57 protein-coding genes (2 of these 57 running past the window's edge) are annotated in these 57,671 nt (G+C 38.3%); 33 read left to right on the forward strand and 24 right to left on the reverse strand.

Annotation, left to right across the window (positions count from 1 at the left end):
* Positions 1-264 carry the 5' portion of an NAD(P)H-hydrate dehydratase gene (locus M2R48_RS12960; RefSeq protein ID WP_262087495.1) on the reverse strand. It extends 1,212 nt beyond the left edge of the window, so the window shows 264 of its 1,476 coding nt (coding positions 1-264); it begins with the start codon at positions 262-264; the stop codon falls past the left edge of the window.
* Between the two features lie 46 nt (positions 265-310).
* On the opposite strand from M2R48_RS12960, the gene queG reads away from it, so the two are divergent.
* Both queG and bioB read left to right on the forward strand, forming a co-directional pair.
* Entirely contained in the window at positions 311-1,420 is a 1,110-nt protein-coding gene (queG, locus tag M2R48_RS12965) for a tRNA epoxyqueuosine(34) reductase QueG (RefSeq protein WP_262086381.1), read from the forward strand.
* A 290-nt stretch (positions 1,421-1,710) separates the two neighbouring features.
* Positions 1,711-2,700, forward strand: coding sequence for a biotin synthase BioB (gene bioB / locus M2R48_RS12970; RefSeq protein WP_004719449.1), 990 nt, complete (start codon positions 1,711-1,713; stop codon positions 2,698-2,700).
* Positions 2,701-2,811: 111 nt separating this feature from the next.
* On the opposite strand, the gene M2R48_RS12975 is transcribed toward bioB, so the two are convergent.
* From M2R48_RS12975 to M2R48_RS13015, 9 genes are all read right to left on the reverse strand, one after another.
* On the reverse strand, positions 2,812-4,704 hold the full coding sequence (locus M2R48_RS12975; RefSeq protein ID WP_004822360.1) for a M48 family metalloprotease: 1,893 nt from the start codon (positions 4,702-4,704) through the stop codon (positions 2,812-2,814).
* 85 nt (positions 4,705-4,789) lie between these two features.
* Positions 4,790-6,334 (reverse strand): amidophosphoribosyltransferase, encoded by a 1,545-nt coding sequence (gene purF / locus M2R48_RS12980; protein WP_262086382.1) that lies wholly within the window; start codon positions 6,332-6,334, stop codon positions 4,790-4,792.
* A gap of 24 nt (positions 6,335-6,358) precedes the next feature.
* Positions 6,359-6,952: a CvpA family protein gene (locus M2R48_RS12985; protein ID WP_004719444.1), complete on the reverse strand. Its 594-nt coding sequence runs from the start codon at positions 6,950-6,952 to the stop codon at positions 6,359-6,361.
* A 3-nt stretch (positions 6,953-6,955) separates the two neighbouring features.
* Positions 6,956-7,960: a quinone-dependent dihydroorotate dehydrogenase gene (locus M2R48_RS12990; RefSeq protein WP_004719442.1), complete on the reverse strand. Its 1,005-nt coding sequence runs from the start codon at positions 7,958-7,960 to the stop codon at positions 6,956-6,958.
* An 89-nt stretch (positions 7,961-8,049) separates the two neighbouring features.
* On the reverse strand, positions 8,050-8,529 hold the full coding sequence (locus M2R48_RS12995; protein WP_262086383.1) for a type II secretion system protein M: 480 nt from the start codon (positions 8,527-8,529) through the stop codon (positions 8,050-8,052).
* A complete protein-coding gene (gspL, locus tag M2R48_RS13000; protein ID WP_056512716.1) occupies positions 8,529-9,671 on the reverse strand; it encodes a type II secretion system protein GspL in 1,143 nt (380 codons plus the stop codon). The genes M2R48_RS12995 and gspL overlap by 1 nt, the downstream gene beginning before the upstream one ends.
* 38 nt (positions 9,672-9,709) lie before the next feature.
* Positions 9,710-10,165, reverse strand: a complete 456-nt coding sequence (locus M2R48_RS13005; RefSeq protein WP_262086384.1) for a SixA phosphatase family protein — start codon at positions 10,163-10,165, stop codon at positions 9,710-9,712.
* A gap of 91 nt (positions 10,166-10,256) precedes the next feature.
* Positions 10,257-11,330, reverse strand: a complete 1,074-nt coding sequence (locus M2R48_RS13010; protein ID WP_262086385.1) for an NAD(P)H-dependent glycerol-3-phosphate dehydrogenase — start codon at positions 11,328-11,330, stop codon at positions 10,257-10,259.
* Between the two features lie 75 nt (positions 11,331-11,405).
* Complete coding sequence (locus tag M2R48_RS13015) at positions 11,406-11,981, reverse strand: nitroreductase family protein (RefSeq protein ID WP_262086386.1); 576 nt, start codon at positions 11,979-11,981, stop codon at positions 11,406-11,408.
* A 324-nt stretch (positions 11,982-12,305) separates the two neighbouring features.
* Here M2R48_RS13015 and M2R48_RS13020 point away from each other — a divergent pair, with 324 nt between their 5' ends.
* A complete protein-coding gene (locus tag M2R48_RS13020; protein ID WP_004719430.1) occupies positions 12,306-12,686 on the forward strand; it encodes a hypothetical protein in 381 nt (126 codons plus the stop codon).
* Positions 12,687-12,780: 94 nt separating this feature from the next.
* Here the strand turns inward: M2R48_RS13020 and rhlB are convergent, their stop codons facing one another.
* Both rhlB and M2R48_RS13030 read right to left on the reverse strand, forming a co-directional pair.
* A complete protein-coding gene (gene rhlB / locus M2R48_RS13025) occupies positions 12,781-13,932 on the reverse strand; it encodes an ATP-dependent RNA helicase RhlB (protein WP_004719428.1) in 1,152 nt (383 codons plus the stop codon).
* A 106-nt stretch (positions 13,933-14,038) separates the two neighbouring features.
* Positions 14,039-14,251 carry a cold-shock protein gene (locus tag M2R48_RS13030; protein ID WP_004822370.1) on the reverse strand — a complete coding sequence of 71 codons (213 nt, stop codon included), beginning with the start codon at positions 14,249-14,251 and terminating at the stop codon, positions 14,039-14,041.
* 382 nt (positions 14,252-14,633) lie between these two features.
* On the opposite strand from M2R48_RS13030, the gene M2R48_RS13035 reads away from it, so the two are divergent.
* The 8 genes from M2R48_RS13035 (at position 14,634) to M2R48_RS13070 (ending at position 19,850) form a co-directional block, all read left to right on the forward strand.
* Positions 14,634-14,873, forward strand: coding sequence for a sulfurtransferase TusA family protein (locus M2R48_RS13035; protein WP_004822372.1), 240 nt, complete (start codon positions 14,634-14,636; stop codon positions 14,871-14,873).
* A 138-nt stretch (positions 14,874-15,011) separates the two neighbouring features.
* The gene (rpoH, locus tag M2R48_RS13040) at positions 15,012-15,881 is read left to right on the forward strand and encodes an RNA polymerase sigma factor RpoH (RefSeq protein WP_004719424.1); all 870 of its coding nucleotides are present in this window, start codon (positions 15,012-15,014) and stop codon (positions 15,879-15,881) included.
* Between the two features lie 176 nt (positions 15,882-16,057).
* Positions 16,058-16,423 carry a DUF423 domain-containing protein gene (locus M2R48_RS13045; protein ID WP_004719421.1) on the forward strand — a complete coding sequence of 122 codons (366 nt, stop codon included), beginning with the start codon at positions 16,058-16,060 and terminating at the stop codon, positions 16,421-16,423.
* Positions 16,424-16,473: 50 nt separating this feature from the next.
* A complete protein-coding gene (gene thiS / locus M2R48_RS13050) occupies positions 16,474-16,671 on the forward strand; it encodes a sulfur carrier protein ThiS (RefSeq protein WP_004719420.1) in 198 nt (65 codons plus the stop codon).
* A 14-nt stretch (positions 16,672-16,685) separates the two neighbouring features.
* A complete protein-coding gene (locus tag M2R48_RS13055) occupies positions 16,686-17,486 on the forward strand; it encodes a thiazole synthase (RefSeq protein ID WP_004719418.1) in 801 nt (266 codons plus the stop codon).
* Positions 17,487-17,563: 77 nt separating this feature from the next.
* Positions 17,564-18,244 carry a hypothetical protein gene (locus tag M2R48_RS13060; protein WP_262086387.1) on the forward strand — a complete coding sequence of 227 codons (681 nt, stop codon included), beginning with the start codon at positions 17,564-17,566 and terminating at the stop codon, positions 18,242-18,244.
* Positions 18,244-18,948 carry a hypothetical protein gene (locus tag M2R48_RS13065; protein WP_262086388.1) on the forward strand — a complete coding sequence of 235 codons (705 nt, stop codon included), beginning with the start codon at positions 18,244-18,246 and terminating at the stop codon, positions 18,946-18,948. The genes M2R48_RS13060 and M2R48_RS13065 overlap by 1 nt, the downstream gene beginning before the upstream one ends.
* Positions 18,949-19,142: 194 nt before the next feature.
* Positions 19,143-19,850 carry a hypothetical protein gene (locus M2R48_RS13070; protein WP_262086389.1) on the forward strand — a complete coding sequence of 236 codons (708 nt, stop codon included), beginning with the start codon at positions 19,143-19,145 and terminating at the stop codon, positions 19,848-19,850.
* A 109-nt stretch (positions 19,851-19,959) separates the two neighbouring features.
* Here the strand turns inward: M2R48_RS13070 and M2R48_RS13075 are convergent, their stop codons facing one another.
* The 3 genes from M2R48_RS13075 to M2R48_RS13085 all read right to left on the reverse strand — a co-directional run bounded on the left by M2R48_RS13075 (position 19,960) and on the right by M2R48_RS13085 (position 21,717).
* Positions 19,960-20,274, reverse strand: a complete 315-nt coding sequence (locus tag M2R48_RS13075) for a putative quinol monooxygenase (protein WP_096734404.1) — start codon at positions 20,272-20,274, stop codon at positions 19,960-19,962.
* A gap of 49 nt (positions 20,275-20,323) precedes the next feature.
* Positions 20,324-20,905, reverse strand: coding sequence for an NAD(P)H-dependent oxidoreductase (locus M2R48_RS13080; RefSeq protein WP_262086390.1), 582 nt, complete (start codon positions 20,903-20,905; stop codon positions 20,324-20,326).
* 200 nt (positions 20,906-21,105) lie between these two features.
* Positions 21,106-21,717, reverse strand: coding sequence for a glutathione binding-like protein (locus M2R48_RS13085; protein ID WP_004719407.1), 612 nt, complete (start codon positions 21,715-21,717; stop codon positions 21,106-21,108).
* A gap of 214 nt (positions 21,718-21,931) precedes the next feature.
* Between M2R48_RS13085 and M2R48_RS13090 the strand changes: the two genes are divergently transcribed.
* The 3 genes from M2R48_RS13090 to M2R48_RS13100 all read left to right on the forward strand — a co-directional run bounded on the left by M2R48_RS13090 (position 21,932) and on the right by M2R48_RS13100 (position 26,408).
* Positions 21,932-23,383, forward strand: coding sequence for a SulP family inorganic anion transporter (locus tag M2R48_RS13090; protein WP_262086391.1), 1,452 nt, complete (start codon positions 21,932-21,934; stop codon positions 23,381-23,383).
* 446 nt (positions 23,384-23,829) lie between these two features.
* Complete coding sequence (locus M2R48_RS13095) at positions 23,830-24,522, forward strand: LuxR C-terminal-related transcriptional regulator (protein WP_262086392.1); 693 nt, start codon at positions 23,830-23,832, stop codon at positions 24,520-24,522.
* Positions 24,468-26,408 carry an ATP-binding protein gene (locus M2R48_RS13100; protein ID WP_315972843.1) on the forward strand — a complete coding sequence of 647 codons (1,941 nt, stop codon included), beginning with the start codon at positions 24,468-24,470 and terminating at the stop codon, positions 26,406-26,408. Before M2R48_RS13095 ends, M2R48_RS13100 begins: the two co-directional genes overlap by 55 nt.
* 164 nt (positions 26,409-26,572) lie before the next feature.
* Here M2R48_RS13100 and M2R48_RS13105 read toward each other — a convergent pair whose 3' ends face one another.
* The 4 genes from M2R48_RS13105 to M2R48_RS13120 all read right to left on the reverse strand — a co-directional run bounded on the left by M2R48_RS13105 (position 26,573) and on the right by M2R48_RS13120 (position 33,287).
* Positions 26,573-29,038, reverse strand: a complete 2,466-nt coding sequence (locus M2R48_RS13105) for an ExeM/NucH family extracellular endonuclease (protein WP_262086394.1) — start codon at positions 29,036-29,038, stop codon at positions 26,573-26,575.
* Between the two features lie 217 nt (positions 29,039-29,255).
* Positions 29,256-30,902 (reverse strand): AMP-binding protein, encoded by a 1,647-nt coding sequence (locus tag M2R48_RS13110; RefSeq protein ID WP_262086395.1) that lies wholly within the window; start codon positions 30,900-30,902, stop codon positions 29,256-29,258.
* A gap of 274 nt (positions 30,903-31,176) precedes the next feature.
* The gene (locus M2R48_RS13115) at positions 31,177-32,310 is read right to left on the reverse strand and encodes an acyl-CoA dehydrogenase family protein (RefSeq protein WP_004719396.1); all 1,134 of its coding nucleotides are present in this window, start codon (positions 32,308-32,310) and stop codon (positions 31,177-31,179) included.
* A gap of 206 nt (positions 32,311-32,516) precedes the next feature.
* Entirely contained in the window at positions 32,517-33,287 is a 771-nt protein-coding gene (locus M2R48_RS13120) for a 3-hydroxyacyl-CoA dehydrogenase (RefSeq protein ID WP_004719394.1), read from the reverse strand.
* Positions 33,288-33,478: 191 nt separating this feature from the next.
* Between M2R48_RS13120 and M2R48_RS13125 the strand changes: the two genes are divergently transcribed.
* The 5 genes from M2R48_RS13125 to M2R48_RS13145 all read left to right on the forward strand — a co-directional run bounded on the left by M2R48_RS13125 (position 33,479) and on the right by M2R48_RS13145 (position 38,201).
* Positions 33,479-34,513 (forward strand): AraC family transcriptional regulator, encoded by a 1,035-nt coding sequence (locus M2R48_RS13125; protein WP_262086396.1) that lies wholly within the window; start codon positions 33,479-33,481, stop codon positions 34,511-34,513.
* A 221-nt stretch (positions 34,514-34,734) separates the two neighbouring features.
* Positions 34,735-35,082 carry a hypothetical protein gene (locus M2R48_RS13130; protein WP_004719389.1) on the forward strand — a complete coding sequence of 116 codons (348 nt, stop codon included), beginning with the start codon at positions 34,735-34,737 and terminating at the stop codon, positions 35,080-35,082.
* Between the two features lie 278 nt (positions 35,083-35,360).
* A complete protein-coding gene (locus M2R48_RS13135; protein ID WP_262086397.1) occupies positions 35,361-36,344 on the forward strand; it encodes an aliphatic sulfonate ABC transporter substrate-binding protein in 984 nt (327 codons plus the stop codon).
* A complete protein-coding gene (locus tag M2R48_RS13140) occupies positions 36,344-37,177 on the forward strand; it encodes an ABC transporter permease (protein ID WP_262086398.1) in 834 nt (277 codons plus the stop codon). Before M2R48_RS13135 ends, M2R48_RS13140 begins: the two co-directional genes overlap by 1 nt.
* A 112-nt stretch (positions 37,178-37,289) precedes the next feature.
* Positions 37,290-38,201 (forward strand): bestrophin family protein, encoded by a 912-nt coding sequence (locus M2R48_RS13145; protein WP_004822414.1) that lies wholly within the window; start codon positions 37,290-37,292, stop codon positions 38,199-38,201.
* A 147-nt stretch (positions 38,202-38,348) separates the two neighbouring features.
* On the opposite strand, the gene prmC is transcribed toward M2R48_RS13145, so the two are convergent.
* Positions 38,349-39,167, reverse strand: a complete 819-nt coding sequence (gene prmC, locus M2R48_RS13150) for a peptide chain release factor N(5)-glutamine methyltransferase (protein ID WP_262086399.1) — start codon at positions 39,165-39,167, stop codon at positions 38,349-38,351.
* A complete protein-coding gene (prfA, locus tag M2R48_RS13155; RefSeq protein WP_004719378.1) occupies positions 39,167-40,255 on the reverse strand; it encodes a peptide chain release factor 1 in 1,089 nt (362 codons plus the stop codon). The genes prmC and prfA overlap by 1 nt, the downstream gene beginning before the upstream one ends.
* Positions 40,256-40,645: 390 nt before the next feature.
* Here prfA and M2R48_RS13160 point away from each other — a divergent pair, with 390 nt between their 5' ends.
* Positions 40,646-41,077, forward strand: a complete 432-nt coding sequence (locus M2R48_RS13160) for a hypothetical protein (RefSeq protein ID WP_004822418.1) — start codon at positions 40,646-40,648, stop codon at positions 41,075-41,077.
* Between the two features lie 66 nt (positions 41,078-41,143).
* On the opposite strand, the gene M2R48_RS13165 is transcribed toward M2R48_RS13160, so the two are convergent.
* On the reverse strand, positions 41,144-41,641 hold the full coding sequence (locus M2R48_RS13165; protein WP_262086400.1) for a GNAT family N-acetyltransferase: 498 nt from the start codon (positions 41,639-41,641) through the stop codon (positions 41,144-41,146).
* A 637-nt stretch (positions 41,642-42,278) separates the two neighbouring features.
* Here M2R48_RS13165 and M2R48_RS13170 point away from each other — a divergent pair.
* The 5 genes from M2R48_RS13170 to M2R48_RS13190 all read left to right on the forward strand — a co-directional run bounded on the left by M2R48_RS13170 (position 42,279) and on the right by M2R48_RS13190 (position 46,439).
* Positions 42,279-42,818 carry a glycine zipper domain-containing protein gene (locus M2R48_RS13170; RefSeq protein ID WP_209828544.1) on the forward strand — a complete coding sequence of 180 codons (540 nt, stop codon included), beginning with the start codon at positions 42,279-42,281 and terminating at the stop codon, positions 42,816-42,818.
* 169 nt (positions 42,819-42,987) lie between these two features.
* On the forward strand, positions 42,988-44,001 hold the full coding sequence (locus M2R48_RS13175) for an LLM class flavin-dependent oxidoreductase (protein ID WP_262086401.1): 1,014 nt from the start codon (positions 42,988-42,990) through the stop codon (positions 43,999-44,001).
* Positions 44,002-44,238: 237 nt separating this feature from the next.
* Positions 44,239-44,721: an inner membrane protein YiaA gene (yiaA, locus tag M2R48_RS13180; RefSeq protein WP_262086402.1), complete on the forward strand. Its 483-nt coding sequence runs from the start codon at positions 44,239-44,241 to the stop codon at positions 44,719-44,721.
* Between the two features lie 213 nt (positions 44,722-44,934).
* Positions 44,935-45,864, forward strand: a complete 930-nt coding sequence (locus M2R48_RS13185) for a hypothetical protein (protein ID WP_004822426.1) — start codon at positions 44,935-44,937, stop codon at positions 45,862-45,864.
* A gap of 17 nt (positions 45,865-45,881) precedes the next feature.
* A complete protein-coding gene (locus M2R48_RS13190; protein WP_262086403.1) occupies positions 45,882-46,439 on the forward strand; it encodes a flavoprotein in 558 nt (185 codons plus the stop codon).
* A 50-nt stretch (positions 46,440-46,489) separates the two neighbouring features.
* Here the strand turns inward: M2R48_RS13190 and M2R48_RS13195 are convergent, their stop codons facing one another.
* Positions 46,490-47,242: a hypothetical protein gene (locus M2R48_RS13195; protein WP_262086404.1), complete on the reverse strand. Its 753-nt coding sequence runs from the start codon at positions 47,240-47,242 to the stop codon at positions 46,490-46,492.
* Positions 47,243-47,354: 112 nt separating this feature from the next.
* On the reverse strand, positions 47,355-48,191 hold the full coding sequence (locus M2R48_RS13200; RefSeq protein ID WP_004719361.1) for a pyruvate, water dikinase regulatory protein: 837 nt from the start codon (positions 48,189-48,191) through the stop codon (positions 47,355-47,357).
* A gap of 154 nt (positions 48,192-48,345) precedes the next feature.
* Here M2R48_RS13200 and ppsA point away from each other — a divergent pair, with 154 nt between their 5' ends.
* The 8 genes from ppsA to M2R48_RS13240 form a co-directional block, all read left to right on the forward strand.
* Positions 48,346-50,724, forward strand: coding sequence for a phosphoenolpyruvate synthase (gene ppsA, locus M2R48_RS13205; RefSeq protein ID WP_004719359.1), 2,379 nt, complete (start codon positions 48,346-48,348; stop codon positions 50,722-50,724).
* 374 nt (positions 50,725-51,098) lie between these two features.
* Positions 51,099-51,878, forward strand: coding sequence for an RDD family protein (locus tag M2R48_RS13210; RefSeq protein ID WP_034613420.1), 780 nt, complete (start codon positions 51,099-51,101; stop codon positions 51,876-51,878).
* 295 nt (positions 51,879-52,173) lie between these two features.
* Positions 52,174-53,238, forward strand: a complete 1,065-nt coding sequence (gene cyoA / locus M2R48_RS13215; RefSeq protein WP_004822435.1) for a ubiquinol oxidase subunit II — start codon at positions 52,174-52,176, stop codon at positions 53,236-53,238.
* Between the two features lie 3 nt (positions 53,239-53,241).
* Positions 53,242-55,233 (forward strand): cytochrome o ubiquinol oxidase subunit I, encoded by a 1,992-nt coding sequence (cyoB, locus tag M2R48_RS13220; RefSeq protein WP_004719352.1) that lies wholly within the window; start codon positions 53,242-53,244, stop codon positions 55,231-55,233.
* 4 nt (positions 55,234-55,237) lie between these two features.
* The gene (gene cyoC / locus M2R48_RS13225) at positions 55,238-55,858 is read left to right on the forward strand and encodes a cytochrome o ubiquinol oxidase subunit III (RefSeq protein WP_056512630.1); all 621 of its coding nucleotides are present in this window, start codon (positions 55,238-55,240) and stop codon (positions 55,856-55,858) included.
* Positions 55,855-56,181 (forward strand): cytochrome o ubiquinol oxidase subunit IV, encoded by a 327-nt coding sequence (gene cyoD / locus M2R48_RS13230; protein WP_171066910.1) that lies wholly within the window; start codon positions 55,855-55,857, stop codon positions 56,179-56,181. Before cyoC ends, cyoD begins: the two co-directional genes overlap by 4 nt.
* 6 nt (positions 56,182-56,187) lie before the next feature.
* Positions 56,188-57,066, forward strand: coding sequence for a heme o synthase (cyoE, locus tag M2R48_RS13235; protein ID WP_004719345.1), 879 nt, complete (start codon positions 56,188-56,190; stop codon positions 57,064-57,066).
* An 86-nt stretch (positions 57,067-57,152) separates the two neighbouring features.
* Positions 57,153-57,671, forward strand: the start of a protein-coding gene (locus M2R48_RS13240) for a hypothetical protein (RefSeq protein WP_262086405.1). The gene runs 1,614 nt beyond the window's last position; 519 of the gene's 2,133 nt are visible here — the first part of the coding sequence; the start codon lies at positions 57,153-57,155; the stop codon falls past the right edge of the window.

Consider the following 57,671-nt stretch of genomic DNA (forward strand, 5'->3'; position numbering starts at 1 on the left):
TGCTTCAGTTGCAAATATTTCGACTTGATAACCGTATTGATGCAAATAATAGGCAACACAATAGCCATCACCTGCGTTATTTCCTGCACCGCACCACACTGCAACAGTGGTAATTGGGGGAGAAGCTTGTTGAAACAAAATATTTAAGCGTTGCGCAATCGACCAAGCCACCTGTTGCATTAAACCAAAAACGCTATTTTGCTGAGCAAACCAACGCGCTTCCCATGCTTGTATTTCACGGCTGTGATAAACTTGCTGATGCATCATTCTGTCCTTTTCTTCTCACTATTTTATAGCGCATTGATTCATTATGTCGGCAACGTTAACTTCGCAATCCATTCCCTTGCAACAGCTTGATCTTCAAGAACTAAAATCTTGGATCAAACAACAGGCTTTGCAACTGGGCTTTGCTGATTGTGTCATTGCTCGTCCTGATGCTCAAGCTGAATTACCACGATTTAAAGAATATTTAAAACGCGGATACCATGGCGATATGAAGTTTTTAGAAGAAAATTTAGAAAAAAGAGCGAATCCTACACTACTGGTTCCAGGCACAAAAAGTATCATCTGTGTACGAATGAATTATTTGGTAGAAACACCAAAACCGCGTTATGTACCAGATGAGCCCAATTCAGCAATTATTGCCCGTTATGCACGTGGACGTGATTATCATAAAATCATGCGTGGTCGGCTAAAAAACTTGGCAACCCTCATTAAAGAAAAAGTTGGTCCATTTGAATCCCGTCCCTTTGCCGACTCAGCGCCAGTATTTGAAAAATCACTGGCAGAAAGTGCGGGGATGGGATGGACCGGTAAACATACTTTATTGATTCATAAAAAATCGGGTTCTTTTTTTGTTTTAGGTGAATTATTTACTTCACTTGATTTGCCCTTTGATGAACCGGCAACGCATCATTGTGGTTCATGCTCAGCCTGTATCGATATTTGCCCAACTCAAGCGATTGTTGAGCCGTATATGTTAGATGCGCGCAGATGTATCGCCTATTTAACCATCGAATATAAAGGAATCATTCCTGAAGAGTTAAGACGTGGTATTGGTAATCGTGTTTTTGGCTGTGATGACTGCCAACTAATTTGTCCTTGGAATAGTTTTGCCAAAAAAGCTTCGATTGAAGACTTTAATCCACGTCACGGCTTAGACCATATTAACTTATTAGATTTATGGCAATGGGATGAACAAACCTTCCTCAATTGTACTGAAGGTAGTCCCATCCGACGTACAGGCTTTCAAAGCTTTATGCGCAATATTGCAATTGGCTTAGGTAATGCACCGTATTCAGCCCAAATTATTGCAGCATTGACCCAAAATAGAGCCTTACATGATGAAGTTGTGCAAGTCCATATTGATTGGGCAATTACCGAGCAAAACGCTAAACAACACCAAATTTCAGCCCATTGATACCCTTAAATTGTGCCAAACAATAATTTTCAGATCGTTGCAAAGTTTGTAATTTTTGAATATTTTAATGACCAATACACTGAAGTTAATAAAAATTAAAGTTAAAATTTTGTGAGTAAATCGCAAGGAAAGTGGTTAACTTTGCAACTATATTTATAATTTTAGTTTTCTATACTCTTGATCTTTTTAATCGTAAGATACCATCGTATTTGGACTTTTTTGCCCTATGGAATTGGCATGAATTATGTATTATATACAGAGATAGATAATGATTATCATGGATTTAATTAATGACAGTACGTAATGACTGGGCTCGTGAAGAAATTCAAGCTTTATATGAACAGCCTTTTTTAGACTTAGTTTTCAAAGCACAGCAAACTCATCGTGAACACTTTGATGCCAATACCATTCAAGTCAGTACTTTACTTTCAATTAAAACTGGTAAGTGCCCTGAAGATTGCAAATATTGTTCGCAATCTGCACGCTATGATTCAAAATTAGAAGCTGAAAAACGTATTGCAGTTGATAAAGTAATTAGTGAAGCAAAAGAAGCCATTGAATCAGGTTCTTCGCGTTTTTGTATGGGTGCAGCATGGCGAAACCCACATGAGCGTGATATGCCTTATGTCCTCGAAATGGTGCGCGAAGTTAAAGCATTAGGTTTAGAAACCTGTATGACACTGGGTATGCTCAACCAATCACAAGCTGAACGTTTACATGCAGCAGGCCTAGATTATTACAATCATAACTTAGATACATCTCGTGAATACTATTCACATATCATCAGCACCCGTACTTTTGATGATCGCTTAGACACCTTGGATCATGTCCGTAATGCGGGGATGAAAGTCTGTAGTGGCGGTATTGTTGGATTGGGTGAAAATCGTAATGATCGTATTGGTTTATTACATGAATTAGCAACCCTGCCTGTTCATCCTGAATCTGTACCAATCAATATGCTCGTTCCAATCGAAGGTACGCCACTTGCAGATGTTGAAAAACTTGATGTCACAGAATGGATTCGCACGATTGCGGTTGCGCGTATTATCATGCCACACAGCTATATCCGCCTCTCTGCTGGCCGTGAATCGCTCACTGACTCAGATCAAGCTTTAGCCTTTATGGCAGGTGCAAACTCGCTATTTAGTGGTGAAAAATTATTAACCACACCAAATGCTGGTGAAGGCAAAGACAAACAATTGTTTAATAAGCTAGGCCTAAAAGCAGAAAAAGCCAAGCCAACCGTGGCTGAGCTTTCTGTCGATGCGATGGCGAGTTAATTCAGCATTTTTTCTAACACCGCTTGAGATCAAGTGGTGTTAGCACTTCCCTGCTAGTTCTTTTTATTATCATTGCTATGATTACTTTTTCTAAAATTCACTTTACCCTTGTCAAATAATCATCACACTGTTCTTTTTCTGCATTTGATCTACGATATCATCTGTGGCAAAGCCAAGTCGCCAATACAGCAATTGCAGTACATCTAATTCATCTTGGGTAATAATTCGATCGTTCCACAAACAAATTTCAGCCACACCCAAAATACTGAGGCGATCACGTAATAATAACCCTGCGATATCATTTAAGATTTCACCTAAATCAATAGGTTCATCTGAGATTTCTTCAAACAGTTCTAACTCATCCTTAGACAAAACCCGTTCTAAAATCTCATAACGCACATCAAGCTGATTGGCACTGTTAATTTGCTGTACGTGTAGCAAGGCATCAATCAAGCGCACAATTTGTGGTTTAACCGTTTCCAAGGATGACGGTGTGTGCATCGGCAACAAATGCAATTCAGCCTTTACACGCTCAATCAACAATGCATCCAACAAACCAATCTCACCATCTTCTTGAATAATTTTCGCTAGCTTGGTAACAAATTGACGTGCACTGGTCGCAGGCATATTACCGAGGTTTTCACAGGCATCATGGAAAATTTGAATATGTACCCGACCATCTAAATTTAAAAGTGAATCAATAATGGCACGGCTTACCTCTGCATCAGACGGAATAAACTCGCGATACTGTCGAATCATCAAGATTGCGACCATCACCTCACGAGAACCCGTTGCCGTTTGCATAGCGCGCTGAATCAAGTCAGAACGCTCAATTTGACGGCGTACTTCTGGATTTAAAGGTTTAATTGCATCATTTAAAGCAAAACTAATTGGAGATAAGCGTAATAAAGGTAAAGGCTGTGGAGATACCCACGGGTTATAAACATCCCCTGTTGATTCTTCCAAAGGACGCAACAAACTAAATAAAGGCTGGCTACGTAATTTTTTTAAATTTTCCAGCTGTAGATCCTGTAACAGTGTCGGATTTAACTCATAAATACGGTCTTCAATACTTGGATGGATATTTAACCAACTTTGCGGACTTAAGGAATTGGCAAAACACATATGCGCAATGGCTTCAGAAAACTCACTATGAATTTGAGAACCTGCGTGATGCACATAGATACGTAATAAGGTTTGTACATTGGCATTATTGAGTAATAGTTTTTTAGTTTTATAATCGTTATAAAAAGTACGACCACCCAAAGTGAAATATTTAATCAAACGATTAATTAAAATCCCCATACTGCCGAGCAGCCAAATCACCCCACCCACTGCGACAAAACTGGTTTCAAATTTATGTTGATTTCCCTTGGCGTTATAACGATTAAAGCCCTGTTTCGCAATTTTACTTCCCAACTGGCTAAAGGTAATTAAACCACTATATAAAATTTTAAGTCGGGTATTTTCGCGTGCTTCACCGGATAGAATTTGATTGAACTCATGCCCCAATAAACCATAAAGTTCTAATTCATCCAAATTCTGTAATGCACCCCAGGTCAAGATAATCACCGTATCTCTTGGATGAAATCCAGCAGTTAAAGCGTTGACTCCGACTTCATCTGGCAATACATACAATGTAGGTGCATCAATCTCAAAAGTCTCTGCAAATTTATCTGCGAGTTTTAAGGCTACACTTTCTTCTGGAGTACTTTCAATTTGACTTAAACGGCGGGCTTTTAATTGCTTTGCAAGTGAGTGACCACCTGTACGGAACACATAAAATTCATATGCGATTGACCAACCGATGATGACGATGATCAAACCGACACAGTAAGGGCTGAGGATATTCCACCAGATCTCTTGATCTGGGTCCACATAGTGAACCAGCAATCCTAAAACAGTATTTAGAATAAAAATGGTCAAAATGACCGCAAGTAAGCAAATACTTGCAGACCACAACATATTCTTGTTTTTTATCAAATAATGACTGACATCTTTCAATGTAAAATTCCTCATTACATTGCAAAATACTATAAATGAAAAAAGCGGGAACTTCCCGCTTTTTCTCAATGTAAATCAAAGTTGCTTACATTTCTTCTTTGATACCGCTTAAATCCACAGATGCTGCATCGATATTGACATCAATATAACCATCTTTTTCCTTTTTCGCAGTATCACTACGACTTTGCTCAAGATCAGTTAAATATTGCTCATCAATATCGCCTGTGACATAAACACCGTCGAATACTGAACAATCAAAATCTTGAATGACAGGTACTTTACTGGTTCTTACTGCTGCTTTTAAATCATCCAAGTCTTGGAAGATTAAACGATCAGCACCAATAATCTCCTGAATTTCTTCAACACTACGATGTGAAGCAATCAACTCTGCTTTTGCTGGCATATCAATACCGTACACATTTGGATATTTCACCATCGGTGCAGCAGAAGCAAAATAGACTTTTTTCGCACCCGCATCACGTGCCATTTGAATGATTTCATTACAAGTGGTACCACGTACAATCGAATCATCAACCAACAAAACGTTCTTGCCTTTAAACTCAAGCTCTACAGGGTTAAGCTTTTGACGAACAGATTTGGAACGTTGTTGCTGACCCGGCATAATAAAGGTACGACCGATATAACGGTTTTTCATGAAACCTTCACGGAATTTCACACCCAACATATTCGCCAATTCTAAAGCAGAAGTACGGCTCGTATCTGGAATTGGAATCACTACGTCGATGTCATGCATATCGCCCCATTCACGAAGAATTTTCTTCGCAAGGGTTTCACCCATTTTCAAGCGTGCTTTATATACCGAAATACCATCGATGGTTGCATCAGGACGCGCAAAATAGACATATTCAAAAATACATGGGCGGTAACGCGAATTTGCCGCACACTGTTGTGAAAAGAACTCACCTTTTGAATTGATAAAGATCGCTTCACCAGGCTCAATATCACGTTCTACTTTAAAACCTAACGCGGTAATCGCTACAGATTCAGAAGCGATAATATATTCGGTTTCACCATTTTCAGTTAAACGCGAACCATAGATCAGTGGACGAATACCATTCGGATCACGAAAACCTACGATACCATGCCCTGTGATCATTGCAACGACGCCATAAGCACCTTTACAACGCTCATGTACACGTTTAACCGTATGAAAAATATCTTCAGGCATTGGCGTTAATGATGCACATTTTTGCAATTCATGAGCAAAAACGTTTAGCAATACTTCTGAGTCTGAGTCCGTATTCATATGACGTAAGTCAGTTTTGAATAAGTCATCGTGAATATCAGCCGCATTGGTTAAGTTACCATTATGCGCCAATGTAATCCCATAAGGTGAGTTTACATAGAAAGGCTGCGCTTCTGCACTACTTGAAGAACCAGCAGTTGGATAACGCACGTGACCAATACCATAGTTACCGAGTAATGCGCGCATGTGGCGAGTATGAAATACATCACGTACCATACCATTATCTTTTCTTAGAAAAAGACGTCCATTATGACAAGTCACAATCCCAGCCGCATCTTGCCCACGATGTTGTAACATCGTCAACGCATCAAATAACATTTGGTTTACAGGTGCTTTACCTGCTATACCAACGACTCCACACATAACTACCTCGCAGACCAGCTAGGACTAATAAAACGGATTCTTTGTCGAATGTGCTGATTTTTCATCGCTTTGAGTATCCGATGATCGATCAGCCTTAGTTACAGAAGTATCATCGGAACGATCTTCTGAATGTATATGATGTAATGCTTCATTTGCAGCATCTTTAGAGATTTCAGATGCCAAAGGTGCAAATGGTAACAGCGTCTGAATGAATTTGGATTGTTTCCACGTTGGAGAACTTTCAACCCACGGCCCCAAACCTTGCATAGTAATGAGGACGATGAACAAACCTTTCAAGGTCCCTAAAGCACTTCCAGCTAAACGATTTAACGGACCGAGTTTTAAAGTTTTTAAAATCTGATTGAGTAAGGCTGTGACAATCCACGTTAAAACAATAATGACCAAGACAATAAAAGCAAATGCAGCAATTTTCTGCACCACAGGATCCTGACTGAGTGCAGACATTGAAGGTGCGATGATATTGGCATATTTAGCACCGACAATCAGTGCAAAAATCCATCCTATCAAGTTCGCAAAGGCTTTCACGAATCCTTGTCGCAAACCGTTTAGCCCTCCAATGAGCAATAGAATCAGAATAATAATGTCTAAGGTATTCATATTTTAAATCATAGCGTCAACACAGTCTTTAATGAGTGTAGGACCTGTATAGATCATACCACTATAAATTTGGACTAAGCTTGCACCAGCTTGTTGTTTTGCAACAGCTTGTTCACCAGATAAAATGCCACCAACACCTATTAAAGGAATTTTACCTTGTAAAATTTTTGAAAAAGCCGCCAAACATGCCGTGCTCTTTTCAAATACGGGCGCACCTGACAAACCACCCGCTTCATCACCAAATGGTAAACCTTCTACACCCTCACGGGATAATGTTGTATTGGTCACAATCAATCCATCAATTTTAAACTGCAACAATTGTGATGCAATAAATTCGATATCTGAAGCTTCTAGATCTGGTGCAACTTTCAACACTAAAGGAACATAGTGCTGCAATTCTTCTGCCAACTCTAACTGACGTTTTTTGAGTGTTTCCAAAAGTTCAGTGAGCGCATGGCCACTTTGTAAAGAACGTAAATTCTTGGTGTTTGGTGATGAGATATTAACAGTAATATAAGATGCGTAGTTATAAACTTTTTCAAGACAAACTAAATAATCGGAAACTGCATCTTCAACTGGTGTGGTGGCATTTTTACCAATATTGATACCAAGAATGCCTTTAAATTTTGCGGCTTTAACATTCTCAACCAATTGATCCACACCATCATTATTAAACCCCATACGGTTAATAATTGCTTTGGCTTGGGGAATACGGAAAAGGCGTGGCTTGGGATTGCCCTCTTGTGGCTTAGGCGTAATGGTTCCAATTTCAATAAAACCAAATCCTAAACCCGCTAAGGCATCGATATAAGCGCCATTTTTATCCAGTCCTGCTGCTAAACCAACTGGATTTGGAAACTCAATTCCCATGCAAGTGACTGGTTTGGCAGCAACAGTTTGACGAATCGCCCCCATTTTATGGGCAGATTTAAGCATGGATAATGTGAGTTCATGTGCACGCTCTGGTGCTAAAGAAAACAACAAAGGGCGAGCAAGTGAATACATCATAGCTACAAAAGTCTACTGCTTTTTAAGTTGCCATATTATAGGCACAGTATGTTGAAAAGGCTATGCTTGAACTGTGTTTATTTTCACTACTACTGTACCGTCGCTGTTAATTTAATCTGCCCACCTTCTTTGGCTAACTCCATCTTTTCCAAACTCACACCCATTTGGGCAATTTGGGTTAAAAAGTTAGCTAAAACCGCATAGTTTTGATGTTGTGCAATAATCTGAAATTGCTCACCCACTTGCTGCGAGGCAATCGAAAGTCCTTGTTGTTGAGCCACACGCTGAATTTTATCCGCAGTAGTTAATGCCAAATCATCTGCGGGCTTCATGGTCACCACATTACTTTGCATCCACACCACAAGATCTTTCATCTGATTTAAACGTGCTTGCTGTTTTTCGGCAGCTTTATGGGTGTACCACAACGCCGCACCCACAATTGCCACAATGACAAAAATCGTAGTAAAAATAACCATGACACGTTCACGTGGAGATATTTTCTCTAAATTCTCTGCGATTTTCTCAGACCATATATCCAATCGATTTTGTACATTTTCCATTGTTTTCATTATTGTATCTTCACCAAACCAACGACAGATGCACCTTGCGTCTGAACATTGCCTAATTCTGCTTTAAAGCCCTGTTGATTCAGTTGCGTCACCAAGGTTTGTAAGCCTTCAGCATTTTTCGCCACCAGATCCATATTTAACACTGCTGTATCATAATTTACACGACTGGCAATGATCTGATGTTGCATTAAAATTGGCCCCACACGACTGAGTAATTGTAAAGCTTGGGTATTTGCACTCTGACTCAGTGCCAATTTATTTTTAAACTGACGTTCTACAGACTCTTCTGTAATCCGTTGCTCATTCGGAAACCATTTTTTGTACTGATCCACTGCAATCAAAGCAGTTTGATCCGCAACTTTCTTCAGTTTAATCCAACGCAAAGCATCGTAACTCAATTGCGCAATGATCAAAACAACCACCAAAACTGCACAGGCTTGCCAATAACGAGAAACACCTTGATTGGCTTGCTTGGCTTTTGGCAATACATTATAAGGATGTAGTTTCGGTTTTTTGATTTCACTAAATTGATAATCAAAAGGCTCTCGCTGATCCGCAGCAGCAATGGCAAATAAGCTGACCGCTTGCTCATCTGTCAATCCGCTATATAAATAGCTTTTCTCTCGATCAGCGAAATCCAAATATACATTCAGATCATCAATCGAATTACCCAGAAACTCACTTTCTCGAACCAATAATTGCCCGTTGACATTGGCCAAAATCGTCTGCCCGACTTCTGGTACAGGTAGCATCAAAAAGTCAGGTAATAAAGAGACAATTTTTAACGGAATCAATGACAAGGAATGCTGCATTGTGGTGACAGCATATTGATGAATCCCCAATATTGAAACCTGATCAGGTTGTTGAAAGTGTGAAAACACTTTCATCTGATCAATCGGCAAAATCACATATTCTTCTAATAAATATTTGACACCATCTACACCCAATTGTTTATATTGAGTTTTACTGAATTTCTGTTGAAGAATTTGCACTTCACGACTTGGGAAGAAAACCACAGCTTCTTCACCTTGGTAAAGTTTAATATCTTGTATTAATTGTTCTAGGCTCGAAGATTTAGTCCAATCACTTCCTCGAGACCACTGCCAAACCCCATTGGCTTCAGGCATCCATAAGTACAACATTTATCGTTTTCTGCCGTTAAGTTCTTTTAACAATGCTTTTATACAGTTGGAATAAAGGCTTTATCTTGTGTAGATAGACCATTTGCAATCACAGTTTGCTCATAGATACGAGCCTCTGCCAAGGCAAAAGGATTAAAATGTTCATGTGTCAGTTGTTCTGCAATATGTGCCACAACATTCATATGACATACCACCACAATACGTTCAAATGGCAATTGTGACAACCATTCGATTGCTAATTTTGCATCATCATCTGGCTTTATTTTGTCACAGACCAATACAGATATATTCGGGAAGTAGGTCTGTATGTGCGCCAATGTTTCTTGTGCTCTTAATAAAGTGCTGACGACAAATATATCCGGCTGCACGATTTCTTTTAAAAAATTAGCCGTTTGTTGTGCTTGTAAATGCCCACATTGTGTTAAAGGCCGTTTACTATCCACCCCATTGACGGGTGGAGCTGCTTCACCATGACGCACCAAAGTCAGTTGCATAAGATTTCCTTTTTAATACTGCACTGATTATAACGAGGCTTTGTTACAAATCCATCTCTAAAGTTTTGAATATTGTGCCAACAACACACGATTAAACTTCGTTATGCGGAAGCACAAACTCTACATCACTACGATGCCCATTCTTCATCAAAGAAACGGCAATATTCAGTGGCGGCGCACCTTCAAAAATAACTTCATACAATGCCGTGGTAATTGGCATATAGACATCCAACTCCTTTGCACGTGCATTAACTTGTACAATGGTATTGATCCCTTCAGCGGTTTGTCCCAATTCAGAGGTTGCTTGTTCCAGTGTCTTTCCAGAACCCAAGGCAAAACCAACTTGATAATTTCGGCTCAACGGGCTATTACAGGTTGCGAAAAGATCACCCACACCAGACAAACCTAAGAATGTTAAAGGATTTGCCCCCAACTTAACTGCAAAGCGGCTCATTTCAGCCAAGGCACGGGTTAAAATCATACTCTTGGTATTTTCACCAACTTTATAAGCAGCAGCCATCCCCATTGCAACAGCATAAATATTTTTAAGTGCTCCACCCAATTCGACACCATGTACATCGTCACTGCCAAACACTCGAAACAATGCACTATGTAGTGCTTGTTGTACGGCATAACGTACTAATTCACTATCACTGGCAATTACGGTACCTGCAGGTTGTCCTGCAACAATTTCTTTGGCTAAATTAGGTCCTGAAAGAACACCATAAGGGACTTCAGGAAGCTCTTCCCGAATGATGTCACTCATAAAGCTAAAAGTTTTTGCTTCAATCCCTTTTGTTAATGAAACAACAGCTTGTGCACTAATAAACGGTTTAATTTGACGTAGAACATCACGAAAAGAATGGCTTGGGATTGCCACCAGAATAATATCGCGATCACGCACTGCATCTTCTAGATTTGACTCAGCACGTAAACCCGCTTCCAATTGAAAATCTGGTAAATAGCGTTTATTGATATGAGTCGCATTAATTTCAGCTGCGATACTTTCATCACGAATCCAAATCATGGTATCACAACCATTACGTACTGCTGTATTTGCCATTGCAGTACCGAAACTGCCACCACCCAGTACAGTCACACGCAACGCTGTTTTCTGACCCAATACAATAGGTTCAACTAAATCTTTAAATTGTAAATCCGACATTTATTGTTATCCTAAAATGTTTATCCTAATAACCCAATGATTTTTTCAATCTGAAAATATCAATAATTTTTTGACTCAAGCTTGCCAAAAATGAACATATTGTGTTGTTTCAACCTCTGCACGCGGAGCAATCGCTTTTGCCGCTGTACCAACATAAATAATGCCTGAAATTAAATCTCGTTCAGCTAAACCCAATGCTGATTTTAATAATTTAGATTCAACAACCGCCCCACTCCGCCACATGGTTGCGAAACCTTGTGCCTGCATCGACAATAAAAAGTTTTCAATTGCAGCGCCTGAACTCAGTGTTTGTTCAAAAAAAGGCACTTTAGGATGATCTTGGAATTTAGTCACGGCAAGCACTAATATAGGTGCTCTAAAAGGATGAAGTTTTACCCGTTCAACTTGGGCTGGATCTAATTCACCTAAGTCAGCAATAGATTGTGCCAGTAATGCACCAAATGCTTCACGTTGCTCAACATCCACGACAATAAATTGTGTGGGTTTTAAACGATGATGATCAGGTGCTGTTAAAGCGGCTTTAAATGCAATATTCAGTTGTGCGTGTGAAGGTGCAGGTTCAACCAAATGACCAATCGATTGACGTTGATGAATATTGTCATGTACTGCTTTGAAGTTTAAATCTGACATTGACCTATCTATTATCTGGTTAATTTCACTTGTTTCAAGATTAGCATAATCTAAAATCATTAAGCTATCTCCGACAAAATTTACTTGGCATCTGTCAATATTGCATACAACTTATTGTTAGGTTATCAATGAGCACGATTGCTCGCAAAAAATGCCTTCAATACCCTTTGGCTTCGAAAATAAAGCCAAATCATCAATAAACTTAAAAAAAACTGCAAAATTTATACATGTTTCTCAATATTTAGCCCATATTCTATGCTCAAATTATAACTAATTTAAAAGCAGTATCTTTTTAATTTTTAGTACAGGAATTTGAGAATCAATATGAATAAATTAACAACGATCACTTTACTTGCTAGTTCAGCGTTACTCTTCACTGCGTGTGCATCAAATCCAACACAAACTTTAGCGATTCAAAAAGCAGATAACCAGTATGAAGTCACTGGCTTAGGTAAAGACCAAATTACCGCAAAAAATAATGCCATTACTGCAGCAAACAAGGCTTGCGGTAAAAAAGGTGCACCGGTGTTAGTGGATGAAAAAACTGAATATCATGGCAGTTTAAAAGGTGTCGTCGATGAACAGACTGGAAAAATGATCACGGCAGCAGCTGGTGTATTAGGTTCAGTAATGGGCAAAAACTACGGTATTGAAAAAGATACTGACTATCAAACTACACTGACCTTTAGCTGTAAAGCAAGTTAATCCGTTTAGCCGTCTAAACTAAAATAGCCAATAAAAAACCCACTTTAAATAAGTGGGTTTTTTTAAACACAATTCGATAAAGAAACAAAAAAACTTAGCAATAACCATCTAGTCGCGTTAAAGGCAATTTTTGCCCAATCGCTTTCTCAATAGTCGGTAAATTAAATGCATCATCTTCAGATAAGAAACTAATACTTACGCCCTGTGTACCTGCACGACCTGTACGACCAATACGATGTACATAATCATCTGACTGTTCAGGTAAAGTGAAATTCACCACATGAGATACGCCATCAACATGAATACCACGGCCAGCAACATCCGTTGCGATCATAATATTATGTTGACCATTTTTAAATTGATCTAACATTTTCAAACGTTTATCTTGCGCTATTTCACCTGATAGCATCACCACCTTATAACCATCTGCTTTTAAATGATCATAAAGTTTACGTACTTGATCACGACGATTGGCAAAGATCATCACTTTTTCAATGGGTTCATCTGCCAAAATTTCGCGCAATAAGCGATATTTATCTTTCTTTTCGACCACATATACACGCTGTTCAACATCAGCATTGGTTTTCTTTTCAGGCTCGATTTCTACTGTAACTGGCTCACATAACCATTGTTGGGCAAGATTGAGAACATCATAGCTAAATGTTGCCGAGAACATTAAGGTTTGACGTTGCTCTTTACGTGGCGAAAAACGCACAATCCGTTTAACTGATGGGATAAAGCCCATGTCTAATAAACGGTCAGCTTCATCAATCACCAAAAATTCAATTTGATCTAACCAAACTTCTTTTTGTTCTGTGAAATCAATTAAACGACCAGGGGTTGCCACTAAAATATCAACAAAACCTTGATCCAGTTGTTTTCTTTGCTTATCAAAATCAACGCCGCCAACCAAAGTCACGACATTTAGATTGGTATATTTGACCAAATCTTTTGCATCATTTTCAATTTGAATTGCAAGTTCACGTGTTGGCGCAAGAATCAATGCACGTGGCTCACCACGGAAACGTTGTTCTTTAATTGGGTTTGTGAGCAAATCATTAATAATACTGACTAAAAATGCCGCTGTTTTACCTGTGCCGGTTTGAGCACGACCAATTGCATCATGACCTGCTAAAGTATATTTCAATACTTTTTGCTGAATTGGGGTCATTTCTTTAAACCCTAAAGCATCAATCGCTTGTTTAAGTTGCGGATGTAAATTAAGGGTTTCGAAACCTGATGACATAAATACGAGCTCTAACTGTAGACACTTTTAATTGCGCCCATTATAAACAAAAAACGCCCCAATTTATAAGAAATTGGAGCGCCACTTAAATTTTAAAAATTTAAGATTAGTCTAAAGGCTGAACTTCTTCAGCTTGAAAACCTTTTTGACCTTGCACAACACTGAATTCAACGCGTTGACCGTCACGAAGTGAACGATGACCGTCACCTTGAATAGCACGGAAATGAACGAATACGTCATCACCGCCTGCGCGTTGGATAAAGCCGAAGCCTTTAGTGTCGTTGAACCATTTAACTACGCCTTGTTCACGAGCTGTCATAAGTTAATCCTCAGTTATTAAGAAAAAGGGACCACCCGGTGTTGCAAACAGCAGAGCAAACAAAGTTTTAAAATATTTTCTAATTTCAAAGCTTGTAATCATTCTGTAAAACTATTAACAAAATCCCGGTTACATCCATCTTGTAATAGGGTTTCAAAACAAGAATTGTTTCTGATAAATCCTAAATACGCAACGAGCTTAACATGGGTTTATGACAATTAATAGAATTTTTTTTGATAATTATTTTCGATATCAAGCGTGTTTTTTAAACAGCTTCACGATTATTTTTTATTTGTTGAAGAATCTTCCAATTTTTGTTGGGGTGTTTCAATAAACTTGGTAAAATATGTGTTCCATAACCCTGTTGTTACCTTGCCAAAAAATGAATGAACCTTTAGGCCAGACAGCGATTGAAATAAATTGTATGGGTAAACCCTGTCCAATGCCTCTATTAATGTTAAAGCGTGAATTAAAAAGAGCATTGCCTCATCAAATATTTCTTTTAATGTCCTCTGATCCGCACAGTGAAATTGATATTACGCGTTATTGCGAGATCAACAAGATTTCTTGCCAATTGACTAAACGATCAGAGCATGAATTTCATTACTTAATTGAATCTTAATTATTTTCAATTCAAATTATTTTTTGCAAATTTGCATATATTTTTACATTTCGATACCCAAATTTCCTTACTTATGTACAATATTCGAATTAAGATGAATGCATTAGCTATACAACGAAATTCCTATAAGGAGAACCCATGAGTGACAGCAGCAATCAGTTGATGCCCCTGTCCTTATCTGCACCAGGTGTTAACTTAGGTGCTTATATCAGCACCGTAAATCAGATTCCAATCTTGACAGCTGAACAAGAAAAAGAGTTAGCTGATCGCTATTTTTACGATCAAGATTTAGATGCTGCGAAAATGTTAGTGATGTCTCACTTACGTTTTGTGGTGCATATTGCGCGCAGTTATGCGGGCTATGGTTTGCCACAAGGTGATTTAATTCAAGAAGGTAATCTCGGTTTAATGAAAGCAGTTAAACGCTTTGACCCCAATATGGGCGTGCGTTTGGTGTCTTTTGCTGTGCACTGGATTAAGGCTGAAATTCATGAATATGTGATTCGCAATTGGCGTATTGTCAAAATTGCGACCACCAAAGCGCAACGTAAATTGTTTTTTAATTTACGTAGCCTAAAAAAATCAAGTAAAAAACTTACACTTGAAGAAGCACAATCAATTGCCAACGACTTAAATGTAACAGCAGAACAAGTCTTGGAAATGGAAGGTCGTTTAACCGCTTATGATGCTGCTTTTGAAGCTCAAGGTGATGACGATGACGAAGGTTCAACTCATGTTGCACCAGCGCTTTATCTCGAAGATAACCGCTATGACCCTGCTCGTTTAGTCGAAGAAGAAGATTACGAAGAACAAAGTACTTCAGCTTTGCATAATGCTATGGAACAGTTGGATGATCGCTCACGCAACATCTTACAGCGCCGTTGGTTAGATGATGATAAATCGACCTTGCATGAACTGGCTGCAGAGTACAATGTCTCTGCTGAGCGTATTCGTCAGTTAGAAAAAAATGCCATGGACAAAATCAAAGTTGCCATGTCATCCAACTAAATCTTCAAAACTGTCTGCATTGCAGACCAATAATTTTTATTTTCAATAAAAGGGCGACATGCCCTTTTATTTTGCCTGATATTTTTGTCAAATCTTTATTCTTAATAGATTTTGCCTTTAATCCCGCTTCGAAATTGTGTTAATGTTATGCGCAAATTTATGCAGATGACTGGCTTATGTGGATTGCAATTTCAGCACTGAATTTAGCGCTTGCAGTAATCTTAGGTGCATTTGGCGCACATGGTTTAAAAGCTCACGCAACTGAAGCCCAGTTGGCATGGTGGCAAACAGCAACTGATTATTTTTTCTACCACGCACTGGGCCTATTGGCACTGGCTATTCTCAGTAAAGTCATCCCTCAACTTCCAATCAAAGCCAGCTTCTTACTCATCCAAATCGGTATTTTATTTTTCTGCGGTTCGCTTTATGTCATGGCACTGGGTTTACCACGAGGTTTAGGTGCAATTACACCCATTGGTGGAGCACTGATGATTGCAGGTTGGCTGGTCCTTGCATGGAATGCATTGAAATACGCTAAATAAAATTATTTTGATTTTAGACATCACAATTTGCGCAATCGAATGGAATGTATATGCAAATTTTCTTAAATGGTGAGCCTCAAGAAACCGCTTGCCAAAATCTTTTACAACTGGTTCAGGAACTTTCACTCGAAGGTAAACGCTTTGCCGTAGAAATGAATGAAATGATCATTTCCAAAAGTAAACTTGAACTTACCCCTATTGCTGAAAAAGACCGTATTGAAATCATTCACGCTGTCGGTGGCGGCTAATTTGGAGCTCTCCCATGCTAGATTTTCCTACTGAAAACTCCCCTCTTATTATCGGTTCTCGTACTTTTCAATCTCGTCTTCTCGTGGGTACGGGTAAATACAAAGACATGCAAGAAACTGATTTAGCAATTCAAGCCAGTGGCGCTGAAATTGTGACAGTGGCGATTCGCCGAGTAAACATTGGGCAAAATCCAGATCAGCCTAACTTACTGTCAATCCTTCCACCTGAAAAATACACCATCTTACCGAACACAGCGGGTTGTTTTGACGCCAATAGCGCAGTACGTACCTGTATGCTTGCACGTGAACTTTTAGATGGCCATAACCTGGTCAAATTGGAAGTATTAGGTGATGAGAAAACCCTTTATCCAAATGTAACAGCGACACTTGATGCAGCTCGCACATTGATTGAAGATGGCTTTGAAGTAATGGTGTATACATCGGATGACCCTATTGTGGCTCAAGAACTTGAAAGCATGGGTTGTGTTGCGATCATGCCTTTAGGTAGCTTAATTGGTTCTGGCCTTGGCATTTTAAATCCGCATACGATTTCAATTATTAAAGAAAATGCCAAAGTGCCAGTTTTGGTTGATGCTGGTGTAGGTACTGCAAGTGATGCCGCAATCGCAATGGAATTAGGTTGCGATGGCGTATTGATGAATACCGCGATTGCCGCTGCACATCATCCAATTTTAATGGCATCAGCAATGAAAAAAGCGGTTGAAGCTGGACGTGAAGCCTATTTGGCGGGTCGTATGCCACGTAAACGAATGGCAAATGCGAGTTCACCAGAAACAGGTTATTTCTTTAAATAATCGTTTGAATTGCCTAAAAGGATTTCTTGAAGTCCTTTTAGGCTTAAAATATCTTGATAAATTCATTGAGAAAGGTCATGAATAAAATAATAAATACCGCCCTGCTCCTGAGCGTTTATTCATCGCTAAGCTTTGCAAGTCAGCCTTCTACCTCATTACAAAAATTTGTCCCAAACAATTGGGAAATTCTTGCTCAAGCAGAAGGTGACTTGAATCAAGATGGTAAAAAGGATATTGCCCTCATCATCCAACCAAAAAATGAAAGTCAGCACAATCGAAAGCTTTTAGTGCTTTTTCAAAAAGGCCAACAATTACAACTTAAGCTAAGTCGACAAATCCCTAACTGGACCTATCGTTCAGAAGAACTCTGTATCGAAGATGCTCTAGATGACTCCTCATTGACGATCGAAAATCAACGCTTAGATGTGTTATTCAATACCATGTCATCCTGTAGCAATACGTATGGCTTGATATATACCTATGGGTTTAAACTAAAAAACAATCAATTCCACCTGATTGGATTTGATGCTTATGATTTAGATAAAATTAGTGGCAAACAAAAAGAAACTAGCCTTAACTTTCTAAGCAACAAAGCCAAAGTGACCACAACGCCAAATATCTTTGCAGAAGTTGAAACGCCAGCCAAAATTGTTTGGAAAACGCTGAAAACCTCGACAGGCTATACCTTGGAGAATATTCCTTGGGACAACGAACAATTTATTCATAACTTTAGCGTTCAATTTATTAGAGAAAAATAATGAAAAACAAAACTGAATTAATTTTATTTTGTGCATTAACAACATGCTCAGCTTTGGTTTGGGCAGACACCAACCCCAAAGCTGACTATCAATCATTTATCCCTAAAAACTGGAAAGTGTTGAGTAAAGTACAAGGTGACTTAAATGGTGATAAGCTTACAGATCTTGCTTTAATTATTGAAAATACGGATCCAAAAAATATTGTGACAAATGAGGGATTAGGTAATCCTCAGCTGAATTTAAACAATCGAAAGTTATTAATTTTATTTAAAGCCCCTCAAGGCTATCGTCTTGTTGCAAGTAATTACTCGCTTCCTACTGAGGGAGATAAAGAATCACCTTGTCTTGCTGACCCTCTAGGTGAAGGCGATCCACTCACCATCAAAAATGGATTAGTTAAAATTAATTTACATTATTGGCTCAGTTGTGGTTCATGGTCTGTCTATAACAATGCTTTTACTTTCCGTTATCAAAACCAGTCTTTTAAGCTGATTGGTTACGATACAGATTACTTCCATCGTGCATCTGGTGAAACCAGTGCGAAAAGTATCAATTTTCTAACAGGTAAAGTTAAAAACACTACAGGTGGTGGTGAGTTTGAAAATCAGGATCAAGCTAAGCAAGTTTCTTGGTCCAAATTAAAGAACAGTTATTCACTTAAACTTGAGCAGATCAATTTTAAAGACTACGGCGAGTTTGAATAAAACACGTTTCGTATCTACCAACGATTCATAAATATGCCATATTATTCTGAGAATAAAGGTATCGAAGAGGACTCGATATTTGCCATAAAAAATTAGCTAAGACAAGGTAATCAAAAGTGATCGCTTGGAGAGATGCCTAAAAATAGGCGTAAATTTAACAACAAATTTACGATTCAGTGAATTGGAAGAAAACCATGAAAAATAACAATCTATTACTTCTATTTTTTACATTAACAGTCTGCTCAAGTTTAGTATGGGCAGAAACCGATACTGGAGCTGATGTTCAAGCTTTCATTCCTAAAGATTGGAAAATACTAAGCAAAGTTCAAGGTGACTTAAATGGTGATCAACAAGCGGATATGGTACTGATTATTGAAAATACGGATCCCATAAATATTGTTAAAAATAAATTCAATCATAAAAAGCCAGCAAATCTTCTAGTTAACCAAAATGAGCGAAAATTATTAGTTCTATTTAAAGACGCTCAAACTTACCGCCTTATCACCAGTAATTCTTCATTACCTAGAGAAAGCAACAATGAACGCCCTTGCCTTATCGATCCATTGATTGTAGACAATTCACCAATCATCCAGAATGGACAACTTAAGATCACATTAAATTACTCGTTTCGTTGTAATTCATGGGAGGTCTTTAATAATATTTATACTTTCCGCTATCAAAACCCATCATTCGATCTGATCGGCTATGATTTACATTATTTCGATATACCATCAGGTGACAGTCGAACTGAAAGTACTAATTTTTTAACAGGGAAAATCAAAAATGTCACCAGTACGCAAGAACTTGATCGTAAAAATACACCAAAGATATCCTGGTCAAAATTAAAGAAAGCACCTTTGCCCAAACTTGAGCAAATCAACTTTGAGCGTTATGTTCAATGATGGATGTCTTTTATAAATTATTTTTTAAAAACAATAATTCAACATAAAAGAATCCCTCACCCTAGCCTTCTCCCAAAACGAGAAAGAAGCTTATAACAATAAATTAGCTTTAAAATCCATGTTCTAAAATACGGATTTTAACATCAGCAACATGCTCTTTTACTTCAAGTTGATACGCTTGCATATGCTCAGTTTGCAAGTGTGCATTGAGATGTTCAATACTTTCCCATTTTTCAAGCATCACGATCAAATCAGAATCCTTGCTTTGATAACTTACATCAACACCAGCGTCGACCAATAGCTGATAACCATGACAGCCTTGCTCTTGTAATACTGTCGGGGTAATTTTCTTAAATGCTTGGATAATTTTATCTTTGTGCAATCCATTTGGATATGCACGGATTTCAGCCACAATGGTCAACATTTTAGACTCCTTAAATTTTTTAAATGAGATACTCAAAATTCCAATTTGCTTAAGCAAAAAGCTGCTGTAAATGTTGGCGATATGCCTGTTCATATTGCGCAATTTGTGGTGCTTTAATCACATCATTGACAATAAATGTTTCTAAGCTTTGCATCCCTAAGAATTGATTGGCTTTATGAAAAGGTAAATACACACCATCTACACCAACACCATGGAAAAATTGCTCAGGATCATCAAAAGCTTGCAAGGGTGCATTCCAAGTTAACGACAACATATACTTTTTCCCCTGAATCAAACCACCTGAGCCATATTTTTTGGCAGCATCAGAACGGCTACGGCCATCGTTGGCATATAAACTGCCATAACCTGTAGTAAAAACATCATCAATATATTTTTTCATGGTCCACGGTGCACCCATCCACCAGCCCGGCATTTGATAGATCACAACATCCGCCCAGAGATATTTCTCCACTTCTTCTTGAGCATCATAATTTGCATCGGTACGTGTCACTTTTACACGGTGTCCCAAATCGCTAAGCACCTCTTCACCCAAAGCAGTTAGGGTATCGTTTAATTCACCATTTGAATGTGCAAACTGTTTCGCACCATTTACGATTAAGATATTACTCATTGTTTACCTATATTTTGCCAATACGCTTGATTTATGGCGCAACTATAGAACTTATTTTTATCGCAAAAAACGCAAAAATAAGCAAAACATTATTGACTAAAAATCAACAATAAACACCTTTCCCTGTTTCTGCCCATTTCACGTTAATCAATTCAATAAAAAAGCACCCGTAGGTGCTTTGTATATCGATTCAAGCATACTTAAGGAATTAAACCTTCATCACGCATTGCAATCTGTACAGATTGACGTTCAGCGACTTTATTGCGTAATGCCACAATATTGGTAAATGGGGTTAGATCATGATGAATTGAATTCGACCAATTTGTCAGTACAAACAAATACGCATCAGCAGGACCAAAGCGGTCATTGACCAAATAATCGTATTCAGACTCAGCAAGATAGTCATCTATATATTTCAACATTTTATCTATGGTTGCATAGCCACGTACTTTTTCATCTTCAGTGATTGCTGGGTCAAAGAAGACGGCATATTCATCATGCAACTCTGAGTTTAAATAACCCAACCATTCTAAAACTTTAGCACGTCCCAAACCTGATGGTGGGATCAAATCCTGTTTAGGATCATGTTGTGCAATAAAAGGCAGTACTGCAACATTTTCAGTCAAAAGTAAACCTGGATTGATTTCTAATGCGGGTACATAGCCTTTTGGATTGATTTCGTAATAATCTGCGCCCTTTTCTGTTTTATGCGTTTTTAAATCAACACGTTCTAGATCAAAATCAACATTAATTTCGTTGAGTAAAATATGGGCAGCTAAAGAACATGCACCTGGTGAATAATATAATTTCATATCTAATCCTTGTTATATGACTGTTTAAGTTGTAAATGGCTCAGATCACAATTTCAAGTCGTAAAACATAAAATTGCAAAAAGCATAAATTTATAAAATCAGCTATAACTTGAATATTCAACAAAATGAAGACTTTTTCAAGTCAAAGTTAACTGCTTTTTCACTAAGAGATGTTTTAACATACGCATCTTTAAAGAATGATGAAAGGTTTATAGTGATTAGTCTAAAAAAAGCGGAATGGTTTTCCAATATTCGTACAGATGTACTTGCTGGAATGGTCGTAGGCTTGGCACTTATTCCTGAATCAATCGCTTTTTCTGCAATTGCAGGCGTAGATCCACAAGTCGGTCTGTATGCATCATTTTGTATTGCTGTGAGCATTGCTTTCTTCGGTGGACGTACCGCAATGATTTCCGCAGCCACAGGCGCAATGGCGTTGCTGATGGTTACTCTCGTCAAAGATCATGGTTTACAGTATTTATTTGCCACCACAATTTTGACTGGAATTCTTCAGATTCTTGCTGGCTATTTTAAAGTTGCAAAACTGATGCGCTTTGTTTCACAGTCTGTCGTCTATGGTTTTGTTAATGCGTTGGCTATTCTCATCTTTGTGGCACAGATTCCTGAATTACAACGTATGGATTTGACGGCTTATCTATTTGTCGCCATTGGCTTAGGGGTGGTTTATCTTTTCCCCTACATTCCCAAAATTGGTCAACTCATTCCCTCACCTTTGGTGTGCATTATTGTATTGAGTTTAGCAGCCTTATTTTTGGGTGCGGATATACGTACAGTCAGTGATTTAGGAAAATTTCCAGACACTTTACCACTGTTTTTAATTCCAGACATTCCACTTAACTTGGATACCTTAAAAATTATTTTTCCTTATGCCATCACCTTGGCCACCGTAGGTTTACTCGAAACCATGATGACAACCACGATTGTTAATGAAGTGACCCAAACGGAAGGCGATCGTCATAAAGAATGCCGTGGGCAAGGCATCGCCAATATGGTCAGTGGGTTTATGGGGGGTATGGCAGGTTGTGCCATGATTGGGCAATCGATTATCAATGTGTCTTCTGGTGCACGAACTCGCTTATCGACCTTGGTTGCTGGTGTTTTTTTACTGTGTTTAGTGGTCTTTTTAAAAGAATGGCTGTCTTATATTCCAATAGCTGCACTTGTGGCAATTATGATTATGGTGGCTTTTACTACATTCAACTGGGACTCAGTCAAAAATTTTTCAAAACATCCCAAACAAAGCAATAGCGTGATGCTTGCGGTGGTGGTCATTGTACTGATGACACATAACTTAGCTTTAGGCGTGTTGATTGGTGTACTTTTATCTGCACTTTTCTTGGTCAATAAATTAGAAAATGCAGTCCGTGTCCAATCTCATCTATTGAACAGCACGACCCGTAAATATGAAATTTTTGGGCAAATTTTCTTTAGCAGTTCAGAAAAATTCTTTCAGTTTTTTGATTTTAATGAATCTGTTGATCATGTCATTATCGATTTAACCCATGCCCATATTTGGGATATTACCTCTGTCAGTATGCTCAATCAGGTACAAAACAAGTTTCTGCAAAATAACATTCAGGTTGAAATTATAGGGATGAATGAAGCAAGTCGTAGCTTAGTTGATCAATATAGTGCGGTAAAATAAACAGCATTATTTTTCTTAAGGCAGTGATGATCAGCGTTTAATACAGGTAAAGAACAATAGCCAAAATGGTAATCGCAATACATTGTATCACTGCCAAATTTCTAAGGAATTTAATCATCGTAAGCTACATCCATTATAAAAATAATCCATTATTCAGCGAATATAACCGATATTTTGCTGTTAAATTGTGATTTTTATCTACTAAAATTTGAATATTTACTTAACCAGTCTCAATAACCTTATCTCAAAAAGTTAACTTGGTCTCAATAAATTGACTTTAGGTATCATTTAATACTCAGTAAGTGCGTTAAATCTCGATTGTAATAAACTGAATATTCATTCCTAATCACTGAATTAAATACTAAAAATACCTATTATCAGGTATAGATAAAGCCATCAATATCTGAAAAACTAAGTCCAATAGACATGGGCGAGTTTTTTACATCATGAACAATGAGTTAAGTTTACCTGTTCCAGTCATCATCGTAGAAGATGAGCCGCTTATACAAAAAAGACTGACTGACATATTAATTAATCTAGGATACTCAATTGCAGATTTACGTTTTGCCCAAAGTTTAGCTCAAGCCAAAGAACAACTCAGTATACATTCAGCCTCTTTTGCATTGGTTGATTTAGGCTTGCCTGATGGAAATGGAATTGAGTTTATTGAGATTTTAAAAAACTATGATCCAACCATCATGATTTTAGTGATCTCTGCATGGAGCACTGAAGATGCGATCCTCAATGCACTAAGTGCAGGTGCAACAGGCTATGTACTCAAAGAAAGAGATGACTTAGAAGTTTCCCTTTCGATCAAAAGTGTCTTGCGTGGTGGAGCGCCGATTGATCCATTTATTGCTCAAAAAATTTTAAAACAACTACACTTTAATGAAAAAAATAATTCAAATAAAACTGCACTCTGTCAGAAAGTCACTGATCAGGACAGTGTATTATCCAAAAGAGAATTGGGAATTTTAGAACTGGTTTCTCAAGGCTTAAGCAATAAGGAAATTGCAGATCAACTCAATTTATCCCGTTATACCGTTGAATCTCATATTAAACATATTTATCGGAAACTTGCGGTATGCAACAGAGCCAAAGCCATCGATACAGCACGCAACTTAGGATTACTCGACTAATTCTAAAATTAATCGGGTTGTTCGGTCTTATGCTAAGTTTGACCCAGCATTTTGCTTTTGCTGGTGCTGCCTTAACAGGTCAGTCCAATACAACAGGTGCAGCCTGCCACTTTCAAATCCAAAGCATACAAGTTGCTCAAGCGCTTGCAAATCTTGAACAGGTTCCCCAACAGGGATGGAAAACAGTCACCTTGCCCGATGACTGGGAAACGCGCTGGAAAAACTATACAGGCTCAGCTTGGTATAAAATCAAATGGCAATATCAGTGCGATCAGGAAAATCAACCTGTCGCCTTACTGATTGAACGAATCAATATTGCAGGAGCTGTCTATAGCAATAATGAACTGTTATGGAAAGACAAATCCTTAGTAGAGCCATTGTCTAGAAGTTGGAATATGCCAAGATATTGGGTGCTTCCTGCTACATCTATTCAAAACCAGCAAAATGAAATTTTAGTCCGTGTTGTAGGGGTTGCATCACAACATTCAGGCCTAGGAAAAATTAAATTTGGTCAGGCCGAAGATATCGCCAATCAACAGGATCAGTTGGTTTTTGAACGGCGAACTTTATTTTTTATCAATATTATTATTACCTTTGTGGTGGGAACTACAGGTTTTACCATTTGGCTATTTCGACGCCAAGAAAAAGCCTTTGGGTGGTTTGGTTTAACTTCATTTTTATGGGTATTGTTTGCCTATAATATTATTTCGACCATTCCTCTTCCTTTTACCGACAGTATCTTAACAGCACGTCTAAATCTGGTGTTTTTAGTTGGATATACCTATTGCCTCTGTTTATTTGCTTGGCGTTTTGCCAATCGCCATTATCCGTATTTAGAACGTTTACTTTTATTGACCTCTACAATCGCAATTGCGGCATTGCTATTGACACCGATCAATTATCTAGAGCGTAGCTTATCCTCTGTCTTTTTCTATTCTGGCATGGTATTTATTTTTAACTGCTTGTTTTTTCAGTGGATTGCTTTTAAACGTAGAAAGATGGACATTCTCCTGCTTGCGTTTATTTTCCTTATCTATTTACTTATTATTGTTCATGATTTTTATAGCATGATCCATCATCTGGATCAGACGCTCTATTGGACGCCATTGGCCGCACCAATTACCAGCTTAGCGATTTCGTTTATCTTGGCTTATCGTATTTCGCAAAATGTTGGACGTATTGAAAAATTTAATCAGACGCTTGAAGAAACTATTGAAAAAGTCACGTTTGACTTAGAACAATCTTTAGATAAAAAATACCAACTCGAAATTGATAATATGCGGTTGCAAGAGCGTCTAAACCTGTCCCATGAATTACATGATGGACTGGGTGGTTCAATTGTTCGCTCGATGATTATACTAGATCACAGTGAACATATTGAAAAACAGCAAGTGATCTCTATGTTTAAACTGTTAAGAAATGACTTACGCCAAGTGATTGACTCAGGAAGCAGTGCTGGGGCAAAAATACCTGAAAGTCCAGTGATGTGGGTTGCGCCATTGCGTCATCGTTTTATACAAATTTTCGAAGAAATGGAAATTGAATCGACTTGGATTTTTGCAGAAAAATGGAAACATAAACCGCTTGCATTGGTTTGTTTAACCTTTTCTCGTGTCGCAGAAGAAGCCTTAACCAATATTGTAAAACACAGTCATGCAACTGATGTCGAAGTTTCGTTGGTTGAAGATGAACGACAACAACTCGTTTTAACCATTCAAGACAATGGCATTGGCTTTGAAGTAGATCAAGTTCAAGCTGGTTTGCATGTGGGTTTGCAGAGTATGCAAGTGCGAGTAAAAAGAATTGGAGGTAGTTTTGAAATCCATTCTCAGCAGGGTTTTACTGTGATCCGAGCCATAGTACCGTTGAAAGATAAAACTGAATGATTTGGATGGATGAAATAGAATTTCGACCAATATCATTCGCTTGATCTATGAAGGGATTCAGTCTTAAATCAGTTGGTGCAATTTTTTATGTTATATAGTTTTATAAAAGCATAAAAAAAGAGAAACTAGATCACTAGTTTCTCTTTAAAAAAGATATCAGCGTATTAGGATTTCTTTTTTGAACGCGCTAATACTGAGCTCGCTGTAAGCAACATCAGTCCAAATAAAGACCACAGTCCCGTACTGCCCCCACTGCTCTTATGCCCACCTGTAGTACCACTTGATTCATTTAAATCTAAATCAACAATAACCGGATCGTGATCAGAAGAACGGAAAGCATCTGGCGCATAAAAAGAAGCAATTTGTTCTTCAGTCTTATATTCTTCATTGTAGTCTAATGCTGTTGGTTCATCAGCATTGATATGCCATGCAAAAGTACGTTTAACCATTGGGTATAAGTTTGCATCTGCAATTGCATGATCTAAATTACCCGCACCACCATTCCCTGTTGCATCACTGGCCACACCAAAGACATAGCTATATGCAGATTTACCTTGCCCTACTTTTTCATCATTTAGCAATATTTTGTAGTTGGCCTTTTCAAATGCCAAGATTGGATCTTCTTTGGCATAACTGTTCATATCCCCGACCAATAAATAATTTGGCTTTTCAGCTTTGGTTGGGTTGGTTGCAATCCACTGAATCAATTTTTGTACTGCAGTGACACGAGTCGGATTCCAACAGCCTTGACCATCACCTTGGTTTGCTTCTGGTGAGGTTTTATCCTCAGGACAACTACCTTTAGACTTTAAGTGATTTGGTACAACAGTAAAGGTTTTTCCTCCCGTTACCGCTTGGAAGCTTTGTGCCATCGTGACTCGGTTTTTCTGTGTCAAATCATCATATACCACAGGATTACCAACAGTTTTTACACGTTTGCTATTATAAATAATCGCAACTGCAATCACGTCAGTGCCTAACTTATCCATATTCGGTGGGATGACATATTTCCAATCTGCACCTAAAGCTTTGGTTAAGTAATTCACAGCACTTTTTTCGCCATAACCATTGTTGGCAATTTCCATTAAGCCATAAACATCTGCATCAATGGTTTTAATCGCACTGACTATTTTGGCATGTTGACGATTAAATTCTGTCTCGGTGTTTGCACCACGATCTGGTTTAACACCAATCAGCGGCGAATTGTCATAATTTAAGACGTTAAATGCGGCAACACGAACCTGTTTACTCTCTTTTGCCAAGACGGTTGAATTCCGCAGATTACTGTCTTTGACAACCTCAGGCAAAGCTTTGTTTTGAATCGGTTGAATACGCCAAGCATTGAAACGGTATTCCAAAATCCCTTCAACATTTTTAAGCTGATAGCCTGTACGTAAAGTGTTTGCCGCATTAAATGTTTGTGGCAACCATGGTGTTCTGTTTTGATTGTTATAACCATCATCCAAGATAATCTTAGACAATAGATTTTGTTTTGCTAAAGCAACCGCTTCATTGGATTTCGCAGGATATAAATTGGTTGGGATATATAAGCGTCCCAAACTTAAAGACAATTGACCATATCGACCATAATCATAATTCTCGCTAACCGTTAAGGTTTGAGGAATTTTCACCAACATGCCTTGATAGCGTTTAGGTGCATTGCCTGTAGCATCGGTTAAACTTGAAAATGGCAGTTGAATCGGGGTAGAACTCACTAGACTTGCGGCTTGATTATTACAGGTCTGAATATTGCTGCTCAGTTGATCAATTTGCAATTGATTTTCATAATTGGTTAAACGCCCTTTCAGAATCACTTCTTCACCCACTTTACCGCCAGTGATTGTGCTTGCAGCAGGGAGATAGACAAAGATCGCATTGCTTAAATTTGCTTTAGCTTTACTGTCAGGAGTTTGAATATAAAAACCTGAAAAACCATTTTGATAGCGATAATCCGCTGTAATGACACCTCGAACCACATATTGTTGGTTTTGTGCCGCAGATTGTAAATCTGCAATTGCAGTATCAGCAGTACTACAACTGATTGCAGTGATTGGCGGTGTCGTTGTACCAGTACCTAAATAGCTACTGAATGCATTACGATCTGACCATTTGCTCCACTCACTGTCCAAATCAAAGGCACTCTTTGGATCTACAGCGCTGACATCATTTTTATTTTTTATTCTGCTTAGGCTATTTCCAGCACTGGTTATTGTGGTCCCCCAACCGCCACTTGCAGGTCTTTCCCCAATCCGCCCAAAACGATCTACAGCTGTTCCTTTATACACAAGGACCAAGGCATCATCGCCATTAAATGACAAAGCATTTGCAACTTGATTTAATTTATTACCAATTTCTGCCTGTAATTCAGTACTGCCCACAATAAATTTGGCTTTGGTCGCAAGTGTTCCTTGTAAATCAACAGTTGTAGGAGTTGTTTTACCATTGCTATATAGCTGAATTTGATAATCAGCAAGGTTGACGGTTGATGCATCTGGATTATAAATTTCTAATCCTTTTCTACTTCCTGTACCATCAATGTATTGGCTAAACATCAATTGTGCATAGCTTGGAAATGAACAGCCCAATAGTGCAAGGCTTAAACAAAGTGTATGTGGTTTTAAATTTTGCATAATTTTTAACGTTTGTTGAAATTTAAAGCAGATTAATTTTTATTAATGACAATATCGTGAATTTGAATCATTCTATTTAATCCATTTATTGTTTAGACAAAATCTATCACAGGCAAAGTGGACTAAAATTGTTATAACGACCTTAGAAATACGAGATCTTATGCTGAGCATAAAAAAAGCACCCTTTCGGGTGCAAAGCATGGAACTTTAAAAGATATTAAGCCTGCAATTGCATTTGCTGTAATTTAGCCACTTCTTGTTGCTTCAATAAATTACGTTGAATTTTGCCACTCGATGTTTTAGGTAAGCTTTCAACAAACTCAATTTCACGTGGGTAAGAATGCTTAGATAATCGTGAACGTACATATTCTTGTAATTTAGCATTCAATTGGTGACAACCCGTGAATTGAGGCTTGAGCACAACAAAAGCTTTTACGATCTCTGTTCTTTCTGGATCAGGTTTACCAATCACGGCAGATTCTAAAACTTCAACACATTCCAAAAGGGTACTTTCTACATCAAATGGCCCAACACGATAACCTGAAGTTGTAATGACATCGTCTGCACGACCAATAAAATCAACCCCACCTAATTCATTCAAGCGAACCGTATCCCCAGTTAAGTAATAATGACCAACGAAGGATTTACGATTATTTCCACCATAACCTTTAAACCATGTGAGTGGCGATTGAGAGAAGTCAATTGCTAGTGTTCCAATCTCTCCTCGTTCAACTTCTTGGTTGTCTTGATTTAACACTGCAAAACGATGACCAGGATTAGCAAAACCTGCTGAGCCGACTTTTATTGCATGTGCTAAAGCATGATGGTTACCAATCACCATACCTAATTCTGTTTGCCCATATTGGTCATAAATATTGACATTCAAGTCATGATTAAACCAATGAATTACTTCAGGTGTTAAAGGTTCACCCGCACTGCTGACTGCACGTAAATGAGCTTTGATCGAAGTACTAAATTTTTCTTTAAAGCCAAAGAACATACGAAATGCTGTAGGTGAACCTGTAAGATTACTGATTTGGTATTTTTGAATAATTTCCAAAGCATGGTCGACACTAAATGCGCGTTCATCCATGATAATACTGTGTCCCAATCCCAATGGGCCAGCAATACCATAATATAGACCATATGCCCAACCTGGATCCGCAAGGTTCCAAAATGAATCTTCTTCACGTAAATCAACAGCGTGACGCATATATTCCTTAAAGGCCAAAATCGCTTTTAATGGCACTGGAACCGATTTTGCCAAACCTGTTGTTCCAGAGGTAAACATCATTAAAAAATCATCAGCAAAACTCAACATGACGGGTGTACATTCAGCTGATTGACCTGCTAGTTCTTGCCAAAAATCTGCATCTTTTGTTGCTGCAAAATCTTGTGGATGAACAGTCAGAATATGTGGAAGTTCAATCCCGTTTAGTTTGGGACGTTGTTCACTGTTGGTGATGATCAGTTGGGTATTGGCTGTTGCTACGCGATGCTCAATCGCTTTTGATTCAAAGGCGGTAAATAAGGGCTGATAAATTGCTCCGATACGCCAAGTTGCCAATATGGTGATCAATAGTTCTGGAGTCCGTGGTAATAAGCCAGCAATACAATCGCCTGTTTTTATGCCTAGCGATTGTAAATAATTGGCTAATTTTCCTGATGCTTGTGCCAGTTGTTCAAAGGTCCATTGTGAAGACTCACCGTTTTTGCCTTCCCAGCTCAAAGCCACTTTATTTAAACCGACAAAACGCTCACAGCACTCGATATAGGCATTGATTGACTGTGGGTTGCCAACCAGTTGCTCATTGATTAGTTTTTCATAATCGAATTCTTGATAGGCTTGTTCCAATGTTTTCATGGCAATATCCTTGTATTTTCAGCACAAATCATCTCGATGTGCAGTTCCATATTTTGCTTTCTAGCTTTTCTAAAAATGTTGAATCATTCAACATGTGTTCCTATGCGTATAGATAACCATGATTAGAAATCACGCACAATTTCCAAATACCTCAATTATATTGCGGTTTTTGAACATCTGCTTTTCCTGTCATGGTGTAAGGCTTTAAAATAAAAAAGACCAGTGCGAAGCTGGTCTTGAGATAGAGTTTTGATACGCTAATCTACAATTGAACTTACTGAATCACCGCTCTTGCGATAACTAAACGTTGAATATCGGAAGCGCCTTCATAAATCTGGCTGACTCGAACATCTCGATAGATTCGCTCTACTGGAAAATCAGCAACATAGCCATAACCACCATGAATTTGTATCGCATCTGAACAGACTTTTTCAGCAATTTCAGATGCAAATAACTTCGCCATCGATGCTTCTTTTAAACAAGCTAAACCTGCATCTTTTAAACTTGCGGCATGGTAAATCAACTGCCGTGCTGCTTCGATTTGAGTGGCCATATCGGCTAAGCGAAATGCCACAGCCTGATGTTGTACCAACTCCACTCCGAAAGCTTTACGCTGATTGGCATATTCAACCGCAGCATCCAACGCTGCTCTTGCCATTCCCACACATTGAGCGGCGATACCAATGCGACCTGACTCTAAATTCGACAAGGCGATTTTATAGCCTTCACCCTCATTTCCTAATATGTTCTCAGCAGGAATCCGACAATTCTCAAAAACAATTGTTGCAGTATCTGAGCAATGTTGTCCCATTTTGTCTTCAATCCGAGAAACGATATAACCTTCTGTATTGGTTGGAACGATAAAACAAGAAATACCTTTCTTTGCTGCGGATTTATCCGTAACTGCAAACACAATCGCCACTTGTGCGTGCTGTCCAGAAGTAATGAATTGTTTGGTTCCATTAATCACCCACGAATCGCCATCACGTTCTGCTTTACATAGCAAAGCACCTGCGTCTGAACCCGCCTGTGGTTCCGTTAAACAGAAACAGCCAAGCCATTGACCTGTTGCCAATGGCATTAAGTAGTCTTGTTTTTGTCGGTCTGTCCCATATTTTTGGATAATTCCACAAGGCAAAGAATTTTGTACGCTGACAATGGTTGAAATTGCACCATCTCCTGCAGCAATTTCTTCAATTGCCGTCACCAAGGAGATATAGTCCAAACCTGCGCCACCCCATTGATCAGACACAGTCATGCCTAATGCACCCAGTTCACCCAACTCTTTGAGTTCTTGCTGAGGAAATTTTGCAGTTTTATCACGTTCAGCAGCTGTGGGTTTAAGTTTATTCTGCGAATAATTTCGCATCATTTCCTGAACCATTTTTTGTTCATCATTGAGAATCATTTGAGCATCCCTCTCAGCACTTTTAAATTTTAAATCACTGCAATCATGATCAGCGACCAATCAAAATCTCGTTGTTTATATAAATTTAGGCTAAAGTCTGCCTAACATGATGGTTTAGATCATGTCAGGCAGTATTCAATTTTTTAAAAGTTTGCTATTGCTTACGTTAAAGCAAAGTTAGAAATAAGCAGACGGATTAGACCAGATTACTTTGGCTGCATACGGATTGCGCCGTCTAATCGAATTGTTTCACCATTTAAATAGCTATTTTCACAAATATGACCAACAAGCTGTGCAAACTCTTCAGGCTTCGCAAGGCGTTTAGGAAAAGGCACCATTTCACCCAACGCATCTTGAACATTTTGTGGTAATGATTTCAACATCGGGGTTTCCATAATCCCTGGTGCAATGGTCATCACACGGATGGCATGTTGCGCAAGTTCTCGCGCCAAAGGTAATGTCATTGCAACAACAGCACCTTTAGATGCAGCATAAGCGGATTGACCAATTTGGCCATCAAACGCAGCCACTGAAGCAGTGTTAATAATCACACCACGATCTTCTTCACCTGCTGGTAACGCATAACGAGAAATGACATCTGCGGCAAAACGCAGCATGTTAAATGTTCCTGCGACATTAATATTCAATACTTTTTGAAATGCGTCTAAAGCATGGATGCCATTTTTACCTAGTACTTTGGCAGATGGACCAATCCCTGCACAATTAATTAAGCCATTTAATTGAGCATAATCCTGCTCCACATTTTTAAAGAATTGTTCAACAGCAACTTCATCGGTCACATCAAGTTGAACAAATTTGGATTTTTCACCTAAGCGCTTCTGCATTTCTTCGCCAAGCTGGTGATTCATATCCACCATGATCACTTTCGCACCTTGACCAATCAAATGTGTGGCTGTCGCTGCACCTAATCCAGATGCACCACCAGTCACAACAAAAACTTTTCCTTCAATTTTCATTTTATTTTCCTAGTTCATTGTTTGAATTGAGCAGTTTAAATGATGAATTAAACCCACTTTCGACTTAAGATGCAGAGTAAACATAGTCAAGCTTGAGTACAATTTCCAAAAGTTGCATCCTGTATGATGTATTTGGACAATTTAAACATCTTTTTGGAAAACTTTAGTCACAAAACACGTCTCACAAGATAATGGAATACACTGTGAACAATCAACAATTCAGTGAAAGCAAAGGCACAATTTCAATTGCACTGGTACATGAGGCGCTGAGCAGTGCCCAAGACAAGGGGTATGATATACAGCAGATTTTGCATGATGCAGAGATACCGCTGGAAATATTTCATGCAACCAAATCACGTATTGCTGTTTCAGCTTATGCAAAACTTTGGACTAAAATAGCAGACCATATGAATGATGAGTTCTTTGGCATGGACTCGCATCAGATGCGACGCGGTTGTTATAAATTATTGTCTAAAATGGTCATGCAAGCGGATACCCTACAGACAGCGATTGAACAAATTTTGCAATATTTTAATTTTGTCTTGGATGACTTCACCAGCAAACTGATTATTGATGAAAATTATGCATACATTGTCATTACAGATAAATTACAAACTAAGCGTATGTTCTGCTATGCCACTTATATTATGTTGATTCACAGTTTGATCTGTTGGTTAGTAGATCAAAGAATTTTACTCAATCAATTACAATTAAAATGCACGCCTCCTGAAGATGACAGCGATTATCGCGTTCGATTCTGTGAAAATATTACTTACCAAGCAGATGAGAATTATCTGCAATTCGATGCAAACTACTTAAACATTCAAATCAAACGCGATCAAAAGTCTTGGTATGGTTTTATTAAAAATACCCCTGAAAATCTACTATTAAGATTTAAGAATCCTTTGGCTTTAAGTTCAATGATTCGTAAGCAATTACTTTCTATTGCTCCTGCTGAATGGTTAGAACTCGGTGAACTATCAGCACAGCTCAATATTTCAGAAGCCACTATACAACGCCGTTTAAAAAATGAAGGCAGCAGTTACCAACAACTCAAAAATGATATACGGCGAGATATGGCGATTGAACTGCTTGGTAAAACCTCACATACCTTACAAGACATCAGTGAGCTGTTGAACTTTCAGGATGCCAGTGCATTTCATCGCGCATTTAAAAAGTGGACTGGGGTAAGTCCAGGTGCTTATAGAGAACCCAAACAACCTTGATAACATCGTTAAACAAAATCTCAGTCTTTAGGGAAATTTATTTAAAATCAAAATTATAATAAAAAACATATCAATATAAATGCAAGCTCGATATTTACAGCTTATCTGAATAAGGTTGCAAATCAATCAATAATGGTATATTTATTACCCAATTTAAAGCAGGTTTTCTGCTTATTCCCTGTGGTACCCTCCTCCCCTTTAATCACTTTTAGGTCACTAACATGATTAAGATGATTGATGTACTAGAGCAAAATCTAGTTCAAAACTTTATCCATTCCCTTTCTGCTCAAACTGAACATTTAGATGAGCTTATCGAAGGTATTTTAAAAGCTTCAGATCATGACTTTGAACATGCCATGAATGATTTTTTCAAAACCAATGATGCTGCAGAAGTCGCACAAGCGCTTGATATTCACCAAGAGCGATTAGATGCAATTCAATCAGGCTTAGCAATGAAAAAAGAAAACATTGCTGATACTGCAAAAATTGTTGCGCTTTGTCTGGCACTTGAAACCAATGCATTAGACCAAGTTGAAATTGCAGACAGTCTGGAAGATTATCCAGTTTAATTTGCCCAATCCAAAAATGCCTCTGTATAGAGGCATTTTTTTATGTCTAATGACTAAAATTTAATTAGAATATTTTTTTATAACTCATTTCAATAATCATCTATTCAACAAGCAAATATGCATACTTTAAAAACATAAATCAATTCAAACAGTTAAAATAATATTTTTTTACATTTCATATTTTAAGAAGTGAATATCTGTTTTTCTTTTTTGTACTTTCACCCTAAAAAATATACATATCTAGCTCTGTGTTTCTCTTTGAATTTTATGGGGTATGTATGAACGTTTTTAGCAAAAAAATGACGCGCTTAGTTTCCACCTTAGCCTTAAGCTTAACCGCAATGTCTTCTTTTGCAGCCATCCCAACAACATTGAAATTAGACTATGCCTATTACGCCCCAACAAGTTTAGTGGTTAAAGAACAAAAGCTGTTAGAAAAAGCCTTACCCAAAACAGAGGTCAAATGGGTGTTTAGCCAAGGCAGTAACCGTTCACTTGAATATTTAAACAGTGGCAGTATCGATTTCGCCTCTACCGCGGGTTTAGCAGCAGTATTAAGTCGTGCCAATGGCAGTCCGATTAAAACGGTTTATATCCAAAGCCAGCCAGAATGGACTGCATTAGTCGTTGCTAAAAACTCAGCAATCAAATCCTTAAAAGACCTCAAAGGGAAAAAAATTGCTGCAACCAAAGGTACAGATCCATTCTTATTTACGCTTCAAGCACTTGAAACCGTCGGCTTAAATAAACGCGATGTGCAATTGGTACATCTACAACATCCAGATGGGAAAACAGCTTTAGAACGTGGTCAGGTAGATGCTTGGGCTGGTCTTGATCCACTGATGGCATCTGCACAATTACAATCAGGTGCAAAACTGCTCTATCGCAATATCGCTTTTAATAGTTACAGCGTGTTAAGTGTAAAAGATCAATTTAGTACCCAAAGCCCAGAAGCAGTTGAGGCTGTAATTAAAGCTTATGAACAAGCACGTAAATGGGCAAAAGCCAATCCTGATAAACTTGCACAATTATTAGCACGTGAAGCAAAATTGCCACTTGAAGTGGCGAAGTTGCAATTGAGTCGAACTAATCTAGATCAAAACATTCCAACCGCGAAACAGCTTAATGCGCTAAAGAAAGCAGGCACTATTTTGACTGAAGAGGAACTGGTTCGAAAAGGCACTAATGTAAATCAAGTTGTAGATCAACTATTTGACAGCAAATATGCACAAAAGGTCATTGGCAAGGTTGCTGAGAAGTAATGACAAAGTCTACACATACCCAATCGACGCAAAGCGAATCAAATGTACGTATAGCGCAGGCGAGTTTAAACAAACCTGCCTTTAAGGCCAATGTTTTAAAATGGGTAAAAGGAATTATACTTCCGTTGCTGCTCATTTTATTATGCGAGTATTTAGTTCGTTTTGGATGGATTGAGTCTTATCTGCTCCCTGCCCCAAGTAGCTTAGTTGACTCATTCAAGCAGCTTGCCGCAGGTGATTTATTGAACCATATCTATACCAGTACTTGGCGTGTTTTTTTAGGTTTTTTTATTGGTAGCCTATTGGGGCTCATTTTTGCAATTGCAGTGGGTTTAAACAAACACATTGAAGAATTTTTAGAACCTACATTTTCAGCGATCAAATCTATTCCAAGTCTTGCTTGGATTCCGTTATTGCTTTTGTGGTTAGGCATTGATGAAGCCTCAAAAATTACCTTAATCGCGATTGGTGCATTCTTTCCCACCTATACCAATAGCGTATCTGCCATACATGGTGTTGATTCAAAGTTGTTAGAAGTGGCAAAAGTATACCGTCTGACCTATCTACAAAGTATCTTTCAAATTGTTCTGCCTGCTGCATCTCCTGGAATTCTCGTTGGACTCAGAAACAGTTTAAGCCTAGCGTGGATGTTTATGATTGCAGCAGAACTGATTGCAGCGACACAAGGTATCGGTTATCTGCTCAGTGATGGTCGAGAAACCTCACGGCCCGATATTGTGATTATTGCGATTATCTTACTGGCTGTCCTCGGCAAACTCACAGACAGTCTAATGAAATTGATTGAAAACTGGTTTTTACGTTGGAGAACATAAACCGTTCAAAATACGGCTTTTAATCAGCCGTATTTTTTAAATTGCTTATTTGCAACTTGCATTTCTGCTTTTCTCTATGAAACACTGTCGCAGTAATAGTTAGGTAGACAGTATGATCATTCGTGATAAAAGTAACAGCTTCGCACTACTCTTTGCTTGGCACGGCACCATTCTTCCCAAAGTCTTACCCGCATTAACTTTTGTTGTGCTGATCTCGACAGTTCTGGTTTACCTATCATCACATCACTATTTTACAATTCCTGCTGTACCTGCAATTGGGTTTACCGTGTTCGGGATTATCCTTTCTATCTTCTTAAGCTTTAGAAATACTGCATGTTATGATCGTTGGTGGGAGGGTCGTAAACTCTGGGGTGCCTTGATTGCAACCTCACGCCATCTTTCTCGTGACACACATGTTTTACAAGAAAACCAGCGTAAAGTTTTAATGTATCGTGTGATGCTATTTACCCGTTTATTAAGAAATCGTTTACGCAATCAAAATCAGTCCATTGAATTTTATAAAAATAAAGTTGATTTAGATGAATTAAGCTTTAGCCAACTGGCAAACCACATTAATGCTGCACAATTTGTTTTAGAGGAAATCCAAAAATCTTTAGTGCAATCACTTAAATCAGGTGAAATTTCTGACATTATCTATCAAGGTTTAAATCATCATATTGTTGCTATGGGTAATATTCAGGCTGGCTGTGATCGCATTCTAACCACCCCATTGCCTTATTCTTATTCAGTCTTATTACATCGCACAGTATATTGCTTTTGTTTAATTTTGCCGTTTAGTTTAGAAGCAAGTTTAGGGATTTGGACACCCGTCATCGTCAGTTTAATTGCTTATTTATTTTTGGGACTAGATGCTTTGAGTGCTCAGCTTGAAGAACCATTTGGCCTACAAGAAAATGATTTACCTTTAGATTCAATTACTCGTTTAATTGAAAGAGAAATGCACAGCTCTTTGGGTGAAAAACTCTTAGAGCCGATTCAATTGGTGAAAAGTAATTTGACTTAGCTGGTTTTTCTAAAGGCTATATTTCCCCCCTTAGCTTTAAAATACAGCGAATTCTTTTAATACTTTTTATTCGCCAATAAAAAAGACTTTGTTGGATAAGCAACCACCGCCATCCAACAAAGTCTTTTTAGATATAGCAATGCAAAACTAATTTGGCCACTGACCTAGTGTGACACGATCATTACCGCCATAGTCTTTCACGGTTCTGACTTGTTTAAAACCAGCACCTTTAAAAATGTTTTGTACCGCTTCAGCTTGATCATAACCATGCTCAAGTACGATCCAACCTTGAGTCGCCAACCATTTTTTACCTTGCTGAATAATATGTTCAATATCCGCTAAACCATGCTGCTCAGCAACTAAAGCTCGTTCAGGCTCAGAAGCAAGATGCGGCATATGCTCATCATCAGCATCAATATAAGGTGGATTAGAAACTATCACATCAAAAAATTGACGATTCAAAGCTTTAAACCAACTTCCTAGAAAAAACTTCACCTGCCCTAAGTCATGCTTTTCAGCATTATGTAAAGCAACTTCTAAAGTCGGCTCATAAATATCTGTGGCAATAATAGACCAATTTGGACGCTCACTTGCCAGCGATAATGCGATCGCACCTGTACCCGTACCTAAATCAACCATACGAGTATCTTCAGGCAAATCAAGATTTAAAACCGTTTCAACCAATACCTCAGTATCTGGACGAGGGACTAAAGTGTCTCTGGTAACGGTTAAATCCAAAGTCCAAAATGGTTGTGAGCCAGTTACATAAGCCAAGGGTTCACCCGCAGCAATCCGCGCTAGACCCTCAACATATTGCTGTTCTTGCTCAGCAGTTAATTCTTGCGTAGATTTAAGTGACAAATCAAAAGCATCGATTTTTAAAATATGCTCAAGTAACCAAGCATTTTCTTGACGCTCATAACTTTCAGCTTCTCCACGTAAGGCCAAAGCCTGTGCAATATTCATTAACCACCATTTTGTTGTGCAAGCATCGCTAACTGATCTGCTTGATATTCGCGATGTAAGCTGTCAAGTAGCTCAGTCAAATCACCTTCCATTACTGCATCTAACTTATATAAAGTTAAATTAATACGGTGATCTGTCATACGACCTTGTGGATAGTTATATGTGCGGATACGTTCCGAACGATCGCCTGAACCTACCAAATCACGGCGCATTTCAGATGTTGCTGCATCGGCTGCAGCACGTTTCGCATTCTCTAAACGTGAAGCCAGTAACGCCATCGCTTTTGCTTTGTTTTTATGCTGTGAACGTTCATCCTGACATTCCACAACAGTACCTGTTGGAAGATGGGTAATACGTACAGCAGAATCAGTTTTGTTAATGTGCTGACCACCCGCACCAGAAGCACGGTAAGTATCAATACGTAGATCCGCAGCATTAATCTCTACTGTGGTGTCTACATCAACTTCTGGAAGAATTGCCACAGTACATGCCGAAGTATGTACACGACCTTGTGACTCAGTGGCTGGAACACGTTGTACACGATGCGCCCCGCTTTCAAACTTCAAGCGACCGTAAACACCTTCACCATTCACTAGACAGATAATCTCTTTATATCCGCCATGCTCACCTTCATTTTCAGATAAGATCTCAATACGCCAGTTTTGAGTTTCAGCGTATTTACTATACATACGGAATAAGTCACCTGAGAAAATCGCAGCTTCATCGCCACCGGTACCAGCTCGGATTTCCAAATATGCCGAGTTGGCATCATTTGGGTCTTTAGGAATCATGAGAATATTCAACTCAGCTTCAAGTTGTTCAATTAAAGCTTTGTTCTCTTTGATTTCCTCAACAGCCATATCCTTAAAATCTGGATCTGTTAACATTGCTTCTGCTGTTTCAATATCTTCTTCAGCTTGCTTGTACTTTTTCCAAACATCGGTAATTTCTGATAAATCATTATGCTCACGCGACAAATTACGAAAACGCTTATTGTCTGAAATGACTTCAACATCTGCCAATAATGCTTCTAACTCTTCATGTCGATCACAAAGTTGGTCTAATCGTAAACGTAACGATTCTTTCATTTTAAATACATTCTCAAGCTAAGCCTTACCAAAAAACATTGAGCTTTATAACAGCCCATTTAAAATTGGTAAGAAAATTCTAAAATTGTGCCTAGTTTACCGATTCTGCCATTTAAATGACACATTTATATAAGCGCCATCAAGATAAGCTGTAGAATTTATAGCAAGATGATCCGCATGATTTTTGATTAGATGCTTTTATTCTCCATTATTCATGCTATTTGTTGACTAATATGGGTGTTTTAAAATCACTTTTAATAGAAAACATACATTCAGATACCAAACGCTATCAATTTTCAGATCCCTCTCCACATTTTTTGGAAAAATTTTTGTTACATTTGCCACATCGAATAGAGATAGAACTGTCCAGATAAGGACATGGAGCAACACATGAAATTTAATACGATCATATTTAGTACTGTATTGGCAGTAACTTCAATATTTACAGTAAGTGCTCATGCTGATAACTCAACACGTATTGCAGCAACTTCTGCTCTAGGTAGTGTCGTTGGTACTGCTGTAGGTAAACAAATCGGTGGTAACACGGGCGCAATGATTGGTTCAGCAGTAGGCGGTGCAGGTGGTGCTGCAGCATCAACCAATAGAAAAGACCGTACTGCGGCTGCAATCGGTGGTGGTTTAGGTGGTGTTGGTGGCTATACCGTAGGTAAAAATATGGGTGGTACCACAGGCGGTTATATTGGTGCTGCTGCAGGTGCGGCGGGTGGTTCGGTTCTCGGTAAAAAAGTTTCTCAAGACCGCCATGCAGATCAACGTAAGTACAATAAAAAGTACTACAAAAAACACCGTCGTCATCACTAATTGATCCTTGAACGATATCAAGCACCTTCGGGTGCTTTTTTATTTTTCACATTACTCTTCTCCTTTTTATTCAAATTTTTTTTCAAAAAAAATCACCTGCATGTTAAAAAAATGAGAAGTATATCTTTGTATAAATCCAAGTTTAAGCAAAAGTTGATGTGCAGCAGCATTATTTAATTCAGAAAACGCGATGACCGATTGAAAACCTCTAGCTTGAATATCTTCACATAATTTGATTGCAGCTTCGTTTATATAGCCCTTTCGCCTTTCTTGTTTTAGCAAACGAAATCCTAATTCAACGGTTTGATTACCATTCAATACGCATTTTTCAAAACCACAATATCCAATAATTTGCTGAGTTGCTTTTAAGTAAATCGCCATTTTTGCATAGCCATATTCCTTATAATGTTTCTCAATCTCCCAAAATCGCCCTATGGCAGACTCAGTCGTTAAAACCCCATTGGGAGAAAAAGCCATAAAATCTTCATCCTGAAATAAAGCAGAGATTTCCAATAAATCTTTTTCTATAAATGGTTTTAAAATTAAGCGTTCAGTTTCTATCATTTGTCTTTAGCCCGAGCGATTCTTCATATTTATTCACATATCAATATCACGTTTCTTTATAGTCAAACCCCCTAATTATTTATACAAATGATTTTCATCCAGTCATTGATCATCAATGAAGCTAATGTTTTTTGTATGAAATCGAGAAGTTTTGGCTATGAATAAGTTTTTGTATTTGTGAATCCTAGATGGTTAACCTACTGTGGGGCGACATCGATGTCGCCATGTTGGGTGGAGGTATTTAAATTTTGAATGTAAGGTGTGGCATTGCAAGCTTTTTATCATTAAACAATTTATTTTTCCATACAATTGATTTAATTAAAAATGCTAATTAAGAGAAATTATATTCTTGTATATAAGTTTTTTAGCAGGTTGACTATATGTTCTAGCTATATATTGGTAGAGCTGCATCTCAACAGATATTTTAATATTAAAATATCATCATGATTGTTACGACAACAATATTGCCCTCATAAGCTCAATACAAACTAATCATGAATAAATTAATCAGCCAAATATACAATCCACACACAAAACACAGAAATTGCTTACATTCAAATCCATAATTATTGCTAAATGTTTCGTTATTCTAGCCTCAAGTTAAAGAATTCGAAGAAGCTTCGATCAGGAGTTTAAAATGAAATTACAAGCAATCCTTGGTGCAACTGTAATTGCAGCAACAATGATGACGACTGCACATGCAGGCAACTCAACCAATACAGCATTAACATCTGCTCTTGGTGGTGTGGTAGGTGCTGCGATTGGCCAACAAATGGGTGGTTCAACAGGCGCTATGATTGGTTCTGCAATCGGTGGTGGTGTTGGCGCAGGCGCTTCATCGAATAAACGTGACCGTAATGGTGCGATCATTGGCGGTGCTTTAGGTAGTGCTGGTGGTTATACCGTAGGTCGTAATGTTACGGGTACTTCAACTGGTGGCTATATTGGCGCAGGTCTTGGTGCTGCAGGTGGTTCGGCATTAGGTCAAAAAGTCAGTAACGACCGTCGTTATGACGACCGCTATGACAACCGTTATGGACGTTATAATGATCGATATGATCGTGGCGGTTACCGTAATGTTGATTATCGCTACAATGACCGTGGCTATCGTAAAGACAATGGCAATCATTATGGTCACTACAAAAACAAGAATCATTGGAATAACTGGAAAAATTAATTTCAGTCCAAAATTAATATCCAATCATTTAAATCAAGCACCTTCGGGTGCTTAATTTGTTTTTGGACAATAAAATCAACATCAAAACCACCAAATATCGACACTTTTCGATATACATTTGCACACTTATATCGTATTATTTCGATATATATTATTTTCGAGTTTAAAAATGTCGTCTTTAACAGATACCGCATTAAAGAATACGAAGTTCTCTATCCTAGAACTCGCACCTGTTCGAGAAGATCAAACAGTTGAGTTTTCACTTAAGCACGCATTGCAACTTGCTCAGCATGCTGAACTGTTGGGCTTTGATCGCCTTTGGTTAGCTGAACATCATAATATGGACGGTATCGCCAGCTCCGCAACTGCTGTATTGCTGGGTTACATCTTAGCCAATACAAAAAATATTAAAGTGGGCTCGGGAGGGATTATGTTACCCAACCATGCACCTTTAGTGGTTGCTGAACAGTTTGGTACCTTGGCAACCCTCTATCCTAATCGTATTGAACTCGGCTTAGGTCGTGCGCCCGGAACAGATCCAACCACCATGCGTGCATTAAGACGTGGTCGTCAAGAAACAGAAGAGCAATTTCCACAAGATGTTTTAGAAATTTTAAGCTATTTCGCCGACGCAGTGCCTCAGCAAAGAATTAAAGCAACACCTGGGCAAGGTACGCATGTGCCTGTATGGCTTTTAGGATCGAGCCTTTTTAGCGCACAACTGGCGGCTAAATTAGGACTTCCTTATTCATTTGCCTCACATTTTGCACCGAGAATGTTAGGTCAAGCCATTCAGCTCTATCGTGACAATTTTGAACCATCCGACTATTTAGACAAACCATTTGTATCTATGGGGGTTCCTACTGTGGTCGCCGAAACCGATGAGGAAGCGGAGTATCTAGCCACAAGTGTGTATCAACGTATTCTTGCATTACTGACAGGACAAAGTTTAAAACTAAAACCACCTGTAGCAACAATGGAAGGCCGATGGTCTGCATCAGAGAAAATGTCAGTACAAAATTTCTTAGGTATGGCGCAAATTGGCTCACCAGACACTGTGAAGAACGGTTTAAAGCAACTTTTAGAAAAATATCAAGTAGATGAATTTATTTTCACTTGCGATATTTATGATACACAGAAGCGCCTAGACAACTTTAGTTTATTGATGGATTTAAAAAAATAATACAAATTAATCATGTTTTCCTCTTTACCAAAATGAAATGACAAATTTCATTTTGGCTTTTTTTGATTTAACTGTCTTATAACCTAGGTATCTAATTGATTTAAAATACTATTTATTACTTTCTACACTTAAACACTATTTGAATTAGCTCTCATAAATTGAAAAGATTTGCCATCTCATTTCAAATCAGCATAATAGAACATATAAAAATCAGTAAAATAGTAATAAGGAACAACAATGAACCAATATATCAATAAGCCCACCCCTGCTTTTATTGCAGTCAGTTGGGTGGCTTTGCTTGCTGGTGCGGCTGCCTACTGTGTCGGTTTATTCAATGCACAAATTCTATTAAACGAAAAAGGCTATTATTTAATCCTGATCCTATATGGTCTATTTTCTGCTGTTTCACTACAAAAAGTTGTTCGGGATAAACTTGAAGGGCAGCCAGTCACAGCAATTTATTATGGACTGTGCTGGGCTTCAGTGGTGATCTGTATCGTTCTGCTCGCATTAGGTTTATGGAATGCGACCATGGCACTCAGTGAGAAAGGTTTTTATATCATGGCTTTTTTACTTAGCCTCTTCGGTGCTGTTGCTGTACAAAAGAATATTCGAGACTTGGAATATCTCAGAACGAATTCACAGTCTGAATTGCCTCAGCCCCACGCTGTTCAACAAGTTGAAGTTAAAGAACTTGAAACACCAGAAGATAAATTTTAATTGTTAAACAATCTATTGCTCAAAATGATAAGACTTGTCCTTTTATGACAAGTCTTTCTTTTTATCTCAATCACTTAGCTAAATTTTCACATTCAAAATCAAACCATTACTGGGTTGATATTTTTCATCATTCCACAATGAATATCTTTGCCAATTAATTCACAGAAATATTAAATAAAATGCAATGAAATCCTTATTTTTGATAGATTTGCTATGGCCTCAATTGACTTAGAAAAAATGTTAGATAAAGTCAAAAATACACAATGGACTTTATCCGATATTGATTGGGATGCACCAGGTCGAGAGCTGGTTACAGCTGAACAATGGCCAAAACTTAAAGACTTTATGGCAGATCTGATGTGGATTGAGCATGTAGGTGCCCGTGCATTTTCGGCAATGTCAAAAAAAGCGCCAACAGCAACTTTACGGGAGATGTACGCCATCTTCCATGCCGAAGAACAACGCCATGCCAATGCAGAAATGGCGCTCATGAAACGTTGGGGAATGTTAGATGGTGATATCCCTAAACCAAATAAAAATTTACGCTTAATTATTGAATGGCTAGATACCTATGCCGATGAAATGCCTTTTTATATTTTAGGTGCAGTGATTCCCATGCTTGAAGTGGCTTTGGATGGCGCTTTATGTACCTTTTTATTGGATACTGTAGATGATCCTGTTTGCCACCAAGCCTTTGAACTGATTAATGGTGATGAGGCACGGCATTTAGGTGTGGGTTTTAGTGTAATGGAAGCACAAGGGATCAATAAAAGCGTTATTGAGCTTGCCCAAATGGCTGCACGAGTAATCGACCCACGTTTGATGCTGGGTATTTTAGCCTACCTACCATTGATTAATAAAATGCGTGACAACGTCATTAAGCTCGGGCTTCCTGAAGAAAAATTATATGCAGCAATGAATAAATTTTCGAAAATTGGCGGAAGAACAGCGGAAGGACGCCGTAACCCATGGTTCCAAATCATTCAATTTCATGGCAAAAATGTAGTAGATCGCAATAAAAAATGGTTCCATATCCCGATTGATGCCATGGTTAGCGTGACTGACAAGATTCCTGAAAAGTCTTTACCTAAAGTCCCAAGTTGGATATATCAATTAACGTCAGAACCCACTGCGACCAATTAGTATAAAAAGGAAATAATATGCTCGATAGGAAAAAGAGTCAAAATGAAGGTTTTTTTCAAAATCAGCCGGAATTTTTTAAGCATTATAAAGGTAAAATTATTACATCTACTGAGATTAAACTCACCGATTTTAGCGGTTTAAACGTGGCAATTATTGGTGCAAATCAACTTACAGTCACCCATCTTGGCCACGTTTTAAACAGTGCTGAATTTGTAAAAGTGTTTCAAATCACACCCGCTTTTATTTTACCGCAAACTGAAAAAGGGGTTCAAAAGTTAATTTCGCACCCTTTGATTATCAAAAATCGTCGTTTGTTTAATCATCGTGTTAAATCAATGTTGGCGATTCGTTATCTAGAGTCGCAAGTTCAGGAACAATGGTTAAAACGTCAGTTGATGCCAAACTCTGCGTTAAAGAGTAAAGTATTTTTAAAATCAGATACCTACTATACAGCGTTACAACGTAAAAACTGTAAATTAATCACTTGGCCAGTCGTTAAAATTACTGAAAATGCAGTACAAAGTATGGAAGGAATTGAACATTTAGTGGATGTGATTATTACCACTTACGAATAATAGCTTGAAAAGGTTTGAATAAAAGAGGCCTTTACGCCTCTTTTATTTAATTATTTGACCACACCACTGTAACGATAACCCTGTGGAGCTTTTTGATAACGTAAATAGTTATTGGTCAATTTTCCTGAAGCATTCACCACCAATATATCGATATTTTTTAAGTCTTTTGAGATACGGATAAAATCTTCAGCAGAACGCTCCCATTCCTGACAATCATTTTCAACACCAATTGAATCAAGTTTTTGAGTCTTGGTTTCAAAAATGGGGTGCGCGACAAATTTGCCGTTGTTCAATACAAAGGAGTGAATGCGATAGCCCCTTGAACAAGTACTATTAATAAATAGACTGGTGACTAAATAAACGTCCTGATTTTTAATTTTGACTTGCGCAATTTTATCAATAAATCCCACTTGCGCTAACTCTTGGGACGCCAATCCACTGCTTCGCTTCACCTGAATTAAACTATATGGCTCTCTCATCGTTCCCCCAGCAGAAACGTCCATTGTATAAAATTTGATTTTTCGATCAGGGCTATAATGGATATCCAGCATATTTTTTTCAGTGAGTTTTGCAAACGAATATGCAAAACTCAATGAATCATTTTTAATTTTATTTTCAATTTCGCTGGAAATTTTTTCATTGTACTGATCACATTCAGCACGTCCTGAACAGGTTTTTTGATAATATTTTTCAACCAACCCATTTTCAAATTTGCTCAATGATTCAGCATTGCTTTGTTGTGCAAATATACTTTGTCCACTTACAAGTATGAAAAATGAACTCACTTTTAATATCTTATTCATATAACAAATCACACTATAAAAAATAATAAACATAAAAGAAAAAGAGCCAAATCTTGATTCAGCTCAATACTGCTGTTACACCACAACACACGTCAAAAAATATAATGATGGATTATCCAATACGACGTTTTAAACCTGTCATTTGTAAAACGCGTGTTGAAATTTCTTCAATCGACATCTCTGAAACATTTAAATATTTAATCCCTTCAGAAATATAGATCCCTTCAACAGCACGCAGCTCCATCTGACACTGTGAAAAGCTCGCATAGCGACTATTGGCTTTACGTTCAGAACGAATGGCAACGAGACGTTCAGCATCAATCATCAAACCAAATAGTTTATTTTTATGTTCTTTCAGTACCGCAGGTAAACGGTTATCGTCTAAATCTTCTTCGGTCAATGGGTAGTTTGCAACTCGAATACCAAACTGCAAAGATAAATAAATTGAAGTTGGAGTTTTACCAGAACGCGATACGCCGATCAGGATTAAATCTGCTTTGTCATAATGGCGGGTACGTGCCCCATCATCGTTATCCAAAGCAAAATGAACAGCATCAATACGTGCTTTATACGACTCAGAATCCGTCACAGCATGGGTTTGTCCGACTAAAGTTGTAGGCGGTGTACCTAAAACGTCCGACAACTTACTAATAAGCCCTTCAAAAACATCAAGATTTACGGCATTTGCAGTGTTAATAATGTCACGAACATAAGGGTCAACCAAAGTATCGAATACCAAAGGTTGTTGACCATCTTTATCCGCCCTTTTATTGATTTCTTCGACTACATTCATTGCAGCTTCTTCAGAGGTAATATAGGGAATAATATGGATATCAAACTTTACATGAGGAAATTGCGCTAATAATGAATGCCCAAGGGTTTCAGCCGTAATCGCTGTACCATCAGAAATAAAAAATACGCTCCGCTTTATTTGGTTACTTTCTGACATTAAAAATCTCCTCAAACATTTGTCTTAGCGATGTATAATCTTTATAGTAAGCCCATCTTACATGACTATCACTTAGTTGAATCAAAATGCTAAGTTTTTTGTTATAATTTCATGCCAAGATAGTGATTAATACTGCATAAGTGGAGTAACAACTTTGGAAGCACGCGTAATCGGTCTGGAAAAACTAGGTAAACACGACGTTGAGATCGTGGGTGGTAAAAACTCTTCACTTGGGGAAATGATCAGTCATTTAGCAAATGCTGGTGTATCGGTTCCAGGTGGATTTGCAACGACTGCTGATGCATATCGCGAATTCCTAGAGCAAAGTGGCCTAAATGCTAAAATCAATGCAGAACTTGCAGCATTAAATGTTGATGATGTAATCGCACTGGCAGAAACTGGTGCAAAAATCCGTCAATGGATTGTAGAAACTCCACTTACTACAGGTCTAGAGACTGAAGTTCGCGAAGCATTTGCTGCCCTTTCTAACGGTAATCCTGACATCGCTGTTGCGGTACGTTCTTCTGCAACTGCTGAAGACTTACCAGATGCTTCATTTGCGGGTCAACAAGAAACTTTCTTAAACATTCGTGGGATCGACAACGTTCTTATCGCAATTAAAGAAGTTTTTGCTTCACTTTATAATGACCGTGCCATTGCTTACCGTGTACACCAAAATTTTGCACATGATATTGTTGCGCTTTCTGCTGGTATTCAGCGTATGGTTCGCTCTGAAACGGGTGCTGCAGGTGTAATGTTTACACTTGATACAGAGTCTGGTTTCCGTGAAGCAGTATTTATTACTGCTTCTTACGGTTTAGGGGAAATGGTTGTACAAGGTGCAGTAAACCCTGACGAATTCTATGTTTCTAAGCCACTTCTAAGAAATGGCAAACATGCCGTTATTCGCCGTAATCTTGGTTCTAAACACCAAAAAATGATTTATGGTGAAGAAGGTGCTGCGGGTAAATCTGTTGTGGTTGTTGATGTTGAAAAAACAGATCGTCAACAATTTGCTTTAAATGATTTAGAGCTTCAAGAACTTGCTAAACAAGCCCTGATCATTGAAGAACATTATCAAGCACCGATGGATATCGAATGGGCAAAAGACGGTGATGATGGTCAAATCTATATCGTTCAAGCACGCCCTGAAACAGTAAAAAGCCGTGAGAATGTCGGCACAATGGAACGTTACCTCCTTAAACAAAAAGGTACAGTTCTTTGTGAAGGTCGTTCAATTGGTCAACGTATTGGTTCTGGTAAAGTTCGTATCGTTACCTCAATTAAAGAAATGGACAAAGTACAAGAAGGTGATGTTCTTGTATCTGACATGACTGACCCAGATTGGGAACCAGTGATGAAACGTGCGGCTGCAATTGTAACTAACCGTGGTGGTCGTACTTGTCATGCGGCAATTATTGCCCGTGAACTTGGTGTTCCTGCCATCGTAGGTTGTGGTAATGCAACAGAAGTGCTTGTTGATGGTCAAGAAGTCACTGTTTCTTGTGCTGAAGGTGATACAGGCTTTATTTATGAAGGTGCGCTAGATTTCGAAATTCAACGTAACTCGATCGAATCTATGCCTAAACTTCCGTTCAAAATTATGATGAACGTAGGTAACCCTGACCGTGCATTTGACTTTGCTCAAATTCCAAACGAAGGGATTGGTCTTGCACGTTTAGAATTCATCATCAACCGTATGATTGGTGTGCATCCAAAAGCTTTGTTAAACATTGACAGCCTACCACGCGAAACACGTGCGGCAGTTCTGGCACGTACCGCAGGTTATGCATCACCGATTGAATTCTATGTTGAAAAATTGGTTGAAGGTATTTCCACCCTTGCAGCTGCATTTGCTGACAAACCAGTAATTGTTCGTATGTCTGACTTTAAGTCGAATGAATATGCGAACTTGATTGGTGGTAAGCTTTACGAGCCTGAAGAAGAAAACCCAATGCTTGGTTTTCGTGGTGCGAGCCGTTATGTATCTGATAACTTCCGTGACTGCTTTGAACTCGAATGCCGTGCATTGAAAAAAGCACGTGATGAAATGGGTTTAACCAATATTCAAATCATGATTCCTTTTGTACGTACAGTATCTGAAGCGAAACGTGTTATTGAGTTATTAGCTCAGAACGGTCTTAGACGTGGTGAAAACGGTCTTAAAGTGATCATGATGTGCGAGTTACCTACAAACGCATTACTTGCTGAACAATTCCTTGAACACTTCGATGGTTTCTCTATCGGTTCAAATGACTTAACTCAGCTAACACTTGGTTTAGACCGTGACTCTGGTATCGTTTCTCACTTGTTTGACGAACGTGATCCAGCAGTAAAAGCATTACTTTCTATGGCAATTCATGCTTGCCGTAAAGCGGGTAAATATGTAGGTATCTGTGGTCAAGGTCCTTCTGATCACCCTGATCTTGCAAAATGGTTAATGGAACAAGGTATTGAATCTGTTTCATTAAACCCAGACTCAGTTTTAGATACTTGGTTCTTCCTTGCTGAAGAAAAGATTAAACAATCTTAATCAAAGCTGCTTAAAAAGACCCTCTAGCAGGGTCTTTTTTATGTATATTTTTTAAACTTTGATTTTAATATTCTATGAAATATCAGATTTAAGATTGGTAGTTTTTAACGTAGATGCAAATATTCGATATATCGTTGGTGTATTCAGTTTTCACATCTGTGTTTGAATGTTAAACCAAGTTTCAGGGCCACTCCTCTGCTGCTAAATAGGTTAATTTTTCTTGATATTTTAAGATTTCGTGTAAATTTAATGTTAATACATTCAAAAATCTAGTATACATAGTGGTTTAAAAAAGTAGGTGAACAAAGTTGCGGTTATGTTCATTTTCATCTACCAATTTTGTACTTTTAGATTTATTTTGAGAATTGAGTTTTATGCAAATTTACTTGGCGAGAAATAACCAACAAGCTGGTCCGTATTCAATTGAACAACTGAATCAAATGCTTGCAAGCCAGCAAGTACTTTTAACAGATTTAGCTTGGCATCAAGGATTAACGGAATGGAAAGCGCTTGGTGAACTTACACAAGGTAAACTTGTTTATGAGCCTATTGGTTATGTCACACCAACGTCATCAAACAACGAACAAATTGATCGTCAACAAAATCCTGCTATCACCAATATAAAAATTGAAAAAAGTACAAAAAAAATCATTAAAGCGGCACCTGTAGGCAAACGAATCTCAGCCAAACTTATCGATTTCGCCCTTTTGTTTTTACCCCAATTCATCGCTATTGCTTATTTTATGCCTGAAGATGCAATCAAAGTTGCTTCAGATGGTTTTTCAGTAGACAACCAAGTTAAAATTGCTGAAATGATCAGTCAAAGTATGCCAGCCTATCTGAATATTGCTCTGATGGTCTTTGTACTTATTCTCTTGATCACTCAATGCTTTATGATTACTAAATTTGGGCAATCTATTGGTAAAAAAATATTCAAACTGCAGATTGTTGATGTCAATACCAATCAATTGCCAGGGTCACTAAGAGGATTTTTTGTTCGTTCATTTTTATTTCTTATCCTGTCTCAAGTTATGAGCGTATTACCTCTGATTGCCATCATTTTCATTGTTGATTTGTTCATGTTTTTCTCTAAAGAGAATTATGCATTACATGATCGTATTTCTAAAACCAAAGTTATTGATCTTTCAGAATAATTCAAATGGCGGTTATACCGCCATTTTTTATCGCTCGCCAAGCACAAAATAATAATTTATGTTTTTGTTTTCCTTATAATTCCGACTAAAAATATCAGGTATTTTTACATCAATATATTCAACCTCTATGTATAGCTAAGTTTGACGATATGAGGCATAATGCCCTACAACGTAGCGGTGTCAGATCATTGAGAATGTTTTCTATTTAGAAATAATAGTCATTTTCAATCATGCGGCACTTTAATCGCTATCCCATATTTATATAGGGAATGGGACTCTTCACCGAGGTTGTAAAATGAGACAAACGACTTTAGCTGTATTGTCTTTATCTGCGATCGCCGCACTCTTAACTGGGTGTGGTGGTGATATAGTACTTCTAAACTCTAAAGGTCCAGTCGCTGAAGGTCAAAGTAGCCTGATGATGACTGCGATCTACTTAATGCTATTGGTCGTAATTCCTTCGATCTTGATGGCATTGTGGTTTGGTTGGAAATATCGCGCGTCAAATAAAGATGCAGACTATAAACCTACATGGGCACACTCTACTGCGATTGAAATTGTAGTATGGGGTATCCCATGTATTATTATTGCTATTCTTGCGTATTTAACATGGTGGGGTTCACACAAATATGACCCTTATAGACCATTAACGAATACTCAAGGTCAGATGGAAGAACATTTAAAAATTCAAGCAGTCGCTGAACAGTTTAAATGGGTATTTATCTATCCTGAACAACAAATAGCTACAATTAACGAAGTTCGTTTCCCAGTCAATAAACCAATTGAATTTCAAATCACTTCTAACTTTACAATGAACTCGTTCTTCATTCCTAAGTTAGCAGGTCAGGTTTATGCAATGGCAGGTATGCAAACTAAGTTACATATGCTTGCAGAACATCCAAGTCCAGCAGATGGCTACCGTGGATTCTCAGCAAACTATAGCGGCTATGGCTTTACGCAAATGCGTTTCAGAGCTCATGCTGTTTCAGATGCTGACTTCAACACTTGGGTAGACGCTATTAAAGCAGGTAAAGGTACTTCAATTAATCCTGAAGCGATCCAAAAAACCACGCTTGATGCGACTGAATTTGCTACGCTCAAAGATGGTGATCGTTCTAAACACCAAATTGAAGCAATGCTGAACAATGCGCATACTCCAGAAGAACTTAAAGCTGCACACGAAGCTGAACGTAAAGGTCCATTCCCTACTAAGCCTCATCCTGTGACTTATTATTCTTCAGTTACGCCTGACTTGTTCAAAAGCATTATCAACACTTACATGAGCAACTACCATGGTGCAGACCATGCAGGCGCTGAACATGCAGGTGCTGAACATGCAACTGCTTCTGTAGGGGAATAAGACATGTCTTTGTTATTAGGTAAACTCAATTGGGATGCAATCCCTAAAGAGCCGATTGTACTTGTAACAATGGTCATTATGGCTCTTGGTGCAATTGCAGTTTTCGGCGGTATCACCTATTTCAAAAAATGGGGTTACCTCTGGAATGTATGGTTTAAATCTGTAGACCATAAAAAAATTGGTATTATGTATATCCTTGTGTCTGTTGTGATGCTACTTCGTGGCTTCGCAGATGCAATCATGATGCGTCTTCAACTGTTCCTTGCAAAAGGTGGCGGTGAAGGTTACTTACATCCAGACCATTACGATCAGATCTTCACCGCACATGGTGTAATCATGATCTTCTTCGTAGCAATGGGTCTTGTTGTTGGTATGATGAACATCACTGTACCACTTCAAATTGGTGCGCGTGACGTTGCATTCCCATTATTAAACTCTGTGAGCTTCTGGTTATTTGCTGGTGCTGCTGGTTTGATGATGGTTTCACTAGTATTAGGTGAGTTTGCTGCAACAGGTTGGATGGCTTATCCACCTCTTTCTGGCATTCAATATTCTCCTGGTGTTGGTGTTGACTACTATATCTGGGCACTCCAGGTTTCTGGTCTAGGTACGCTTTTAACGGGTGTTAACTTCTTTGTTACCATCATCAAAATGCGTGCGCCTGGTATGAAACTTATGGACATGCCGATCTTTACTTGGACTGCACTTTGTACAGCAGTATTGATCATTGCATCTTTCCCAGTATTGACTGCAACAATTGCAATGTTAACGCTTGACCGTTACTTCGGTTTCCACTTCTTCACCAATGAGCTTGGCGGTAGCCCAATGCTTTATGTGAACTTGATTTGGACATGGGGTCACCCAGAAGTATATATCTTAGTATTACCTGCTTTTGGTCTTTACTCTGAAATCGTTTCAACGTTCTCTCGTAAAACGTTGTTCGGTTACAAGTCTATGGTGTATGCAACGATTGCGATTACAGTACTTGCTTTCGTGGTATGGTTACACCACTTCTTTACCATGGGTGCTGGTGCCAACGTTAACGCGTTCTTCGGTATCATGACCATGATTATTGCGATTCCTACTGGTGTGAAAATCTTCTCATGGTTATTCACTATGTATAAGGGTCGTATTACCTTTACATCACCAATGTACTGGACACTTGGCTTCCTTGTGACTTTCGGTATCGGTGGTTTAACGGGTGTATTGATGGCTGTTCCACCAGCGGACTTCTTGGTACACAACTCTTTATTCTTGATCGCTCACTTCCATAACGTAATTATTGGTGGTGTTGTATTTGGTATGTTCGCAGGTATCACTTTCTACTGGCCAAAAATGTTTGGTTGGAAGTTAAATGAAACTTGGGGTAAAGCATCGTTCTGGTTCTGGTTCTTTGGTTTCTATTTTGCATTCATGCCACTTTATATCCTTGGTTTCATGGGTATGACACGTCGTTTGAATACATATGATAACCCTGAATGGGACCCATACTTAGCAATTGCTTTGTTTGGTGCTGTGCTTGTAGCAATCGGTATTGCTTGTTTCTTAATGCAAGTTATTGTTGGTTTCTTACAACGTCACGACAACATGGACAACACAGGCGATCCATGGGATGGTCGTGTACTTGAATGGTCTACTTCATCCCCTGCTCCGTTCTATAACTTTGCTGAAATTCCAAAAATCAATGGTATTGATACTTTCTGGAATGACAAAGAGAATGGTGTAGCGTATGCACGTCCTGAGAAATATGAAGATATTCATATGCCAACTGACCGTGCTGCTGGTTTTGTTATTGCCTTGTTCATTACAGCAATGGGCTTCGCTTTAATCTGGCATATCTGGTGGTTAGTCGTTGCAACTTTCCTTGGTGCTGTTATCAGCTTCATCGTAAGTTCATTCACTAAAAAAGTGGACTACTACGTACCAGCTGCTGAAGTAGAACGTATCGAAAACGAGCGTTATGCTTTACTTGAAAAACACTTGAAGAAGGACTAAGGATATGGCTGAAGTACTTCATCACGACAACCACGGACACGATGAACATCATCATCACGATGATACAGACATCACCGTCTTTGGTTTCTGGACATACTTGATGAGTGACTTGATTTTATTCGGTACACTCTTCATCGCGTTCGCTGTATTAAGCAGTCATATTCCGCCTGGTACTCCAAGTCCAAAAGAGTTATTTGGTGAGTCTTTAGGTTTCGTACTTGTTGAAACCTTTGCTCTCTTGATTTCTTCTGTGACTTTCGGTTTTGCGGTACTTGCTTCTTACAAGAAAAATGTCAACCAAGTGCTTATGTGGTTAATTATCACTTGGCTCTTTGGTGCAACATTCATCGGTATGGAACTTTATGAGTTTAATCATTTAGTTCACGCTGGTCATGGTCCTAGCCACAGTGCGTTTTTGTCTGCGTTCTTTACCCTTGTAGGTACGCACGGTATCCACGTAACATCTGGTTTGGTCTGGATGATCGTATTAATGGTTCAAATCAAGAAAAATGGTTTGACTGTTCCAAATACACGTCGTCTTGCTTGCCTAAGTTTGTTCTGGCACTTCCTTGACATCGTTTGGATCTGTGTATTCAGCGTAGTTTATTTACTGGGAGCTTTATAATGAGTCATGATCATAATGCTGCTGGTGCTTCGCACGGAAACATCAAACAATACTCTATCGGCTTCATTCTTTCAGTTGTATTGACCATCATCCCTTTCGGGATGGTGATGAAAGGAATGACTGGTGGTGCAGTTGTTGCAACGATTGCGATCACTGCGATTGCTCAGGTTCTTGTACAATTAGTTTTCTTCTTGCACATGAATTCATCTTCTGAACAACGCTGGAATGTGATTGCATTCATCTATACGATTCTGACGATTGCAGTACTATTAATTGGTTCTGTATGGATCATGAACTACTTACATTCAAACATGATGCTCTAGGGTGTCATGTTGAAAAAATATCTATTCCTGACTAAGCCAGGAATTCTCTTTGGTAACTTCGTTACCACTTTGGGCGGCTTTTTCTTAGCCGCTCAAGGTTCTGTAGATTTCCTTTTACTTCTCATCACATTACTCGGTACTACGCTTGTCGTTGCTTCTGGCTGTGTGGTGAATAATGTCATTGACCAAGACATTGACCAAAAAATGCAACGTACAATGAATCGTGCGCTCGTCAAAAAAACCATCAGCCCAACAGTTGCTTTAATTTTTTCTGCTGTGCTCGGTTTAATTGGCTTTGCTTTGTTGTGGTTTTTTGTCAACGCCTACGCATTTGGCTTTGCTGTACTCGGCTTTGTTGTGTATGTGATTTTTTATAGTCTTTGGAGTAAACGTACTACCATTCACCAAACTGTGATTGGAAGTATTTCTGGCGCAAGCCCTCCTGTAATTGGATATACTGCTGTTTCCAACGGATTTGATGTTGCCGCTTTGCTGATTTTTTTAGCTTATGCACTCTGGCAAATGCCACATTCTTGGGGAATTGCAATCTATCGATTTGATGATTATAAAAATGCAAATATTCCAATTTTACCTGTAGCCCGTTCAATTTTTCGCACGAAAGTTGAAAGTTTAATTTACGTTATTCTGTTTGCTGCAGTTTTAAACGGATTGTATTGTTTTGGCTATACCAACATTTTCTTCCTTATTACCTTTAATGCTTTATGTGCCTATTGGGTATATTTGTCGATTATTGGATTTAAAGCTGAAAATGATCAGGTCTGGGCAAAAAAATATTTTTTGTATTCCGTCATTCTAATTACAGCGCTCAGTGTGAGCTTTAGTTTTAGTTATGTCTCCCCTGCACCTCATTTGCCACTGTTTTAAAAAAAGATAGAGTTCTCTCTATCTTTTTTTTATCTGCATAAATAAAATTAAAATATTAAAAATTTTATTATAACGATAGGCACTTTATGCTTTTTAAAAATAAAACACTGCAATATGTCTTTCTTGTCGGTTTACCTTTGGTAGTTCACCCTACTTCTAGCTTTGCTGGCGCTGCAGAAGAAATCGCATCACCAACTTTTGACCTAAACAACAATCAATATCGTATATTAAATCTCCCCATACTCTATCCAGCCAATGACAATAGAACCAACATGATGCTACTGCTAAGTGACAAAGGTTTAGCAAGTATCAAAGTATTTGAAGTTGATAAAATGAGTTTATGGGATACGTCTAGTGGCTTAGTCCCTTTTTACCCTACCGAATTAACTCAAGCATCTGAAAATAAAATTCCAAACAAACGTGCTTTTTATGATGCAAATGATCACGTCTATGATGAGCGCTGTATAACGCTCAAATCTGGTGCTGAAGTTTTTCTTCAACAAGTTTCAAATCACAAGAAAATATCTCAAGACGAAAAAAGCAGCTTGTTAGAACAACGAAATCAGATTAAAGATTGTCAACAAACTATTCCACTGATTCAGGTC

Origin of the sequence: Acinetobacter sp. I-MWF, assembly GCF_025433935.1 — a bacterium.
GTDB lineage: Bacteria > Pseudomonadota > Gammaproteobacteria > Pseudomonadales > Moraxellaceae > Acinetobacter > Acinetobacter guillouiae.

Coding starts and splice junctions, on each gene's coding strand:
- M2R48_RS13080 (WP_262086390.1), bottom strand. CDS start 20,905: ATGAGTAATATCTTAATCGTAAATGGTGCGAAACAGTTTGCACATTCA.
- M2R48_RS13165 (WP_262086400.1), bottom strand. CDS start 41,641: ATGATAGAAACTGAACGCTTAATTTTAAAACCATTTATAGAAAAAGAT.
- purF (WP_262086382.1), bottom strand. CDS start 6,334: ATGTGTGGAGTCGTTGGTATAGCAGGTAAAGCACCTGTAAACCAAATG.
- M2R48_RS13170 (WP_209828544.1), top strand. CDS start 42,279: ATGAAATTACAAGCAATCCTTGGTGCAACTGTAATTGCAGCAACAATG.
- M2R48_RS13035 (WP_004822372.1), top strand. CDS start 14,634: ATGAATGAACCTTTAGGCCAGACAGCGATTGAAATAAATTGTATGGGT.
- M2R48_RS12995 (WP_262086383.1), bottom strand. CDS start 8,529: ATGAAAACAATGGAAAATGTACAAAATCGATTGGATATATGGTCTGAG.
- gspL (WP_056512716.1), bottom strand. CDS start 9,671: ATGTTGTACTTATGGATGCCTGAAGCCAATGGGGTTTGGCAGTGGTCT.
- M2R48_RS13015 (WP_262086386.1), bottom strand. CDS start 11,981: ATGTCAGATTTAAACTTCAAAGCAGTACATGACAATATTCATCAACGT.
- M2R48_RS13175 (WP_262086401.1), top strand. CDS start 42,988: ATGTCGTCTTTAACAGATACCGCATTAAAGAATACGAAGTTCTCTATC.
- M2R48_RS13095 (WP_262086392.1), top strand. CDS start 23,830: ATGAACAATGAGTTAAGTTTACCTGTTCCAGTCATCATCGTAGAAGAT.
- M2R48_RS13200 (WP_004719361.1), bottom strand. CDS start 48,191: ATGTCAGAAAGTAACCAAATAAAGCGGAGCGTATTTTTTATTTCTGAT.
- M2R48_RS13110 (WP_262086395.1), bottom strand. CDS start 30,902: ATGAAAACATTGGAACAAGCCTATCAAGAATTCGATTATGAAAAACTA.
- M2R48_RS13130 (WP_004719389.1), top strand. CDS start 34,735: ATGATTAAGATGATTGATGTACTAGAGCAAAATCTAGTTCAAAACTTT.
- cyoE (WP_004719345.1), top strand. CDS start 56,188: ATGTTGAAAAAATATCTATTCCTGACTAAGCCAGGAATTCTCTTTGGT.
- prmC (WP_262086399.1), bottom strand. CDS start 39,167: ATGAATATTGCACAGGCTTTGGCCTTACGTGGAGAAGCTGAAAGTTAT.
- M2R48_RS13125 (WP_262086396.1), top strand. CDS start 33,479: ATGGAATACACTGTGAACAATCAACAATTCAGTGAAAGCAAAGGCACA.
- M2R48_RS13070 (WP_262086389.1), top strand. CDS start 19,143: ATGAAAAATAACAATCTATTACTTCTATTTTTTACATTAACAGTCTGC.
- M2R48_RS12990 (WP_004719442.1), bottom strand. CDS start 7,960: ATGATGTATTCACTTGCTCGCCCTTTGTTGTTTTCTTTAGCACCAGAG.
- M2R48_RS13010 (WP_262086385.1), bottom strand. CDS start 11,330: ATGTCGGATTTACAATTTAAAGATTTAGTTGAACCTATTGTATTGGGT.
- thiS (WP_004719420.1), top strand. CDS start 16,474: ATGCAAATTTTCTTAAATGGTGAGCCTCAAGAAACCGCTTGCCAAAAT.
- M2R48_RS13060 (WP_262086387.1), top strand. CDS start 17,564: ATGAATAAAATAATAAATACCGCCCTGCTCCTGAGCGTTTATTCATCG.
- M2R48_RS13135 (WP_262086397.1), top strand. CDS start 35,361: ATGAACGTTTTTAGCAAAAAAATGACGCGCTTAGTTTCCACCTTAGCC.
- M2R48_RS13195 (WP_262086404.1), bottom strand. CDS start 47,242: ATGAATAAGATATTAAAAGTGAGTTCATTTTTCATACTTGTAAGTGGA.
- M2R48_RS13105 (WP_262086394.1), bottom strand. CDS start 29,038: ATGCAAAATTTAAAACCACATACACTTTGTTTAAGCCTTGCACTATTG.
- yiaA (WP_262086402.1), top strand. CDS start 44,239: ATGAACCAATATATCAATAAGCCCACCCCTGCTTTTATTGCAGTCAGT.
- M2R48_RS13005 (WP_262086384.1), bottom strand. CDS start 10,165: ATGCAACTGACTTTGGTGCGTCATGGTGAAGCAGCTCCACCCGTCAAT.
- M2R48_RS13055 (WP_004719418.1), top strand. CDS start 16,686: ATGCTAGATTTTCCTACTGAAAACTCCCCTCTTATTATCGGTTCTCGT.
- M2R48_RS12985 (WP_004719444.1), bottom strand. CDS start 6,952: ATGAATACCTTAGACATTATTATTCTGATTCTATTGCTCATTGGAGGG.
- M2R48_RS13140 (WP_262086398.1), top strand. CDS start 36,344: ATGACAAAGTCTACACATACCCAATCGACGCAAAGCGAATCAAATGTA.
- cyoB (WP_004719352.1), top strand. CDS start 53,242: ATGTCTTTGTTATTAGGTAAACTCAATTGGGATGCAATCCCTAAAGAG.
- cyoC (WP_056512630.1), top strand. CDS start 55,238: ATGGCTGAAGTACTTCATCACGACAACCACGGACACGATGAACATCAT.
- cyoA (WP_004822435.1), top strand. CDS start 52,174: ATGAGACAAACGACTTTAGCTGTATTGTCTTTATCTGCGATCGCCGCA.
- rpoH (WP_004719424.1), top strand. CDS start 15,012: ATGAGTGACAGCAGCAATCAGTTGATGCCCCTGTCCTTATCTGCACCA.
- M2R48_RS13100 (WP_315972843.1), top strand. CDS start 24,468: ATGCAACAGAGCCAAAGCCATCGATACAGCACGCAACTTAGGATTACT.
- M2R48_RS13020 (WP_004719430.1), top strand. CDS start 12,306: ATGAATAAATTAACAACGATCACTTTACTTGCTAGTTCAGCGTTACTC.
- M2R48_RS13145 (WP_004822414.1), top strand. CDS start 37,290: ATGATCATTCGTGATAAAAGTAACAGCTTCGCACTACTCTTTGCTTGG.
- M2R48_RS13045 (WP_004719421.1), top strand. CDS start 16,058: ATGTGGATTGCAATTTCAGCACTGAATTTAGCGCTTGCAGTAATCTTA.
- M2R48_RS13030 (WP_004822370.1), bottom strand. CDS start 14,251: ATGACAGCTCGTGAACAAGGCGTAGTTAAATGGTTCAACGACACTAAA.
- rhlB (WP_004719428.1), bottom strand. CDS start 13,932: ATGTCATCAGGTTTCGAAACCCTTAATTTACATCCGCAACTTAAACAA.
- M2R48_RS13160 (WP_004822418.1), top strand. CDS start 40,646: ATGAAATTTAATACGATCATATTTAGTACTGTATTGGCAGTAACTTCA.
- M2R48_RS13075 (WP_096734404.1), bottom strand. CDS start 20,274: ATGTTGACCATTGTGGCTGAAATCCGTGCATATCCAAATGGATTGCAC.
- M2R48_RS13185 (WP_004822426.1), top strand. CDS start 44,935: ATGGCCTCAATTGACTTAGAAAAAATGTTAGATAAAGTCAAAAATACA.
- M2R48_RS13210 (WP_034613420.1), top strand. CDS start 51,099: ATGCAAATTTACTTGGCGAGAAATAACCAACAAGCTGGTCCGTATTCA.
- prfA (WP_004719378.1), bottom strand. CDS start 40,255: ATGAAAGAATCGTTACGTTTACGATTAGACCAACTTTGTGATCGACAT.
- M2R48_RS13190 (WP_262086403.1), top strand. CDS start 45,882: ATGCTCGATAGGAAAAAGAGTCAAAATGAAGGTTTTTTTCAAAATCAG.
- bioB (WP_004719449.1), top strand. CDS start 1,711: ATGACAGTACGTAATGACTGGGCTCGTGAAGAAATTCAAGCTTTATAT.
- queG (WP_262086381.1), top strand. CDS start 311: ATGTCGGCAACGTTAACTTCGCAATCCATTCCCTTGCAACAGCTTGAT.
- M2R48_RS13065 (WP_262086388.1), top strand. CDS start 18,244: ATGAAAAACAAAACTGAATTAATTTTATTTTGTGCATTAACAACATGC.
- M2R48_RS13115 (WP_004719396.1), bottom strand. CDS start 32,310: ATGATTCTCAATGATGAACAAAAAATGGTTCAGGAAATGATGCGAAAT.
- M2R48_RS13085 (WP_004719407.1), bottom strand. CDS start 21,717: ATGAAATTATATTATTCACCAGGTGCATGTTCTTTAGCTGCCCATATT.
- M2R48_RS13120 (WP_004719394.1), bottom strand. CDS start 33,287: ATGAAAATTGAAGGAAAAGTTTTTGTTGTGACTGGTGGTGCATCTGGA.